This window comes from Anaerozeibacter quisquiliarum (assembly GCF_051162045.1).
GTDB classification, from domain to species: domain Bacteria; phylum Bacillota; class Clostridia; order Christensenellales; family Aristaeellaceae; genus Anaerozeibacter; species Anaerozeibacter quisquiliarum.
In genome coordinates, this window is the sequence record NZ_JBISDI010000022.1 from 1 (window position 1) to 57671 (window position 57671).

Consider the following 57671-nt stretch of genomic DNA (forward strand, 5'->3'; position numbering starts at 1 on the left):
GGCATCTATGCCTGGACAGTGAAGTACTACAAGGATTCGATTGAGGACGATAACCAAGTTGGGATGGAAAGCGGGACCGAGACGTTTGGAGAGATGGTGGCCGTGAACGACATGTTGCACGCGCCAGACGGATACAGGAAGCCTGGCGAGGCAAGTGTGACCAACATCACGATTACGTCCAACCCGGCTAACAACGTAGCGACCGTGCTGTACACGAAGGATAGCTTTCCCTACACGATCGAGTACTACCAAGACGCGGCGGACGGTACAGGTACGCTGCTTGGCACGGTAGACGGGGCTGCGAAGGAATTTGGCAGCGACCTGACAGATGCGTTGATTGCAGGCGACCTGGATGACCCGAACTGGAAGGACGCGAAGAGGCCCGCGGGTTACCTGGCCGGCACGATTGTGACGCTGATGCCGCTGAAGATCGGTGTGGACGGGAACGTGGTGCAGGTGCTGTATGTGGAGATCGACGCTTCTCTGAACGTCGAGAAGACGGCGCAGGGCGAACCTGGAACAGTCTACAACTTGGGCGATGAGATCGAGTACCACGTGAAGGTGACCAACACCGGGAACGTGCTACTGACCGACATCACGGTGAGCGATCCGATGGTGGACACTGTGACGAGCGGCCATACGATGGAGAACGGGTTGATCAAGATCGCCAGTTTGGCACCCGACGCGTTCGATATCATCGTGTACACGCATACGGTAACGGCAAAAGACATTGCGAACGGCGATGGTGTGCTGGTGAACGTGGCGACGGCGGAAGCGCCGAATCCGAATCCGGAAGGTGATCCGGTTGAGGACAGTGACGAGGAGACCGTCGACATCGAGCCCAACAACAGGATCATCATCAGAGGACGGAAACAATGGACCGACGGCGAGAGTTCGGAGCCGCAGCTGAGTCTGATGAGGGCCAAGGGAACGCTGTCGCATCCGCCGGTAACGATCAAGCTACTGCGCGATGGTGCGGAAACGGGCAAAGAGAAAACCCTTACGAACGAAACGGGATGGGTATTCGAGTTCGAGCCGCAGCCGAGGTATAGCGGCGAAGGCAAGGAGTATGCTTACTCGGTGTCGGAGGGGAGCATCTCAGGCTACAGGTTGGTGGGGATTACGAAGGATGGCCCGTATGAAGATGGCAACATCTACATCTATTTTACCGTAACGAACGAGCCTTACTCGCCCCCCGCCCCGACCACCTATACCGTGACCTACCAGCCGGGCGAGCATGGGACCTTCGCCGCACAGAGCTATCCGGGGCTGGGCCTTGGGGCGGCGACGCCGGGGTTCTCGGGCACGGCCGCTGGCGAGGACGGATGGCTGTTCACCGGATGGCTGCCGAGTGTGCAGCAGTATGTGACGGGCGACGCGAACTATGTGGCGCAGTGGGTGCCGGAAGAGCCGCAGCCGGGCCAGTATGAACTGAGCGTGCTGTACTGGTATGGCGAAATCAACGGCAGGACCGCCGCGCCGACCTACCGGGCGAACCTCGCCGAAGGCGCAGCGTACAACGTGGCCTCGCCGCGGATCAAGGGATGGACGCCTGACCTCTCGAAGGTGTTCGGCGTGATGCCGAAGGGCGACGTGCGGGCGGACGTGGTGTACGACCAGAACGAGTACACGCTGACGATCAACTACGTGTACACGACCGGCGGGACGGCCGCGCCGACCTACCGCAGGACCGCGATGAACGCGGGCGACCGCTTCGCGGTGACATCGCCGGTGATCGACGGATACACGGCGAGCGACGCGACGATCAGCGGCACGATGCCGGCGTACAACCTGACGGTCACCGTGTACTACGCGCCGACGGGCACGCCCGAGGAGCCGGAAATCCCGCTGGTGGACCTGATGGAATACGGCGTCCCGTTGGGCGTCGGAGCGGTGGTGGCCAACGTGGGTGAGTGCTTCGAGTAAATGACATGGCCGGCCCGGCGCGGTTACACGCGCCGGGCATGGCTGGTGGTGGGGCCGACAGGGGCATCACGCAGGGGCGACGCCGACGGCGTCTTGGGTACGACAGGGTCCGCCTCCCCTGCGGGCACCCCTCACGGGGGTCACCACCCCGCCTGCGGGCACCCCTCCCAGGAGGGGAATGGGAATGGGAATGGGAATGGGCCCGCCGATGACGAAGATGATACCGATACAGGTGGACGGTTCCTGTATTTTCAAATCCAACCGGAGAACCGTCCCCTGTATTTTGCGATTTATGAAGGAGGGACAGCCATGAAGAAATTGTTGGCCATGCTGATGGCGGCGTTGATGCTGATGTCGGGCGTCGCGCTGGCGGAGCCGGCGGCTACGGACGCGCCGGCGCTGGGCGGGCGGACGGCGGAAGAGGCGTATCAGGAGCTGATTGTGGGCTCCATGACCGCGCTCAGCGGGCATTTCTTTACCGATCTGTGGGGCAACAACGCGTCGGACATCGACGTGCGCGAGCTGCTGCACGGCTATGGCCTGGTAAATTGGAACGCCGAACAGGGCATGTTCAGCGCCGACCCGAGCGTCGTGAGCGCGCTGGCCGCGCAGACCGACGCCGAGGGCAACAAGACCTACATCGTGTCGATCGCGCAGGACCTCGTGTATTGCGACGGCACGCCGATCACGGCGCGCGATTACGTGTTCTCGATACTGCTTACCGCCATGCCCGCCATGCGCTCGATCGGCGCCGCGATAGGCGGCACCGACTACATCCTGGGCGCGGAGGCGTACGCCGCGGACGAGGCCGCAACGCTCGCGGGCGTGCGGCTGCTGGGCGAGCACCAGTTCTCGATGACCGTGCGCGCCGACCGGCTGCCGTTCTTCTACGAGCTGGGCCTGCTCAATTTCAAACCCTACCCGGTTTCCGTGATCGCGCCGGGCTACGCGGTGGGCGACGACGGCGAGGGCGCGTACATCCGCGACGCCGCCGGCGCGAACGCGTTGGAGAACGTGCTGCCGCAGACGGTCATGGACATGGCGACCGGCTACCGTTCGCACCCGGGCGTAACCAGCGGGCCGTACAAGCTGGTCAGCTACGACGCCGAGGCGAAGGTCGCGAAATTTGAGATCAATCCCTACTTCAAGGGCCTGGCCGACGGCCAGAAGCCGCAAATCGAGCGGCTGACGCTAAAGCACGTCACGCCCGCAAACGCGATCGAGGCGCTGAAAAACGGCGAGATCGACCTGCTGAACAAGGGCACGCAGGCGGATGTGATCGACGCGGGCATCGCGTTGTCCGGCGCGGGCGCTGTGCGCGTCAGCAACTACCCGCGCGTGGGTCTGACGATGCTGAGCTTCGACGCCGAGCAGGGCCCCGGCCAGTCGCAGAAGGTGCGTCAGGCGGTGGCGCTGGGCTTCGACCGCGACGCGTTCCTCAGCGAGTACATCAAGAACTACGGCATGCCGGTCGACGGCTACTACGGCATGGGCCAGTGGATGACGCGGCTGGTGAGCGGCGCGCTGACGGCGCCGGTCGAGCAGCCCGCCGAGGGCGCGACCGCGGAAGAGACGGCGGCCTACGAAGCCGCGATGGCCGAGTGGGGCGCGCTGTCGATCACGCACCTGAACCCCTACGCGTTTGATGTGGACGCGGCCAAGGCGCTGCTGGTCGAGGACGGCTGGACGCGTGGCGAGGCGGGCGAGGCCTACGACGAGGCGGCGGGCGGCGTGCGCTACAAGGACGGGATGAAGCTTAGCTTCAACCTGGCCGTGCCGCAGGGCAACGCGGCGGCGGCAGCGTTCGAGACGGTGCTGAAAGCGCCGCTCGCGGGCATCGGCGTGGAGCTGACGATCACGCAGGTGCCGCTCGATCAATTGCTCGCCCAGTACTACCGGCAGCAGCCGCGCGAGTTCAACCTGTTCTACCTGGGCACCAACTTTACCAGCGTGTTCGATCCGAGCTACGCCTACGCGCCGGAGGGGACGCTGAACGCGACGGGACTCAAGGACGAGCAGCTCTGGCAACTGGCGATGGACATGCACAAGACCGAGCAGGGCGACGTGCTGGGCTACCTCAAGAAGTGGGTGGCCTTCCAGACCCGCTGGAACGAACTGCTGCCCGCGGTGCCGGTGTACTCGAACGTGTACTTCGACCTATTCGTGCCGCGTCTGCAAAATTACCAGGCGAACGCCTACGCGACCTGGACCCAGGCGGTGGTGTACGCCTACCTGAGCGACGCCGCGCCGGAGGCGCCGGCGGGGGATGTAGAGGAACTGATCCTAAGCAATCGCTGATTGATTCGGTCGGCGGCTGCATGCCCGCCATCTCGTGCCCGAAAAACCCTCGGCGCAGCGCCGCCGCGCCTTCGGTTTTTGCAAGCGCGATCTGACGGGAAATCAGCTCGCCACCGCACGCATGCTTGAATCGGCGATTGCCTGGAGCCGGTGCACGGAAGGGATCATGAAGGCCCCGAGGGCGGATGCCTTCGGGGCCTTTGGCGCGCGTCAGAGAAAGCCGAGTCGGGCCGCGACGGTTCTTAAATCAGGTTCACCGCCCCGGCGCATGGCAAAGCCCCTCCTCGGAGGGGAACGGGCGGGCGACAATGCAGGCCGCCCTACGGATTGCGGCGTCGCAGGCCCCAAGAACGGGGAACAACAACGCCCCCTGGCCGCGCGTGCGGGCAGGGGGCGTTCCTTAGACTTACGACATCGCGTGGCGCACGCGGTCGCGCTCTTCGCTGCGCTTGCCGTCGTTGAAGCGGTTCAGCGTGCCGACCAGGTAGCCGGTGATGCGCCGGATGCGCTCGAACGGCTGGCTATCGAAGGTGTAGTCGAGGTCCACATAGTCCCCGTCCACCGTTATCGTCATCGTTCTGGGCGTTCGGCCGTACTGCGTACGCGCATGCTCCAGATAGGCTTGAAGCTCGTCTTCGGGCAGGACGCCGTTCAACACATGGATGTTGGTCTGCATACGCCTCATCTCCTTTTCGGTAGCTGTTGACCTACTATATATACCACTTCCGGATGAAGCGTAATACAAGATGTAGATTGATTCCGGGTAAATTGCGGGGAAAGATGGAACGGTTCTACGTGGCGGCTCGCCGCCGCGCCTTGCGCTGTTCGTAGCGCTCCTTGGCGGCCGCCCATTCGAGCCGCTCGGCGTCGCTTTCCAGCGTCAGCCCCGGCACCCTGGTCGGGCGCTCCAGGCCGTCGAGCGCCACCATCACCATGTAGGCCTGGTTGATAAGCCGCTGCTCGCCCGACAGCTGCTCCACATAGGTATCCACGCGCACCTCCATCGACGACGTGCCCGCATAGGTGATGCGGCCCTTGAGCACCAGCGTGTCGTTGACGTAGGCCGCGCCGTCGAAAGTCAATTGATCGATCGCCGCGGTCGTTACGTTGCAGTTGGCATGCCGCCGCGCCACCACCGCGGCCACCACGTCGATCCATTCGAGCAGCTTGCCGCCGAACAGCCGGTTGTAGCCGTTCATCGAGCTCTGGGTCAGGATTTGCACCTGCTCCGTATAGGATTCATGGATGCGCTTGTTCATGTTGTCCCCCCATTCAACGATTGCCGATTTCGCCAAATTGCGCGGCTGGCCGACCGGCGCCTTCCTCGCCGATCGCCCAGCCGTCCGCCGTGACCGGGATCCCCATCCTATTCGATGCAGGCGCGCAGCCGAGCGGTGAGCTCGCCGAGCGGCGCGCCGGGGGAGAAGATGCTCGACGTGCCGGCCACGAAGATGTCCGCGCCGGCCGCGCGCATCTTGATCGCGTTTTCGAAGCTGACGTTGCCATCGACCTCGATCCGGACGCGCTCGCCGCCGTGCGCATCCAGGAAGGCGCGCGCCTTTGCGAGCTTGTCGAACGCGCCCGGAACCAGCTGCTGGCCCGCGAAGCCCGGGTTCACCGTCATGATAAGCACGCCGTCGATCGTGCCGAGCGCATGCTCGAGCACCGAAACCGGCGTCATGGGGCCCAGCGCCAGCATGGGTTTTGCGCCCAGCGCGCGGATCGCCTGAAGCGCGCGCAGCGGGTGCGGGGTGGACTCATAGTGCACCGAGACGCAGTCGCCCCCGCCGATCGGAAACCACGACAGCTTGCGCTCGGGCTCGGTCACCATCAGATGGATGTCGAGCGGAACCTTACAGGCGCGCTTGAGCGCGCGGCAGAAATCGGGGCCCAGTGTATAGTTGGGCACGAAGCTGCCGTCCATGATGTCGACGTGCAGGTATTCCATGCCCAGCGCTTCGAGCTCGCGCAGAGTCTCCTTGAGATGCAGGAAATCTACGCACATGACCGACGGGGCGATTTGACCCTTCATCGGCAGCCCTCCTTTATCCGCAGTATGCCGCCTCGATTATAGCATAGTTACCCCGATCTGTGCGCAAGATAACATCTTTTTCTCGTTGAGGACGTGTTTTAGACATGGGGGGTCAGGGCAGTGCCAGCCACTCTCCATTGTTCCACGCTTCAAAGTGCAGGTGCGCCGTAAGGCCGGCTTCGAGCGCCGAGGAGTCGCCCACCGCGCCCAGCGCGTCGCCGGCACGCACGCGGTCGCCTTCCTTGACCAGTTGGCTGGTCGCAAGGTTTGCATAGCGGGTCAACACGCCATCCGCGCCGGTGACCTCCACCACATTGCCCAGCAGCGCGTCGCGCCCCGCGCGCGTCACCGTGCCGGCGGCGGCCGCGCGCACCACCTCGCCCTTGACCGCCGCGATGTCGACGCCGACGTGGGTCTGCCACAGCGAGAGCGTGTCCGACCAGGTGGGCTCGTCGGGGCTGTGCGGAGTGAGCAGTTCGCGTCCGGCGACCGGCCAGTGAAGCGTCGGCGCATCCTGCCGCTGGGCGAGCCGCTCGTCGAGGCTGGACGAGGCTTGTGCGGGCGCGGGCGTCGGCGTCGGCGGCGGGGTCGGCGCGTTCATGCGCGCGCGCGCCAGCATCAGCGCGCCGCCCAGCAACAGCAGGCAGGCGCCCAGCGACAGGTAGAAGGCGTGTCGGCGCACGGCGCGGATGCAGCGGTTCGCGAGCTCGCGCAGTTGGTTGGGGTTCATACTGTCACATCCTCTCTATGCACAATAGTTTGAACCGTTCGCGCGAACCTATTCCGTCCGAACCCCATATAATGGTGGCAGCGGCTGTGGCCGAACCATTTCCCCGCTTTGGAGCGGCGCCCGCAGGCGGGGCGGCGCGTATTTTTGGTTGACGCGGCGGGCTCTATACATCGAGGCTGTTCGACCCGGGCTTCACGGACAAAGCGCCGGTCGGCGGGGTGTTCAAGGTGACGGCCCGGGTGCTGGCGACCGTGCTGCCGCCGCTGATCCCGCCGCTCGGCCCGCGTGTCTTAGGCGGACGCGATCTGGAGGTGTTTTGCGTGAACCTGACCCCGAAACAGCTGGCGCTGATGAGCGTGCTCGCGGGGTACGACGTCCCGGAGCGGTTGCTGCCGCGCGTCAATTGTTCGCTGAGCGTCGGCCAGCTGGCGCGCGCGTTGTTGCAGGAACCGCCGCCCTGCGGCCCCGAGGGCGAGGGCGCCCGCGCGCTGGAGGCGATTTTGCGCGACGAGGCGCTGCTTAAGCTTTGGGTGACCGACTACATAAACCACAATCATACCAATGGATTCGTTGGTTACGCGTTCGAGGATGCGCGAGGCGCTGTGCTGGCCGCCTTCCGCGGCTCGGAGTCGACGCACGGCTGTGCGCCCAGCAATGTGGACTGGTGGGACAATGTGCGCGCGCCGCTGCTCGGATCGGCGCAGTACGACGACGTACGGCGCTTCGCGGCCCGCCACGCGCGGCGGCCGCTGTTGTTCACCGGGCATTCGAAGGGGGCGCATAACGCGCTGTACGCGCTGGCCACCTCGCAGAATACGGCGGCGCGCGCGGTGGTGTTCGATGCTCAGGGCTTTGCGCGGGGGCAGTTGAGCGAGGCGGAGCGCGCGGCGCTCGAGGAACGCGCGCTCAACTATGTGCAGCGGGACGACGTGGTGGGCGCGCTGCTGTGGCACCCGGAGCGGCGGATCTTTGCGCAGGGCGTCGGTGAGGGCAACCCGCACGCGCTGTCCGCGATGGCGTTCGATGAGGCGGGCTACCCGATTCCCGCGCGCCGCACGCTGCGCTCGCGCGCCGCGGGCATTATGTCCCGCGCGCTGTACGAACGCCTGCAACCCCGCGTGGGCGGTTCAGGGAGTCCGGAGGGCAATGCCCTTTGGCGGGGTCCGGGGGTGGAGCCCTTGGCGTGACTTTCGTCCCCCCCTAACCCCGCGCCGCCGTATCCGTCCCCCAAGCGATAGGGCCGCGCGGCCGGCTCTGGGTGACGGCGGCGCGGCGTTCCCGATGTCCGGTCTCAAAAAAACCACGGCCCCTACGGCATCGATTCTTGGCGCTACGACCATCAAAAGCGGGGCTGCAGCGCCTTTCTCCCGGCGCTGCAGCCCCGATGACCGTTATCCTTGCTTACTTCAGCACTTCCAGCGTCACGTCAAACGTCAGCGTCTCGAAGTCGCTCACGACGTTCGCCGGGGGGTTGTAGTACGACGGGCCGCGCCGGCCGCCGAAGAAGCCGCCGAAGGGGTCGTTGTAGCCGTAACCGCCGCCGTAGGGGGAGTTGTCGCCGCCGCTCTGGTTGCCGTTCAGGTAGCCGAGCGAATTCAGCAGCGCTTCCGCGTTGTCGTAGCGCGCTACGGTGATCTTGACGGTGTCGCCCGCCTTGTGCTGATCCATCTGCGTGGTCAGCTCCTGCAGCGACTTGACGCGGACGCCGTCGATCTCGGTAATGAAGTCGAACTGCCTGAGCCCGGCGCGCTGGGCGGGGCTGTTTTCATTCAGCGACATCACGCCCACGCTGGCCGGCGGGTTGGTGTTGATCGGCTGCTCGGGGCCGTCGATCGTCTGAACCATCACGCCCATCTGCGGGCGCTGCACCTTGCCGAACTGGATCAGGTCGCGGGCGATCGGGTAGGCCATGTCGATCGGAATCGCGAAGCCCAGCCCCTCGAAGGCGGCCTGCGAGAAGCCGCTGCCCAGGTACTTAAGCGTGTTGATGCCCACGAGTTCGCCGTTGATGTTGAACAGGCCGCCGCCCGAGTTGCCGCTGTTGATCGAAGCGTCGTGCTGGATGTAGGAGATGGCGCGGGAGGCGTTCTGCGCGTTGACGCTGGTGCGCTCGAGCGCCGATACGATGCCGCTGGTTACGGTATTGGCCAGCACGGTGCCGCCCGGGTTGCCGATGGCGATCACGGTCGAGCCGACCAGCAGGTCGCTGGAAATGCCCACCTTCACCGGCGTCAGCTCGGACGAGTCCACCTTGAGCACGGCCAGGTCGGTCGAGAAATCGCTGCCCACGAGCTTCGCTTGCGTGGTCTCGCCCGACGGCAGCGCGACTTCGTAGGTGTTGCCCTGCTCGATCACGTGGGCGTTGGTCAGCACGTAGCCCGGCTCGATCACCACGCCCGAGCCCTGCGCGATCTGCGTGCTGTTCTCGCCCTGGCCGCGCCGCCAGTTGGTGGCGTTGGTGATGACGCCCACCACCGAGTTTTCGGTCTTCTGCGCCACCGCGATGGCCGGGTTGTTGTCGCCGATCACGCCGCGCGCCTGCTCCTGCTCCTGCGCCAGCACCGAGCCGCCTACGAGCACACTCGCCAGCAGTACCGCCAGCAAGAGCGCGATCAGGTTGTTCCAGTGTGATTTGCTTATGGTCTTCATGATATCGCACCTCCGATTCTGGTTGGTGATTGTATTGTAGCAAGCCATTTTAGCCAATCTATGAACGCGCGGTGAACAATTGACAGCGGCGCGCGCTGGAATCAATCGCATTTAGCATATCCGATCCGGGAGGTTTCTACATTGGAAGCGATTGATAGTTTGCGCGGCGGCTTTGGACTTGGCCTGCACAAAGCTGCGCGCGGTGGTCGCGATCGACGGCATCGCGCCGCCGGAAAGAGCGCGCGCTGGCCGACGCGGTCTGGCGGACTCTTTTGCGCCCGCTCATTTCTGCAAAGCGCTTGACGCAGCGCCGCTGCGCCAGACCATGGACAAACCCGGCCCGCGAGAAAGTAAAAAAATCCCTCCCCTCTTGACAAAATGCAACTAGTTACCTATAATGAACGCAACCGGTTACGAATCACGCTCCCTCACGCACAAAGCCGGTCCTCCGGGAGGCGGCCCATGTCGGACCTCGAGGCCGGGCCTTCATCTTCGGAGCGGTCTTTAGGGATTGAATGCATGAAGATGTCTTTGCGAAACTTTCGAGAATCTATGGCTGCTCGAATGGGACGGCGGAGAAACGGCAAGCGGATATGTCGCGGCGGCCTACGCCCGCAAGCTTTGTGCCGTGTAACAACTGGCGATGATTGTAATTCGCCTGAATGGAGAGCGATAATGCTTGATAGAACCTTCTACACGAGGTTGCGCGACAGTGAAATCTATGACGATATAAGGGAGTATTGCAGGGTTGAAGGCGTAGGCGAGGACCATCTCAGGTCATCCTTAACCCAAGGCATGTGGCAGGCCATTCGCTTAGCGTGGGCTCGCTTGAAGGGATTCACACGCTTCATAGAGCAAATTATCAAGGGCGGTGAATCCGGACGGCAATGCCAGGATCTCGCCTGCGGTTGGCAGAACGATACATCCACGGGCCTGGCCGGCGTAGACGATGCGACCGCGGCCTTTGGAAGAACTCAGTTCAAGTAGGGGGAAACGGTGATCGCCTGCGCGATGATTGCGTCGTTTGAACGATGCGCGTGGGCCGCAATGTGGTTTGCCGAGATTTGAGCAAGACAATGGGAATTGCCCCTGAGTGAGGAAGTATGGCACAGGATTTCAGAATGAGCAAAATGCAGGCGCGGGACATTGCCCAGGCCGTTGATCTCTGGGTTGAGCAATACAAGCGTTATTGTGGCGGCTCAAGGTCGTTTCCGCGCAATTGGATCAAGAACACCGGCGCGATCGAAGGCCACTTGTCAGAGAAGGTCGAAGACGGAATTGCGTTCGCCCTCAAATCCGGCGATGCTCTGTTTGGATACATAACCTATGACGAGTTTCCGTTATCCGTTTGCCAACAAGTTCTGGAAGAAGTACTTCGATCCCATGCTCTTGTCCGCCAGAAGAACGATCCCTAAGGACATCAACCATTCGATGGAAGCGATGCCGGGGGGACAGGCGTTTGCAACGAAATGAAAAGGGGCGATGCGCATGTTGAGGATAAAACATTTGACGAAGGCCTATGGGGATCATAAGGCGGTCGATGACCTGTCGCTCCATATTAAAAGGGGAGAGATATTTGGGTTTATTGGGCACAACGGCGCTGGGAAGACCACGACGATCAAGGCGTGCGCTGGCATCCTGCGGTTTGACGCGGGCGAAGTGTACATCAACGGTTTATCCATAAAGGAAAAGCCGATCGCGTGCAAAAAAATGATCGCCTACATCCCGGACGATCCCAATCTTTATGAGTTTTATGAGGGCATCCAGTATCTCAATTTTATCGCCAATATCTATGGCATACCGCAGGGAGAGCGTGAGCGGAGGATCAGGGAATTCGCGGACCTGTTTGAGCTTACGCCTGATCTCGGCCAACTGATCTGCGCCTACTCGCATGGCATGAAGCAGAAACTTGCCATTATCTCCGCGCTGATCCGTTCGCCTAAGCTCATTATGATGGATGAGCCGTTCACCGGCCTTGATCCAAAGGCTTCACACACGCTCAAGCAGCTCATGCGGGCGCTGTGCGATCGCGGCGGCGCGGTCTTCTTCTCCACGCATGTGCTGGAAGTGGCAGAGAAGCTTTGTGACAAGGTGGCGATTATCCGCAAGGGCAAACTCGTCATATCCGGCAGCATGAGCGAGGTCAAAGGCGCCGAATCGCTCGAGGACGTTTTCCTGGAACTGGAGGATCAAAATGCTTAGGACGCTAATAAAGGCCCGTGTATACGCGCTGTTCAGCTCCATTTTCCGGGGAACGCGCGTAAAAAGGAAGCACACCCCCCTGCTCAAGGCGCTGACAGGCCTCCTTGCACTTTTTGTGATTGGGAACTTCCTGATGCTGCTTGGGAGCCTGTTCGGCGCGATCTGCCAGCCGCTCCATATGGCCGGCCTTGACTGGCTGTATTTTTCGCTCGCGGGCATGATCTCATTCGCGTTCATCCTGATCGGCGGCGTGCCGATGGCTCAATCGCAGCTGTTTGAGGCGAAGGACAATGAGCTGCTCCTTTCCATGCCGATTCCGCCAAGGCTGATCCTGATATCGCGGATGGCCATTTTGCTGGCGGCGGACTACATCGTCGAGGGTTGCGTCGTTGTTCCGGCCGGTGCGGTTTACTGCATGAACGCACCCGTATCCGTTTCGGGCGTCCTTTACTTTGTCGTAGCCTTTCTCTTCCTGCCTCTGCTCGCGATGTCCTTCTCCTGCCTCTTTGGGTGGCTGCTGACCCTGATCTCCTCGCGGGTGCGGAACAAGTCCCTCGTTGTAACGACGCTCTCGGTCGGCCTCTTGCTCCTGTACTTCTACGCTTTCTCCCAGATGAACGGGTATATAAGTCACCTCATCGCCCATGGGGTAGCCATTGCGGATGCAATACGGCGCGCCTTGTTCCCGGCGTACCATCTCGGAAACGCGGTCGCGGGGAAGGACCCCGTGAGCCTGCTTCTGTTCATCCTGTGCACGGTCGCCCCGTTTATTGTCGCGGTCTGGATCGTCTCCGCAAACTTCATCCGCATTGTAACGACGCGCCCGGGCTCGGTGAAAACGGCGTACAGGAAAATGCCGCTCAAGGTGAGCGGGGCCATGACGGCGCTGGTGCGCAAGGAGATCCGGCATTTCTTTTCAAGCCCCATGTACATCCTGAATACCGCGTTGGGCGTCATCTTTACGTTCATCTTTCCGATAGCGATGCTCGTAAAGCGCGACCTGCTGGCGGTTCTGTTTGAAGGGAATATTCCCGCCATCGCCGAAATGCGGGGGCCGATTGTGCTCCTGATGCTGGGCGGAATCTCGGCTACCAACATCATATCGGCCCCTTCGATTTCGCTTGAGGGCAAAAACCTGTGGATCGCACAGTCCATCCCTATTGCAGGGAGCGACGTGCTGCTGTCCAAAGCGTATGCGCATATGATCCTATGCCTGCCATCCATCGCTTTTGCCGCAGCCGTTTTGAACGCCATCCTGGATCTGAGCATGGGCATGAGGATCTTGCTGTTTGCCACCCCTGCGCTCCTGACGGTGTTTGCGGCGCTTTTCGGCGTCGCCGTAAACCTTCGTTTTCCCAAGTTTGACTGGATCAATGAAACGACTGCCATCAAACGGGGGCTGAGCACCATGGTGGCCATGTTTGGATCCATGGCTGTTGTAGGCGGTACCGCCGCGCTTTACGCATTCAAATTGCACGGCAAGGCGGATGTAGAGACCTTTACTGTCTTGTTCTCGCTTCTGCTGGCCGCGGCGAACGCCGGCCTGTACGCTTTCCTGAAAACAAAGGGCAGCGAAGCCTTCGCCGCTCTCCATTTCTGACGGGCGATTCGCAAGGCGCGATCGAATTCAATCGGCTTCGTTGCCCTCCCGCAAAAAATTCCGCTCCCCCTTGACAAAAGGCAACCAGATACCTATAATAAACGCAACCGGTTACTGATGCTTGGGAATAGGATCATCGTACGCCCTACGCGCACAACCGGTCCGTCAGGAGGAAGCCCATGTCGGATCTCAAAGCCAAGGCCCTCATCTTCGTGTCGATCTTCACGCTCTCCAACAAGCTCCAGATCCTCGGCGACAGGATGGACAGGAAGCTTTCGACCAAGCAGTGGCTGCTGCTCGCCGGGGTGATCAATTCCGGAAGCGCCGAGCCCTCGATCGGGGAAGTGGCGGGGCTCATCAACAGTTCGAGGCAGAACGTCAAGAAGATGGCGCTGATCCTCGAAAAGGCGGGCTTTGTGTCCATGCGCAAGGACCCGCAGGACGCGCGGATACTGCGCCTGCGCCCGACCGAGGTCTGTATGGAACACCTGCGGGGGCGTGAAGTACGGGAGAACCGCTTCCTCGAGGCGCTCTTCGGAGGCTTTGAGGCAGAAGAACTGCGGGCCTTTGCCCGGCTGATTGAAAAGCTGAAAGACAACGTTCGGGAGATGGAGATATCGTATGATGATCGACATGAAGAAGAGGCATAGGAAGCGTATGGGAACGATACTTGCCCTCGTCGGGGTCCTGCTCGTCGGTGCCGTTCTTTTCCTCGGGATCCCCTATTCGCCGACCGCCGCGCGCTTTAAGGGCGAAGTCGCAAAGAGGGTCCGGGCCGCGGATACCGACCCGGAAATGTTCACCGAGGAAGACCTCCGGGACCTCCCCCCTCCGATGCAGCGATACATCCGCCATTGCGGATATCTGGGGACCCCGAAGATGTTCTCCATGCGGACCGCGCTTGAGGGGGTCGACTTCCGGATGTCCAAAGACCGGACGATCCCCATCGACTACGCGCAGCTGAATCTGGCCGACAGGCCGGAGCGCTTCGCCCTCATCACATCCTCGCTCTACGGGATTCCCTTTGAGGGGCTCGATTCCTTCGCGGAGGGCGCCGGCAGCATGGAGGGCGTCCTGGCCAAGGTCATCCGGCTGTTTAACCAGCGGGGCGAGCAGATGAACCGCGCCGGCCTTGTCACCTGGCTCGCCGAGAGTCCCATGGTGCCAAGCGCCATGCTGCAGGACTTCATCACCTGGGAGGTCATGGACGACGACCATGTCCGGGCCATGATATCCTATAACGGGATGAGCGCAGAGGGCGTATTCACGCTCGAGGGAGACGAGATCCGCTCCTTCCGCACCGGCGACCGGGTCGCGACCGGCATGGACGGCAGCGAGCAGTTCGTGGAATGGTCTGCCCTCTTTGAGGAATACCGCGCGGTGGACGGGATCCTCCGCCCGTCCGTCATCCGGTCGGTCTGGCACTACCCCGAGGGCGACAGCGTCTACTTCAACGAGAACAAGCGGCCCGTGGACATTAGGTTTCAATGACGAACCGGCGGCACTTTACTTTATTGGCGTTTACTGCCCAAGTCCTCAAATGCACAAACGAGAAACGATAACCCAAGGAATCGCGGGGAAGAAGGATGCTAATAATCGGGTTGAAGCTAAACATCAAGGAGATCATGAAGCCGGGCGGGAGTATGGCTTTGGACGGAGATTTGATATGAATAAGGTATGAGGGTTAAAAGTGATAAAGAATGTTCTGCTTATGTTATCGTTTGTCCTGGTCATTTGCGCAGCCGGTTGTGCAGAGAAAACGACTTTTTCCGGGAGCAGAGCGAGCAACGATCGGCAGTTTTTGGTGGATTTTGATGTACTGAACACGACGGTTGATGGCAAAATGCACTTGTCAGAGGGTGAAGAGGTTTTCAAAGCGGAAGGGAGCGTTTGTTTTGAAAAGTCATAAATTGTACCCGAGAAAACATAAGAACATGAATGGTTCGGAATCGGAAAACTATATCGTGAGATATTTGGTCTTTACCTTTGGATTGTTTGGCTTATTGCTATTGACGTTAGGCGCCATAGCGACAGGATTATTGCATGGAACGCCGTTGGTGATGAGCTGGTTGACTGCCATAACAGCGTGGACCCCAACCTATGTATTGCTTCTCATGTTTAGAAAGCTATACCCAGGCAGCACGGTAAAGGCTTTTTATAAAAACCTGTTTGGGGCAAAGCTGGATCTTGGTTTGCTGGTAACAACGACCATAATACAGGCAATTGCTTTTGTATCAAGCGTTTACATGGTTTCCATTCAAAGCGGTGTTGCGAGCCTAAGCCTATTTGATTTTTCATCTTCAACCGTGATGTCCGTACTCTTCTTCACGCTGATACAGGGACCAATGGGAGAAGAGTCGGGCTGGAGAGGGTATTTACTACCGGCAGTTGAGGAAAAAATCGGTGTAGTTAGGGGCTCTTTATTGGTTAGTCTGATCTGGTCGTTTTGGCATGCTCCAATCTGGTTTTTGGACACGGGATATAGCGGGACAGTTCTTGTAAGATACATAATAGTGTTTGTCATCTGTATTACTTCTTTGGGATTCATTATAGGCATCTGCTATCATCGCTGCAAAAATCTATTTGTTCCCATATGGATTCACTTCCTGTTTAATCTCCTTGGGTATACATTTGTAGGTTCCAAGGTAGACCTTGTTACCTGGTATGCAGTATTCTATTTTGCCATAGCGGTTGGATTCTTTTTGTGGTACAAAAGGAACCACATAAAAAGTAAGGAAACAACCGCATTAAGGACTGCATAATGATGCTTACCTAACTTTCATCGCGGTTCGCGGGCCGCACCGCCTCGAGCACCTGCTTCGCCGTGAGCGGCTGCAGCACGCGCGCCGCCCCGCCCAGGCGCTCGTCGAACTGGCAGAGCGTGCGGTGCTCGCAGTGCTCGCAGGCGGTGCGGCCGGAAAGGCTATAGGGCGCGATCGAGGTGTCGCCCAAGCGCATCGCGGCAAGGTGCTCGCGCGATTTCCCGAGCGTGTGCGTGATCAGCGCGTCGAAGTCGGCCTCGCTCAGCAGCCGGTCGGACGCGCGCAGCGAGCCGTCCTTATTGAACGAAATACCCAGGCTCAGCTCGGGTTCGGCCGCCATCGCGCGCACCACGCGCTCGTCCTTGAGCGTCAGCCCGTTCAGCCTGAGTTTTTTTTCGCGCGCCCGCTCGACCAACTGCTCGTCGCGCTCCTCGGTCTCGATCAGCGGGTCGGACACGTTGAAGTAGAACGCGCCCGAAGGCTTGCCGCCGCGCTGCCTGAGCACCGAGGCCAGGTAGACCATCAACTGCAATTGCAGCCCGTGGTAGATCTCGGCCAGGCTCAGCGCGCGCCCGCCGGTCTTATAGTCGATCACGCGCAGGTAGCGCGCGTCGCCGTCCTTCCACTCGTCCACCCGGTCGATCCGGCCGCTTAGCGCGCCGCGCTCGTCCAGATTCAATTGCGCCTCGCCGCGCTCGAGCTCGGCCTCGACCGCGACCGGGCGGAACCGGCTGCCCGCCGCCTGGCGCGCGACGATCGCGGCGGCGCGGCGCGCTACGCCCTTGATGCGCTTGAGCTCCTGCGCGGCCAGCGCGTCCCCGGCACAAAGCTGTCGCTCCGCCAGGTCGCTCAACACCTGATCCATCAGCGCGCGGCTGTCCTCGGGCGAAAGCGACGACAGGCGCTCGGCGCTCAGCGATACGAAGGCCTCGAGCGCGGCGTGATAGAAGGTGCCGGCGTCGCGCGGCGAAAGCTCGAACGGGCGAAACTCCTCGGGCCGGAGCGCGTATTGCGCGAAGTGCTCGAACGGGCAGCGTGCGAACCGCTCGAGCCTCGACGCGCTCACCGAGGTCGGAGACAGCAGCTTCTCCGCCAGCGCGCGCGGCAGCTGCTCCGAGCGCACCCGGTGCGAGGCGGCCGCGCGCATGCGCGCGGCCGCCTCGCGGCCCTCGGGCAGCGCCTCGAGCGCCGCGAGGCAGATGCGCGCCGCGCGCGAGCCCGCGGCCAGCAGCGCGGGCAGGCGCGCCGCCGCGACCGACAATTGCTCGAGCCGGATCGCGCGCATGGCCTCGTCGTCGGCCACGCCGCCGCGCACGCCCACGCCCGGCAGCACGCGCGAAATTTCCGCCATCAACGCGCCGGGCTGCAGCGCCCGGCCCGAGGCATCGCTCTGCGGCCTCGTGACCAGCAGGTAGTCGCCCGTCAGCGCCAGCAGCGACTTGAATCTGAGCCGCGTCATGCGCGAGCGGTCCTCGCCGGTCAGCGCGGCCAGGTCGGGCAGCAGCGCGAGCTCGTCCTCCGACAGCAGCGCGTCGTCGCGCTCGGGCGGAGCGTCGGACGCGCCCACCACGATCAGCGCCTTGACGCGCTTGCCCTTGAGGTGCGTAAGCTCGCCGCCCTCCACCGCGTCGGCCGACTGGGGCAGCGCCCTGACCTGAGCCTCGCTCAGCGCGCGGCGCATGAGATCGTAGATCGACTGCGCGGACAGCTTCTCCGCGCCCAGCAGCTCGTCCATCTGGTCGAGCGCGTCCAGGACCCGCTTCCACACCTGCGCGCCTTCCATCGCCCAGCCGGAAAGGCCCTGCGCCTCGAGCGCCAGGCGCGTGCGCTCGAGCTGGCCGTAGGCGTCCAGCTCCTCGAGCAATTGGTACACCGCCGTCAGGCGCGCGCGCGTATCCTGTCCCGCGCGCAGCCGTTCGATGAGGCGCTCGAGCGGAGCAACCAGTCGCGCTCGCGCCGCCTCGAGCGCGGTCATGGCCGCGTCGTCCGGGCTGTGCTGAAGCGGCAGCAGCCAGCGTCGGCCGCGCAGCGCTCGGCTGACGGCGTAATTCACCAATAAATCCGCTTCGTCATCGTCCAGGCCCGAGAAGCCCGAGCGGATGTAGGACACCATGTCGTCCAATTGCACGCCGCGCGCGGCGATGCGCAGCGCCGACAATACGCACTGCGCGAGCGGGTGCCGGTCGGCGCCGCGGCCCGCGGCCAGGAACAGCGGCACCTCGGCCCGCGCGAACGCGCGGCGCAGCGCGTCCATCGTCTTAAGGTCGCCCGAGGCGCAAGCCACCGCCATGTCCTTGTAGCGAAAGCCGCGCGTACGCGCCAGCCGTCGCGCCAGCGCCGCGGCGAACTCGGCTTCGTCGTCGGGGTTCTTGCATAGCGCCAGTTGCACGCTGCCGGGCGCGCCCGCGCGCGGGCGACTGGGCACGGCGAACAGCTCGGCCTCGAGAAAGCCGATCGCGCCGCGCGCCGTCAGCGGGCCTTCCGCGTCCGGTGCGTGTTCGGTCGCCGGCCTATGGACCACCTCGATGCCGGCCTCGCGCGCGCGCGCGGTCAGCCGGTCGAGCGAACGCGCGACCGGCTCGAACAGGTAGGCGTCGCGCGCCGCGCGGTCGCACTCGAGCGTCAGCGCCACCGTAACCTCGTTCGCACAGCCGCACAGCGCGACGATCGTATTTATGAGCTTGGGTGTGAGCAGGTCGAATCCGTGCACGCACACGCGCGCGCCGCGCAGGAACGGCGCGTCCGGCATGGCGCGCGCCGCGCGCGCCTGCTCGTCTTCGCCGTCGAGGAACCGCCCGGCAAGCGCGCGCTCGTAGGCGTCGTAGAGCAGGGCGAGGTCGTGCAGTTTCCTGGCGAGCGCGCCGTTTGCCGACCGGGCCTGGGCATGCACGTCCTCGGGGCTAAGCCCCGCCTGCTTGAACGCGGCGATTTGACGGGTGGCGCGCTCGGCGAAGCCGGGCCGCTTAACCGCGCCCGCATACCAGGTCAATTGTTTTTTCAGCCGCGCCGCCGCGGCGTGCATCAGCATCGTGCGCCCCTGCTCGTCCACGCGGGCCTCGCGCGGCCAGCCGGTCCCTTCAAATACGCGCGCATACAGCCGCTCGGGCGACAGTACGCTAAGCTCGAACGAGCCGGGCAAATCAAGGCCCTCGAGCGCGTCGCGCTCGGCCTGCAGCGTGAACTGAGAGGGCACCAGCAGGATCACCGCGCCGGGCGTCGACAGCTGTGATGAGAGCAGTCCGGTCACCGCCGCCTGCACCGAGTGCGCGCGGCCGGTCAGGTAGGTAAGGCGCATGGTCATTCCTCCATCTGAGGAGATTATACCACATAAGCAGGCGCCGATTGCCAGCCCCAACAAATTTGTTCAACTTAGCGCTCCATTTTGAGCGAATATATGCTATAATAGTAAGAGCGGTTGATATCGCGTAAAATGTAGCGAAGGAGGGATGCCATGATGGCACTGCCAGGCAAGTTGACGATTGGGTTTTTGCAGGAGGACAACCCCATAAAGGCGTTTTTTCGCATTCGGCCAGTGGCGACCCTGGAAGAGGAAGGCTATCAGATGTTCGAGGATGCCGGCAGATTCCCGGAGGACGGGTGCATTCGCATTGTGCCCGATAAAAACGAACTGGCACATTTCAAAAACCGGATGCGTCTGCTCGGCCGTTATTGTATGCTGGATTTGCGCAAATTCCCCGGCGAAAACGAAAAGATACGGCCTAACAAAAACTACGGCATCGGGTCCGAACGCAACACCTGCATCGTCTATTCCGATGTGATCCGCCGCGTGCCGAACGAGCTGCTTTGCGAGGTGCTCGACGCCCAGTACGTGTTCGTGGGCGCGCAGGTCACGCTGCGCGGCGAGCGGCCCGGCACGCGCTATGTGCTGGTACGCCGCGAAGGCACGCTGTCCGGCCCCTGGGTGTGGACCGACGCGCCCGACGTCGAGGGCTGCCTGCTGCTCACCCACGCGTCCGAGTACCCCTTCCTGTCGGAGCCCGAGGAGATGTTCCGGGACAGGCTGCTTACGCTGAGCGACGGGCAAGGCGGCTCGGTGACGCTGATGACCGATCCGGCCGCGTTCGGCGTGACCGCATGCGAGGCGGAAGAGGGCTTGACCGCCCCCGCGCCGGAACCGGTACCCGCGCCGACGCCCGATCCCTTGCCGGAGAACGCGCCCGCGCCGACGCCGGATCCCGCGCCGGAACCTGCGCCCGCGCCAATAGCCGAACCCGCGCCGACGCCGGAACCCGCGCCGACGCCCGCGCCTGCGGAGGATACCCTCCGCCCGGACCCCGCGCCGGAAAAGCCCTGGATGCAGCCGGCCGAACCGCCGCGCCCGCGCGCGATTGCCGGGCGGCTGAACCTGCGCGAACAGGCGCTGATTCAGCAGAGCGGCATCAACCCCCGCAAGGGGCGGAGCCTCTCGGAGGTGGTGGACGAGCAGTGGCGCCGGTCGCGTTTCGACCAATTGGGGCATCCGGTGCCCGCCACCGCGACCGGCCGGCCGGTGGTCAGCCCGATCGAGCGCGCGGTGGAGGCGGTTGCGGAGGCCTTTCGGATGCCTCAGGCCCGCGCCGGGCTGTTTGAGGGACTGCTTGCCGACGGCGAGCTGCGCGCGGCGCTGTCCGACTGGCTCCAAATCGGCGAGCAGATCAAGGCCGACGCGTCCGACCGACGGATGGCCGAGCTCGAGTCGGAGCGGTTGAAGCTGCTGACCGAGATCGACGCGCTGCGCCGACGCCGCAGCGAGGCCAAGGCCCAATTGATGGAGGAACTGCGCCTGAGCCACCGTCAGGAGCTGCAAAAGCACGATGGCAAGCTCAAGGCGCTGGACGACAGGATCGCGCGCCATGAAGAAGCGGCGCGCAGCGCGCAGGCGGCGGCCGAGGCGGCGCGCGCGGCGCTGGACGAGGCGCTTGCGCAGGCCGACGAGCGGTTGGCCGCCCAATTGATGAACGGGCGGGCGCTGGAGCTCGCGCTGCACATGAAGGACCGCGGGGAGCCGGCGGGCCCACTCGAGCTCTACGAGCCGGGTGCGGGCCAGCTAATCAGCGATATCCGTGTGCGGCTCGAGAATGCCGGCATCTCCCTTGACAACGAAGAAGCGGTCGGCCTGCTGGCCGCGCTGGCGATCGGCGCTCTGGCGGTCGTTTCGGGGCCGGTCGGCAGCGGCAAGTCGCAGCTGGTGCGCCAGCTGGCGGCGGCGCTGGGGCTCAGTGGGCCCGCGCGGCGCTTCGCCGAGGCGCGTTCGGCCGAGGGCCCGGAAGCCCGCGCGCTGCTCGAGCGCGCGGACGGGAACGCGCCCTGTCTGCTGCTGATCGACGACGCCAACCTGGCGGGCGACGACGAGTTGATGAACGGCGCCATCCGCCTGCAGGAGGAGGCGCGCGCGCGGGGGCTCTCGCTGTGGGTGGCGCTGACCGTGCAGGACGCGCCCGACGGGCGCGCGCTGCCTCAGCGGCTGCTTGCTCGCGCGTTCTTTATCCGCCTGGACGCGCCGCCGGCCGATGCGCGCTGGCGTCCGGCCGAGCGCATGCCGTCGGAAAACGAGCGCGCGGTGGCGTTGTCCGCCATCATGGACGTGCTGCGCCCCGAAGGCGAGCTGCGCGGCGAAACCTGTCACCGGCTGAACCAATTGAGGGCGCGGCTCGGGGAAATCGGTTACCTCATCGACCGGCGCACGCTGGACGAGCTGTGGCTGTGCTGCGCCGCGCTCGAGCGCGGCGAACGGCTGAGCGCGATGGAGGTGCTCGACCGCGCGCTGGCCGCGCGCGCGCTGCCCGCGATGCTGGCCGCGATGGACCTTGGGCAATTGACGCGGTTGCCGGAAATGCTCGGCGATATGCCGGTGTGCATGAAGCTGATGGAACAGCCGCTGCCGCTGCCGCCGCTGTAAAGGCGATACCCCGTAGGGGCGACCTCAGGTCGCCCCTACGCAGTTTCCTCCGGCGCACAGGCGTTTTCGCCCGCCGCCGTTCAGTCTCTACTTACCGCCCCCGCGACCTGTACGCCGACGGCGTCATGCCGGTGGCCTTGCGGAAGACCTTGGCGAAGTAGTTATAGTCAGGGATGCCCACGCACTCGGCCACGTCGCGGATGGTCGCGCCGGGGCGGGCGAGCAGATGCTGCGCCGCGGTGATGCGCCGCTTCGAGATCAGGCCGGACACCGTGAGGCCCGGCTCGAGCTGCTTGGCCAGCAGGTACAGCTTGTTCTTGCTGCATGACAGCGCCTGCGCCAGCTGAGAAACCGTCAGCGGCTGGGCGTAATGCTCGCCGATGTAGCGGTCGAGCCGCTCCGCGTCGGTCTGCGCGCTGCGTTTCATCAGCCCTTCCAGCCGGATCTCGCTGACGCAGGCGTTGATGATTTCGTAGCCGGCCTTGATCTGCCGGTTCGAGAACTGGGCGAGATTCGAGAACGCCGTTTCGAGCGCGGGCTGGTCGGGGTACCACGCGCACAGCTGCCGAGTGAGCGCCCATTGGGCCTCGCGCGGGCTGTCGTCGAGCAGCTGGCCGAACAATATCGTGGCGACCAGTTGCCCGCCCTCGGTGATCGGTACCACGGCGTCGATCAGCCCGGCGTGGCAGCGGTACTGCAGCGGCGCGTAGGGCGGCGTCAGCGAGGCGATCGCGCGCCGGTCGCAGGCAAAACAGCGCTGATAGCCCTGCGGGACAGAGCAGATCAAATCGCAGAACGCGCTGCGCGACCAGGCCGAGAATAGCTCCTCGCCGCTGATGTCGTGCAGCGATACTTGCAGGTGTGTGAGCTGGTGCAGGTTCTCGAGCAGGCCGGCCAGCCGGGCCACGTTGAGCGCGTGCTTCATCGACATCCCCCTCGCCATCATAGCACAATTATTTCATTTTGGGAAGATATTTCTATATGCTCAAACCATAATTGCTATGACATACGTAAAAAATTCGGTATAATGCACATGAGCGATCATTGTGGGATGTGGTCGTCAGACCACTCGGCAATGACGAAAACGGTAAGGAGGTCATCTGTCATGAAGAGGGCGCTAACCATGCTGCTGGCTCTGGCGACGTTGCTGTCCGTGGGGATCGCCGCGGCCGCCGAGGGCAAGACCATCGTCTATTGGTCGATGTGGGAATCGACCGAGCCGCAGGGCGTCGTGATTCAGGAAGCGGTCAATGCCTACATGGCGGCCACCGGCAACACGGTGGACGTGCAGTTCAAGGGCCGCACCGGCATCCGCGAGGGGTTACAGCCCGCACTGGACGCCGGCACCGCGATCGACCTGTTCGACGAGGACATCGACCGCGTCAACAAGACCTGGGGCAAGTACATCATGGACCTCGAGGAGCTTAGCAAGGCTTCCGATTACGAGGCCACCGCGATCTCCGGCCTGATCGCGGCCTGCCGCGAGGTGGGCGGAGGCACGCTTAAGTCGATCCCCTACCAACCCAACCTGTTTAACTACTTCTACAACCGGGAGATCTTCGACGAGGCCGGGATTGCTCAAGTGCCCGCCACCTGGGCGGAATTCCTTGACGCCTGCCAGAAGATCAAGGACGCCGGCTACATCCCGATCACCAGCGACGACGCCTACATCATCTGCATGTACGGCTACCACCTGGCGCGCCTGATCGGCGAGGCAGGGGTCGACGACGTGGTGAAAAACGGCAAGTGGGCGGAGGAGCCCGCGGTGCTCGAAGCCGCCAAGGCCTACGAGGAGTTGGCCGCGAAGGGCTTCCTCTCCCCGACCATCGGCTCGGCGGTATGGCCGATCAACCAGAACGGCGAGCTGGCGCTGGGCGACGCGGCCATGTACCTGAACGGATCGTGGCTGCCCAACGAGGTCAAGGCCATGACCGGCCCGGACTTCATGTGGGGCTGCTTCGCCTATCCGGCGCTCGAGGGCGGCGCGAACGGCACCGAGGCCGGCAACTTCGGCGCGCAGGTGTACGCGATCAACAAGGTAAGCCAGGTCGCGCCCGAGGCGTTTGAGCTGATCCGCTACATCACCAAGGGCGAGTTTGACCAGAAGCTGTCGAGCGAATCGGTGGGCATCCCCGCCGACACCGCGAACGCCGAGTGGCCCGCGATGCTCGCCGCGGTCAAGGACGTCATGGGCGGCCTTAGCACCCGCTGGACCTGGGCGGCGGGCATCGAGAACAACCCCGACATGACCCCGATCATCAAGGAGAACTTCCAGAAGCTGTGCGCCGGCAAGCAGACCGCGCAGCAGTTCGTGGACGCCATGGAGGCGGCCAGCAAGTAACCGCTTCGGAAACGCTATGGAGGCCGTACGTCTGACCTGGCGGGCGGCCTCCTGTTCCCCTTTCCGGAGGGGTCCCCCGCCTGCGGGCGCCCACCACCCCGCCCCCTACGGGCACCCCTCACGGGGTCACCACCCCGCCTGCGGGCACCCCTCCAAGGAGGGGAATGGAGGGGAATGAGGGGAATGGAGGGGAACGGGAGGGGCGGCCCGGCGTTACGAATCCAATGTTTTTCTACGTTAAGGGGGCTTTCGCGTGAAGAAGAGCAAGACCATGATCGTCGTATTCCTGGCCCCTGCGCTGGTCTTCTTTCTGACGATCTTCGTCTACCCCATTCTGCGCACCGCGCTGATGAGCTTTTTTCTGGTGGGAAACGTCACCTCCGGCATCGACGAATGGCAATTCGTCGGCCTTGAAAACTACGGGTCGCTCTACGGCACCAGCCTGTTTCGGATCTCGATGTGGAACCTGCTGCGGATCTGGGCGGTGGGCGGCGCGGCCGTCATGACGCTGGCGCTGCTGTTCGCGGTGATCCTCAACAGCGGTATCAAATTCAAGAAGTTCTTTCGCGCGGCGATCTACCTGCCCAATGTCATCAGCGCGGTGGCGCTGGCGACGATGTGGCTGCAATATGTGTACAACCCGCGCTTCGGCTTACTCCATGAGCTTTTTTCGTTTTTGCACCTCGACGCTCTCGCCGCGTTCCAGTGGACCGAGGCGGGCGCGAAGTTCTGGGCGCTCACGTTTGCCTACGCCTTCGGCATGGTCGGCTACCACATGCTGATCTTCGGGAGCGGCATCGAAAAGATACCGCCCGAGTACTACGAGGCCTCGTCGATCGACGGAGCGAGCAGGATCGCCCAGTTTAGGCACATCACCCTGCCGCTGATCAAGGGCGTATTTCGCACCAACCTCACGATGTGGTCGATCAGCTCGGTGGGCTTCTTCGTCTGGTCGCAGCTGTTCTCGACCGTCACCGCCGACACGCAGACGATCACGCCCATGGTGTACCTGTACCTGCAGGTGTTCGGCGCGGGCAACGTGGTCACCGAGCGCAACGCGGGCCTGGGCGCGGCGGTGGGCATGGTGCTGGGCATCTGCGTGGTGGTGGCGTTTTTAATCATCAGCCGCGTCATCCGCGACGACGACCTGGAATATTGAGAGGGGGCGAGGGCATGGCGAGGCGAAAGGGGAAGGGCGCGCACCCGCAAGTTCGGCTGCTGCCGGGCTACATCATCCTCACGCTGTGGGTGCTGTTCACCTTCGTGCTGGTGGGCTGGATCTTTGCGGCCAGCTTTTCGACCACCAGGGAGATCTTCAAGGGCGGCGCGCTGCGCTTCAAGACCGGGCTGCACTTTGAGAACTACATCAAGGCCTGGACCAGCCAAAACGTGTCGGTGTTCTTCACCAACTCGCTGGCCTACTCGACGGTCGCGTCGGTGCTGCTGATCCTCGTGGCCGCGCCGGCCGCCTACGCGCTGTCGCGGTTCCGGTTCTTCGCAAACCGCGCGATCCAAAGCGGTTTTGTGGCGGCGATGGGCGTGCCGGTGGTGATGATTATCCTGCCGCTGTTCGGCATGGTGTCGCGGATGCAGCTGCTCCAGCGGGACATCACCGTGCGGCTGCTGATGGTGTTTCTGTACGTGGGCATCAACGTGCCCTACTCGACGATCTTCCTGCTGGCCTTCTTTTCGAACCTGTCGCGCTCCTACGAGGAGGCCGCGGCGATCGACGGCTGTTCGCCGATTGCAACGTTCTGGAAGATCATGCTGCCGCTGGCGCAGCCGGGCATCATCACGGTGTCGATCTTCAACTTCATCAACATCTGGAACGAGTACTTCATGTCGCTGATCTTCGCCAATTCCGACGCGCAGCGGCCGGTGGCGGTGGGGCTGTACTCGATGATCAACTCGATGAAGTACACCGGCGACTGGGCCGGCATGTTCGCGGCGGTCATCATCGTGTTTTTGCCCACGTTCCTTTTATACATCTTCCTGTCCGAGAAAATCATCGCCGGCGTCACCGGCGGCATCAAGGGGTAGAACAGAAATGCGCATTGAGAAAACGCAATTGATATTACCCGCCGCGCGCGTGCTGGGCGCCTCTCCCTTGCCGGCCTTCCGCGCGGCCGAGGACAAGCCGATTTTGGACGGGGGCCTGCTGGCCGGGGAGACGCCCGGCTTTGCCAGGGACACCGGGTTCCGGGTGCTGCCCTACGCCATGCAGGACGTCTACGATCCGATCCCCGAGGAGCGCGCGGTGCCCTCCGTCGAAATGGAAAACGACCGCCTGAAGGCCGTATTCCTGCCCGGCCTCGGCGGGCGGCTGTATTCGCTGTTCGACAAGCGGGCAGGGCGGGAGCTGCTGTTTTGCAACCCGGTGATCAAGATGGGCAATCTCGCGCTGCGCAACGCCTGGTTCTCGGGCGGCGTCGAGTGGAACCTGGGCCACTTCGGGCATACTCCGTTCACCTGCGAGGATGTGTTCTTCGCCGAGTGCGAGGCGGACGGGCAGCGGTTTGTGCGCATGTACGTCTACGAGCGGATGAAGCGGCTGACGTTCCAGATTGACTTCCACCTAGACGACGGCGCGCCCCATCTGACCGCCCACATGCGCGTCTACAACCGTGGGCCCGAGGCCGCGCCGCTGTTTTTGTGGACCAACGCCGCCGTGCCGGAGGATAAGGGCCTGCGCATATTCTCGGGCACCGACCAGGTGATCGTCCAGGCCGAGAGCGAAACGCCCGGCGAGAGCCGCTTCCTGCACGCCGCGCTGCCCTTTCCGTTCCCCGACGGCGTAGACCATACCCATCCGGCGCGCATTCCCCACGCGGAAGAATACTTTTTTCAGAACCCGGCCGACGCGCGCCATGCGTTCGAGAGCGCGCTTTACGCGGACGGGCGGATCACCTACGAGCGCTCGACCGGCAACTATCCCTACCGCAAGCTGTTCTGCTGGGGCGGACACGCGGGCGGCAAGCGCTGGCAGGAGCACCTGTCTCGGCCGGGCGAGGGCGCATACGTCGAGATCCAGGCCGGCTGCTGGCGCACGCAGCAGCACGCGGGCACGATCGGCGCGGGGGAGACGTTCACGCTGACGCAGATGTTCGGCGGCGCGCGCGCGCCCTATGAGCGCTTTTCGGGGCCGTACCACCGGGCGCGCGAGGCCATGCAGGCGCTGATCGACGACTGCCTGCCGGCGGAAGCGGTGGAGCGCGAGCACGCGCGCTGCGAGCGGTACGCAACCGTCCCGGTGACGCGCATCCTGCACGAGGGCACCGGCTGGGGCGCGCTGGAGAAGATGCGCTCGCCGGGCGCGCTGCCCGAGCACCTGGACTTCCCGGCGCATACGATCGGGCCCGAGCAAGCGCCCTGGGCGGCGCTGCTCAGGGGCGAGCGCTTCCCCGGCGCGGACAGCTTCATGACCGCGCCCGAATGGCTGCGGGTTTGTCAGGCGGCGCTGGCCGAGCGGCCGGACGACGCGCAGCTTTGGACGCACGCGGGCAACGCGCTGTACGAAAACGGGGATTGGGCGGGGGCGAAGGCCGCGTGGAGCCGGGCCGCCGAGCTTGCGGAGGCGCCGCTGGCGCTGCGGAATCTGTCGTTCGCGGCGGCGCGGGACGGCGACCGCGAGGCGGCGCTTGCCTTCATGGAGCGCGCCGTGAACGCGCTCGCCGAGCCTGAACGGGCCTACGCCGAGGAATACCTCGCGCTGCTCAACGACGCCGGGCAGTACGCGAAGGCATGGGCGTTCTACCGGGGATTGCCGGAAGCGTTGCAGGCGGGCGAGCGGATGTCGATCAACGCCTCGTTCGCCGCGCTCGAAATGGGCGAGGACGCATTCCTGGACCGCCAATTCGCGCGCACCTTCTCGGTGGTCAAGGAGGGCGAGCTTGCCTTTATCGCTCTGTGGTTCAGGCGCGAGGCGCTGCGCGCGGCCAAGGCGCGGGGGATTGCGTATACGCCGGCGCTGCTCGAAGAGGTCAGGCGCACCGCGAAGCTGCCGCGTAACCTCGATTTCCGGATGCTTTCTTAATCGAAGGAGACCAATATGCTACAAGCCGCTTATGAATTCGCGCTGGACGGCGCGCCGGTATCCTGCGCGCGCTACGGCAACGGACACATCAACGAGACCTACCTTCTGGTGACCGCCGATCGCCGCTACATCCTGCAGAAGATCAACCGGCACGTGTTCCGCGACGTGCCCGCGCTGATGCGCAACATCGCGCTGGTCACGCGCCACCTGGAGCGCCTGGAGAGCGACCCGCGCCGCGCGCTGACGCTGATCGAAACGCGCGATGGCCGGGATTATCTGACCGACGAGAACGGCGATTGCTGGCGTGTCTACGCATTTATCGAGGGCGGCGTATGCCTCGAGCAGGCGGCGGATGAGCGCGACTTTCTGCAAAGCGGCGTGGCGTTCGGGCGGTTCCAGAAGCGCCTTTCGGACTTCCCGGCGGACAGCCTGTCCGAGACCATCCCGCGCTTTCACGACACCGTGAACCGCCTGGGGCTGCTGCGCGAGGCCGTCGAATCCAACGCGCATAAGCGGCTCGAGGGCACGCGCGCCGAGCTGGAGTTCGCGCTCGAGCGGGCGGGACAGGCCGGCGCGATGCTGGATATGTTGAAGAGGGGCGCGCTTAAGCTACGCGTGACCCACAACGACACCAAGCTCAACAACGTGATGCTGGATGAGGACACCCTTGAGCCGCTGTGTGTGATCGACCTGGACACGGTGATGCCGGGCCTCGCGGGTAACGACTTCGGCGATTCGATCCGCTTCGGCGCGTCGACCGCGACCGAGGACGAGCGGGACCTGTCGAAGGTGCGGCTGTCGCTTCCGCACTACCGCGCCTACGCGCGGGGCTTTTTGAGCGCCTGCGGCGACAGTTTGACCCAAGCCGAGATCGACACGCTGCCGCTGGGCGCGAAGCTGATGACGTTCGAGTGCGGCATCCGCTTTTTGACCGATCACCTGGCGGGCGACGTGTACTACCGCATCCACCGCCCGGCGCACAACCTCGACCGCTGCCGCACGCAGTTCAAGCTGGTCGCGGATATGGAGAAAAAGTGGGACGCAATGCGCGAAATCACCGCGCAGGAGGCTGAAGGAACCGGCATTTGACGGGCGGCTCCCCCCATTCCCCTCCTTGGAGGGGAATTTTTCCGGCGCGGCCCTGCCCATCGGCGCAAATGTCAATCGCGCAAATTCATTGCCAAACCGCTCCTGATCTGTTATAATATCATCCGGCGTTTATGATGCCATAACAGAATCCGGCGGGCGACCGCCGGTCGACGTGCAAAGGAGCATCTTGTGGAGAGATTGACAGGCACCGTGGCGAGGGGGATTCGAACCCCCATCATCCGCGAGGGGGACGACATCGCTGAGATCGTGGTGCGCAGCGTGCTGGACGCCGCGCGCGCCGAGCGGTTTGCATTGAACGACCGCGACGTGGTCGCGGTGACCGAGGCCGTGGTCGCCCGGGCGCAGGGCAACTACGCCACGACCGATCAGATTGCCGGGGACGTCCGCGCCAAGTTCGGCGACCGGACCGTCGGCCTGATCTTCCCGATCCTGAGCCGCAACCGCTTCGCGGTCTGCCTCAAGGGCATTGCGGCGGGCGTCAAAAAGGTCGTGCTGATGCTCAGCTACCCGTCGGACGAGGTGGGCAACCACCTGATCGATCCCGACATGCTCGACGAAGCGGGGATCAACCCGTGGACCGACGTGCTCAGCGAGGAACGCTACCGCGCGCTGTTCGGCTATTACAAGCACCCGTTCACCGGGGTGGACTATGTCGAATACTACAAGGGGCTGATCGAGGCCGCGGGCTGCGAGGCGGAGGTGGTGTTCGCCAACGACTGCCGCGCCATCCTGAATTATACAAAGTCGGTGCTCTGCTGCGACATCCACAGCCGGGCGCGCTCGCGCAGGCTGCTCACCGCGGCGGGCGCCGAGACGGTGTATTGCCTGTCCGACATCCTGACCGCGCCGATAGGCGGCAGCGGCTTTAATGAACATTACGGCCTGCTGGGCTCGAACAAGGCGACCGAGCAGTCCGTCAAGCTGTTCCCGCGCGACTGCATGCCGGTGGTCGAGCGGATTCAGCAGGGGCTGCTGGGCGCGACCGGCAAGGCGGTCGAGGTGATGGTCTACGGCGACGGCGCGTTCAAGGACCCGGTGGGCAAGATTTGGGAACTGGCCGACCCGGTGGTCTCGCCCGCCTACACCGCGGGACTGGAAGGCCAGCCCAGCGAGGTCAAGCTCAAGTACCTGGCCGACAACGAGTTCAAACACCTGTCCGGCGAGGCGCTCAAGGCCGCGATTTCGGACTACATCCGCAACAAGCAGGCCGACCTCGTGGGCAGCATGGCGTCCCAGGGCACCACGCCGCGCCGGCTGACCGACCTGATCGGCTCGCTCTGCGACCTGACCTCGGGCAGCGGCGACAAGGGCACCCCGGTCGTGCTGGTGCAGGGCTATTTCGACAACTACGCCGAATAGGATATGCAAAAGGAGCCGCGGCGAGCGTATGATACCCGCTCGCCGCGGCCCCTTTTTGCGCGGATGATCGCGCGATCATGCGCCGGTCAGTCCCAGTACCCGGTCACGTGCATCCCGATCATCAGGTCGTCGGACTTTTCAAACGACACCTCGACGAGAAACTTGGTGGTGTCCAGCACCACCCGCCCGACCGGGCGGATCTCCCGCACGGTGCCTGCGCGCTCCTGCGCGTAGGCGTCCACATGGACGCGCACGTTGTCGCCGACGCGCACCTTGGCGATGTCCAGCTCGTCGACCTCCAGCACGGCCGTCAGCGCGTCCGCCGGCCACAGGGTCATGACCGCCTGCCCCTGCCGAACGAACTGGCCCGCTCCGACCAGCGCCTCTCCGATCACGCCCGAGCGCGGGAAGCGCACCTCCGGCTGCGCCTGTGCGCCGGCGCCGTAGCGCGCGTCTGCGCCGTCCAGGATGAACAGCGGCTGGCCGCGCACCACCTTTTCACCCTCCGAAACCAGCACCGACGCCACGACGCCCTCGCCCACCGCGGGCAGCGCGCCCGCGCGCACGATCTTGCCGCTGCCGATCTGATCCGCGCTGGCGTTGTCCTTGCTGGTGCCAAGGTATACCTTGACGCTGTCTTCAAACTCAAAATCGCCCTGCTCGATCTCCAGCACGAATTCCTTGCCGTTCACGGAGATGACCGAACCCTCGCCGCGCACCTTGTCGTCGCCCGTGCCGTGCTGAACGCGCAGCACCTGGCCCACGCGCACGTCGCGGGTCTCTTCCTTGTCCGAGGTCGAGGTGATCGAAGCCTCGATGTGCCATACGTCTTCCCGCTCGACGTAGCACAGCGCGCCGTACTGCGCGCGAACGCTCGCGGCCAGGTCGCCCGGCTTCGCGCGCAGGCCGACGATCGCGCCGCCCAAGGGGGCGATTACCTGCGTCGGACGAATCGGGAACGCCAGATCGCCCTCAGCCACCCGATCGCCCGGGATCCAGGCGAAATCTTCGACCTGACCGCCCATCGGCGCGAGCACCGTGACGGGGTCGGGCGCTTCGACGACGCCCTTGGCGGAAAAGCCCGATTGCGCGGGCACAGCGCCCTCGGCGAGCGCGGAGCCGCCCATAAGCACCGTAAAGATCAGAAGAGCCGCCAGCGACAAAAGGTTTTTCGCAAATGCACGCATATGTCTATCTCCTTTTCATTCCACGCTCTTGAGCGCTTCGACCATGTCGATCCGCCTGAATTTCGAGCCCAGCATCCAGTTGACCATCAGCGCGAAGGCAATGGTGATACAGGTGGTGTACAGCCAGCTTGGGACGCTCAAATGGGGCACGAACTGAATGGTATTCGGCAGCCCGTAGGTGAGCAGCACCTCCAGCAAGAACGGCCCCAGCACCAGGCCCAGCGGCAGTCCCATCATCGTAATGACGATGTTTTCCCGGAGCACCAGCTTCTTGATCTCCCGCGGCGTAAAGCCGAGCACCTTGAGCGTCGCCAGCTCGCGTATTCGCTCGGAAAAATTGAGCTGTCCCAGATTGTAAAACACCAGCAACTCCAGCACGCCCGAAAACACCACGAGCAGCAGCACGACCACGTTCATAATCGCAAGCGTCGCCTGCCCGGTATCCCGCTCCTCGCTCAGCGTGCGCGCCTTGATTACGCCGTCCATGTCCTTCGCGGCGTCGAGCTTCAGCCCGTCCCCGCGCAGCAGCGCGGCCGTGGGCGTAAAGGGTTTGAGATTCAGCTTCTCCCAGGCGCTGCGCGTCATGTAGACGCCCTGATCGAGCTGCAGGTCCACAATCCGCGCGATCTGCGCCGCAACCGCGCGGCCGCCGGGCATGCGCATGCGCAGCTCGTCGCTTAGCGTCAGCCCATAGTCCTCCGCCGCCTTGCGCGTCAGCGCGGCCCCCTCGGGCGGCAGGGTCACGCGCGCGCCCGACCCGTCGCTCAAGCGGATCATATCGTGGCCGTCGGAGAGCACATAGATATGCTTCACCCGCCACGTCCCCTCGACGAAGATCTCGGCGCTCTCGATCATTTGCGCCTCGCATTCGGCCGCGCCGGCGCGCAGCGCCACGCTTTGGGCATAGTTCACGGGGGCGTCGTCTTCCAGATTTACACGAGCGTCGTAGTGCATGGTGCGCGTGTAGTGATTGACCAGGACGTAATCGACGGAATCGCGCAGGCCGAAGCCGGCCAACATCAGCGCCGAGCAGCCCAGCGCGCCGATCAGGCCCATCAAGAACCGAACCGGATTGCGGAACATGTTGCGCAGGATCATCTTTTCGCTGAACGGCACGCGCCGCCAGAGCGCGCGCATGTTCTCCAGAAAGATACGCTTTCCCCTGCCGGGCGGCTTGGGCCGCAGGAGCGACGCCGGGGCCTGCGAAAGCGCGGCGCGCGCGCTCAGTATGCTGGCGCCGCCGGTGACGGCCATGAGCACGAGGGCCACCGCCAATAAGACGAGGGGGGACATGTAGGGCACCGCGTCCGGCAGCGCATACGTCGAATTGATGAAGCTCATCAAGATCGGGGCGATGGCGTAGCGCGCGCCCGCAAAGCCGACCAGCGACCCCAGCACCGCGATCAGCAGCCCATAGCCGGCGTAATGCCACGTCAGATCGCGCCGGCCATAGCCCATGGCGAACAGCGAGCCGATTTGAAGGCGCTGGCTCTCCACGAGCCGGTTCATCGTCGTCCAGGTGATCAGCGCGGCGATGACGAAGAACACGAGCGGGAAGATGACGCCCATCGCGCGAATCTGCTGTGCCTGCTCCATGGCCATCTTGATGCCGAACACGTCGTCCCGCTCGATCACCACGGTCTGACGGTCGGCGAGCAGCGAGCGAATGGACGCCTTGACGACGCCGAGGTCCGCCTGCTCGGCGATCGTCAGGGCAATCTCCGAAAACGGGAGAAAGCTCAGGGTGTCCCGCGGCACATAGGCGTATCCCTTTTTCAGCGGCGAGGGCGCGAGTTCGTCGCCGTCGCTGGCCACGACAAACTCCGGCATTGCGCCGAGGCCGGCGATCTTAAGCTCGAGCACCCGATCCCCCTGGGAGAGCCGCAGCGTATCGCCCGGATTAAGTCCGTGCGCCCGGGCAAACCGCTGCCCCAGCATGCACTCGTTTTTCCCGGAGGGCGGCGAACCCTCGCGCAAGAGCGGTACGCAGACGGCGGGATCGCCGTCGTTCGTGACCAGCGTCACGTCCGGCTCATCGAGCAGTTCCTTGGCCTCGAACTGCGCCGACGCGCGCCGCTGCGCCGTGAGGACGCCGGCGATTGCCTCGATGTCGCGCGCGGTGCGGTCGCTCAATTCGCCCCGCACCCACAGGTCGGCCATGTTGCTGCGCTCAAACTGGCGATCGAGGTCGATCTCGATGCAGCGCCAGGTGGCGTCGATGCCCACGTACAGCATCACCGCCGACGCGCAGATGACCAGAATGGCCAGAAAGGACTTCCATCCCCCCTTGAGATCGCGCAATTGCTTGCGCAAGAGCGGGGCGGTTTTGCCTCTTTGCTTCACCACACAATCTCCTCCATCGCCGCCGGCGTTTCATTGACGGTTACCTCGCGAATGCCGCCGTTCTTCATGCGGATCACGCGCTGCGCCACCGGCATGATCGCGGCGTTGTGGGTGATGATTATCAGGGTCTTGCCCATGTCGCGCCCGACATCGCGCAGCAACGTGAGCACCATGCGCCCGGTCTCCGAGTCCAGCGCGCCGGTGGGCTCGTCGCACAGCAAGAGCGTCGGGTTTTTGCACAGCGCCCGCGCAATGGCGACGCGCTGCTGCTCGCCGCCCGACAATTGCGCCGGAAAGTTGTCCATGCGATCCGACAGCCCCACGCGCTCCAGCATTTCCCGGGGGTCCAGCGGGTTTTTGCACACCTGGCGCGCCAGCTCCACATTCTCAAGCGCCGTCAGATTGGGCATCAGGTTGTAGAATTGGAACACGAAACCCACGTCGTACCTTCTGTACAGGGTGAGCTGCCTGTCGTTCATAACCGCGATGTCGCGCCCGTCCACCAGAATCTGGCCGCTCGTCACGCGGTCCATGCCGCCCAACAGGTTGAGCACGGTGGTTTTGCCCGCGCCGCTCGGCCCCACCACCACGGCGAATTCACCCATGTGCACGGTGAAGTTCACGCTGTCCACCGCTTGGATCGCCATTTCGCCAATCTGATAATTCTTGCACACGTCCTTCAGGATAATGTCGCCCACAAGTCCACTCCTCCCGGCGGGTCATTCGCCCGCTTTCAATGCCTGCTTGGGGATGTGTAAAAGCTGCTCCAGTACAAACAGGATCAGCTCCATCATTTCATCCGCCTTGGGCGCGTCGGACATGCCCTCGACCCCGATGAACCCCGCGATGAAGAACCGGGCCAGGCGTTCGGGGAACGGGGCAAGCAGGAGTTCCTGCGCGGCGGCCTCCTTCAGCAGCTCGGTCACCATCGGCTCCATGACCTCGCTAACGTGGTTGTGCATGATGGCGTACATCTCCATGGCTATGCCCGCCCGGTTTCTCGGATATAGGGCCTCCATCTCGCGCAGAAAGCGCATCAATACCTGCATCAGGTTGCGCACGCGCTCAAGCGGCGGAACCTGCGTATCGCGCAGGAAGGCGGTCAGCTCACCGATGCGCGCTTCGATGAACTGGTCGATCACGGCCAGGAAGATCTTCTGCTTTGACCGGAAATAGTAGTAAAACAGGCCTTGCGCGACGCCGACGCGCTTGACGATGTCCCCCACCGTCGTCTGCTCATATCCCTGCGCTTCAAACAGCGCCTTTGCCGCGTCAATCAACTCCTGCCGACGTTCCTCCGGGGGCTTGCTGATACGCGCCATGCTTTCTCTCCTTCCCGCGCCGGCCGGTCGTCGTCGCCTGACTGGCGAAAGTCAATTGCTGACTTATGTCAATCAGTATACGCGCATGCGGCCAAATGTCAACCTGTTTTAGAAAAATAAGGTAGTTGCCACATTTTGTTCAAAATGCGGCGCGGCAGATCCTTTACCTATCGGTGCGCGCCTCGTCCGATTTCGGAAATAATTATCCAAATTGTTGACAGTTCCGCCAAGTATATGGTATAATGCATTAAGTCTGATTTCGGACTAAATTGCCGTGGGGGGGGGAGATGACGATTTGGATCACAATTCCCCGATGAGGCAGCTGATCGACGCGTGGTACGACGACTGGTTTGCGATGGATCGCATGTACTACGAGTGGGCGCGCGAGCGCGGGATCACCGGGAACATCCTGTTTACGCTGTACGCCATCGACGTGATCGGCAAGGCCTGCACGCCCAGCCAGATCGTGGACAAACTGGCGCTGTCAAAGCAGACGGTCAACTCGACGCTCGATACCTTGGAGGCGCGCGGGCTCATCGCCCGCCAACGCGACACCGTGGATCAAAGGAGCCGCATTGTCAGCCTGACCGAAGCCGGGCGCGCGTACGCGGAGGCGCTGCTGGGCGAGCTGGACGCGGCCGAGCGGGCGGTGTTTTCCGAGATGGGCGACGACGCGCGGACGCTGGTCGCGCGCGCCCGCCAGCTCGTTCAGGCCATGCGCCGGGCGTTTGCGGCGCAAAAAGCAGACGACTAAAAGCCCCTCGCGTGCCGATTGCGTACAGGGAGGTACCCCATGCGAACCCCCAAGATCGACAAGGGCATCCTGATTATCCCGCTTTGCGCCATCGTTTTGCTGAGCGCCCTGCTCGTGGTCTTCTCGGAGCACAGCCGCGCGGTGATCGAGGCTATGCGGCTGTGGGTCACCCACGCGTTCGGCTGGTACTACCTGGTGCTGGGGTTGCTGTTCTTTGGGGTTTCGCTGTATGTGGCCTTCTCCGCGCGCGGCGCGATCCGGCTGGGCAGCCTCGCAAAGCCGCGCTACGGCCATTTCTCCTGGGGCGCGATGGTGTTCACCTCCACCATGGCGGCCGACATTCTGTTCTTCGCGCTGCACGAGTGGGCGTTCTACTACACGGCGCTGCCGCTCGACGCGGCGTCGCTTTCGCTCGGGGAGCGCCACCTGTGGGCGTCCACCTACCCGATGTTTCACTGGGGCGCGATTCCCTGGTCGTTCTTCCTGCTGCCCGCAGCCGCGTATGGCTACATGTTCTACGTCAAGGGCCGTTCTCGCCAACGGCTGAGCGAGGCGTGCCGGCCGGTGATTGGCGCGCGGGCGGACGGCGCGTTGGGCAAGGCGATCGACCTGTTCAGCGCGTTCGGGTTGCTGGCGGGCACGGCGACCACGTTTTCGCTGTCCACGCCGCTGATTACGCTGGCGCTGAGCAGCGCGCTCGGCCTTAAACAGTCGAAGGGCATGACGATCGCCGTGCTGCTGGTCATCGCATTGATCTACACCGCGGCGGTCGTGTTCGGGTTCAAGGGCGCGTCCCGGCTGTCGAAGCTGGCCATCGGGGCGTGCGTACTGTTGGCGTGCATGTTCCTGCTGGGCTCGGATCCGATCTACCTGATCGAGACCACGATCACGGCGCTGGGCAACATGGCGAGCAACTTCCTGCGCATGGCCACCTGGCTCGATCCGCTGCGTCTGACGGCGCATGAAGGCGGCGGCATGGCCTTTCCGCAGAGCTGGACCGTATTCTACTGGGCGTATTGGATCGCCTGGTGCGTGGCGACGCCCTTCTTCATCGCGCGCATCTCGGAGGGCCGGACGATCCGGCAGGTGATCCTGGGCGGGCTTGCCGCCGGGCTGCTGGGCACGTTCACCGTGTTTGGCGTGTTCGGCCACTACGGGCTGCGCCTGCAGGTCGCCGGAAGGCTTCACGTGGCCGAACGGCTCGCGCAGGGCGCGCCCCAGGCCGAGGTCATTTTGGAGATCATCCGCACGCTGCCCGCGCCGGAGCTTGCGCTGATCGCGCTGATCGCTGCGATGGTGCTGTTCTACGCAGCCACGTTCGACGCGGCGACCATGGTGATGGCCGCGTATTCTTACAAAAACCCGAGGCCGGACGGGGAGTCGGGCCGCGGGGTGAAGGCGTTCTGGGCGGGGCTTTTTGTGCTGTTGCCCATCGGGCTGCTGTTTTCCGAGCAGGCGCTGCCCCAGTTGCAGGCGGTCGCGATTCTGGCCGCGCTGCCGATCAGCGCCGTACTGCTGGTGATCGTCGCGGGATTCTTAAAAGAGTCGAGGAGATAAAGGAAGGAGGCATGTGCCGATGATGAGGCATGCGAGGACGCCGCGCGCCATGGCGCGCCGCGGCGACGGGAAGGCGGCGTTGCTATTCGTCTTGCCGGCGATGATCCCGATGGTGGTCTTCTGGATCTACCCGATCATCCGGTCGCTGACGATCAGCCTGACCGACTGGGACTACATCAGCCCTAAGTACAACTGGGTCGGCCTCGAGAACTACCTGAGCGTGCTGAAGAGCCGCGATTTTGGCCGGGCGCTGAGCAACACGCTGCTGTTCGCGGTGTATACGGTGCTGCCGTCGGTCGCGCTGGGGCTTATGCTGGCGCTTTTGTTCCAGAAGCGCTTCGCCGGCAAGGCATTCTACCGCGCGATGGTCTTTTCGCCCTGGGTGACGCCCACGGTCGCCGTCTCGATCGTGTGGATCTGGCTGTTCCAGCCAGACACCGGCATGCTCAACTACCTCATGGGCTTTGTGGGCATCACCCCCTCGAAGTGGCTGTCCAGCCGCGCCACGGCGCTTATTTCGGTGTCGATCGTGACCGTCTGGAAGAGCCTGGGTTACGCGATGATCTTCTACCTGTCGGCGCTCGAGAAGGTGCCGAGGGAACTCTACGAGGCCGCCGAGATCGACCGCGCGAACGCCTGGAACAGGTTTCGGCACGTGACCCTCCCGGGCATATCGCCGACGACTTTCTTTTTGCTGGTGATGCTGACGATCACCTCGCTCCAGGCGTACGACCAGATCCAGATCCTGACGCAGGGCGGACCGGCGGGCGCGACGCGCACGCTTTTGTACCTGTACTACCAGTACGCGTTTGAAAACTACAACATGGGCGAGGCCACGGCGGTCGCGGCGGTGCTGATGGGGCTTACGGTCGTGCTGTCCGTGATGCAATTCTGGGGGGCGAAAAAATGGGTCAACTACCAGTAACGCGCGCGCACGGCTCGTCCGTCCGCCGCGGCGGCGCGCGGCTCGCGCGAAGAGCCGCGCTGCAGGCGCTGCTGATCGCGCTGACCTTTGCGATGGCGTTTCCGTTTCTGTGGATGCTGTCGAGCGCGCTCAAGACCAACGAGGCGGTGCGCGCGTTCCCGCCGCGCCTGCTGCCCGAGACATGGGAATGGAGCAACTTTATCGCGGCCTACCACGGCGCGCCGTTCGGCCGCTACATTTTGAACTCGCTCGGGACCGCGCTCGGCATCGTCGCGATTCAGCTCGTCAACACCGCGCTGATCGCCTACGCGCTCACGCAGCTGCGCTTTCGCGGAAAGAACGCGCTGTTCGCGCTGATTATGGCCACCAACATGCTGCCGGCGGCTGCGACCTATGTGCCCGGCTACATCATCCTGGCGAAGATGGGGCTGCTCAACAGCTACACCGGGCTGATCATTTCGAATTGCGTGTACATGTTCGGCATCTTCCTGATCCGGCAGGCGTTCTTGCAGGTGAACCGCAGCCTGGTCGAGGCCGCGTGGTCGGAGGGGGCCGGGCACTGGCACACGCTGTGGCATGTGCTGTTCCCGATCGCCAAGCCGTCGTTCGTGACAATGGGCCTTTTGTCCTTCGTCGCCAACTACAACAACTACATGTGGCCGTCGCTGATCACCACGCGGCCCGAAAAGTACCTGATCTCGCAGGGCCTCAGGCTGTACTTCATCGAGGGCGGCGCGTACGGCATCCGCTGGGCCTACGTGATGGCGGCAAGTGCGTTCACCGTGCTGCCGCTGATGGGGCTGTTCTTCCTCACGCAGAAATGGTTCATCCAGGGCATCTCAGATACCGGGGTAAAGGGGTAATGGTTGGCGCGCGAGCGCTTAGATATGAAGGGAGGAAATAGATGTGAAGAGGTTCCTATCGGTATTGCTGGCGGTGACCTTGCTGCTGGGTATGGGCAGCGTGGCGTTGGCGGAGAAGGTGCAGGTCGAGTTCTGGTACGGCTTGGGCGGACCGACGGGCGAGCTGATGCAACAGCTGATCGCCGAGTTCAACGCGTCGCAGGACAAGTACGAGGTCGTCGGCACCACGCAGGGCAGCTACACGGAGACGTTCCAGAACATCCAGGCCCCGATCGCGGGGGGCAACCCGCCGGCGCTGGCGGTGCTGGAGTACGGCCAGGTCAATAACCTGGCGCTCAAGGGCGTGCTCGAGGACGTGCAGCCCTACATCGACGCGAGCGCGGACTACAAGAGCGACGACGTGATTGAAGCGTTCCGCGAGCAGGGCCGCTACGGCGAGGCGCTGTACGCGCTGCCGCTGCAGGGCACGACGCAGGTGCTGTACTACGACAAGGCTGCGTTCGCGCAGGCGGGCATCGACGCCGAGGAGGCGCTGAACACTTGGGAAGGCCTCGTCGACGCGGCGCGCAAGATCACGAAGAAGGACGAATCGGGCAAGACGACCTACTACGGCTGGGAGCCAATGTGGGGCTACTGGAATCTGATGGACATCGCGTATGCCAACGGCGGCAAGCTGCTGAGTGAGGACGGCACGCAGGTGCTCGTCAACACCCCCGAATGGGTCGAGGCGTGGGAGCTGATCCGCAAGGCCATCCATGAGGAGGGCATCATGCGCGTGCACTCCACCGGCCAGGGCTGGGAGTATTGGTACGCGACGATCGACGACGTGATGCAGGGGCGCGCGGCGGGCTACACCGGCTCGGCGGGCGACCAGGGCGATCTGGATTTTGGCCGCATCGCCGCGCACATCCAGCCGGGCATGGGCGGCAACAAGGGCGCGGCGGTCGTGGAGGCGACGCAGCTGGTGGTGCTCGCGGGTGCGCCGGCAGAGGCCAAGCAGGGCGCGTTCGATTTCGTGACCTTCATGACCAACACGCAGAACACCGCGCGCTGGTCGATGAAGACCGGCTACATCGCGGTGCGCAAGTCGGCGCAGGACGACCCGACGTTCAAGGCGTATGCGGAGCAGAACCCGCAGGTGCTGGTGCCGCTCAAGCAGGCGTCCGAGATCGGCATCCCGACGATCCTCGACCCCACGGGCAACGCCATCTTCGACGCGCTGCGCATCGCCACCGACCTGGTCGAGGTCGAGGGCATCTCCGCGCAGGAAGCGCTGGATGAGGCGCAGGAGATCGGCCAGGCCGCGCTCGACAAGGCGCTCAAGTCGCGCTGAGCAACCGGCATATCTCCGTGCAAGCGTGACGGGTGTCCCCCGATGCCCTGAAATACGGAGACACCGCCGTCAGACGGCGTCTCGGGGCGCAGAAGAACCTGCTTTTTGTTGCATAAAAAGCGGGTTCTTCTACGCGCTGGCGGGCCGATCTTTCATCGGCCCGCCTCGGACAATTTGGGCTCAAACCCATCCCCCGCCGCCCCAATGAACACCACATACGCGCCCGTATGCACCACCATCTCGGCGGGTCCCCGCATCAGGCTGTCGTAGGCGGGCAGCAAGTCCGGCGCAAAGATCAGCAACCGGCCGCCTTCGGGTATGTCGCAGGTGAGCACCGCGTCCTTCGTGATTCGGCGGGCTGCGTTGCGCCCGCTCTCCGGGATCGAAACGCGCTCGCCTTCGGCCAGATCGACGACGTCGTTTGCGTCCGTGAACAGGAAGCCGTTCACCTTGAGCATCAGCTTGCCGTTCTCCTCCACGATACGGGGCTCAGCCAGATCCGCCGCGTTGCGCAGGCACATCCGGGTGGTGCGCGGCCCGCTGATCGCGCAGGGAACGTAGGCGGTATCGCCGTTCAGGGCCTCGTTGTTCCGGTAGTAGATATAGCCGGGAAGGCCCGGAATCAGCCCGGTCGCCGCCATAAAGCCCTCGAATTCGGTGGCGCTCAAGTTTGCGGGCACCCAGGCGATCCATTTCCTGGCCTCGAACGCCGTCTCCGTCGTCGGGGTGCCCGGCGGCAGCGCCTGGGCGATGACCATGCCCCTCCGGCCTCCCCGCGGATAGGCCATCAGGTACTTTACATCGTCCGATTCCGCGAAGGCCAGCCGGCCGCCGTCGCTGTGGAAGAAGCCATCCGCCCGATAGGGGTAGCTCGCTCGCAACACGAAGTCCTCGCCGTCGAACACGCTGTACGACAGCGTGTTCGCGTCGCGGTCGAACGCCACCCGGACGACGCTGCTGTTCGTCCCATAGTATCCCTCGAAGCCGAGCACACCCGCTGGGATGGGGGCAGATGCGGGCGGGAGCGCAGCCCTGTGCGGATCGGACTTTACCAAGCCCTTTTCCTCCAGCAGCGCCTGCAGGATCACGTCGCAGATACCCATTACATCGGCGCTGCCGGTGACCGAGAGGGCCACCGCCAGCCGCTGTTTCGGCGCGACGTAGAGCTGGGATGAAAACTGGGCGCTGCCTCCATTCTTCGCGAACACCCGAATGCCCTGATCCTCAAACCGCTCAAGCGAGACGAAGTCCCAGCCCAGCCCGAACTGGTAGAAGGCCGGCCCCTCGGGCACGGTCCCGGGCGCGAACTGCGGCGCTTGAAACTCCGCGAGCGCCGCCTCGGACAGCAAACCGCCTTCGAAGATCGCCCGGGCGAATCGGCACAGGTCCTCGGCGGTGGAGGAGAGTCCGCCGGATCCCCGCGCATGCACGTACTCAGCCGGCAAGGCCGCGCCCGATTGGTGGTCGTAGTGAAGGGCGATGTTCTCGTTGTTTTCCCGGAAGTTGCAGCTCGTGTCCGCCATGCCCGCCTTCTGGAAAATACGCGCATGCAGGAACTCGCCGTAGGACACACCCGAAACCCGCTCGATGATCGCCTCGGCCAGCGTCAGGGCGTCGTTGCAGTAGACGCTCAGTTCCCCCGGCGCATGCTTGAGACCGCTGTCGGCCAGCACCTCGAGCGTCCGGCCGATGTAGCCGTCATACTTCACCGAGCCCAGGGCGTCCTTCATGATCGAACCGGGCAGGCCGGACGCGTGGTTGAGCAGCATGCGCACCGTGATGTCCGTGTAGCGTTCGTCGGCCATCGTGAATTCGGGCAGGTAGGCTGTGACCGGCCTGTCAAGCGCGACCTTCCCCTCGTCGCACAGCATCAGGATCGCCGCGGCGGTGAACACCTTGCTGATCGAGGCGATGTTGAACTGGGTATGCGCGTCGACGGGGATCGAACGCGCCCGGTCGCGCATGCCGAAGGTCTGCGCGTATACGATCTCACCGTCGTCCATCACCGCCACCGTGGCGCTGCCCGCGCCGCCTGAGATGGCCTTCCACAGCTCGGTTCGAGCCGCCGCCGCGACCCGATTGGCCGCGCCTTCGCCCTGCGCAGCCAGCGGCGCTACGCACAGCATGAGGCACAACAACATCGACAGAATCCGCTTTGTCATGGATGAATCGCCTCCTTCGCTTCATCCCTTGATGATAAACGGATTTGCCGTCAAGGAACATATGCCGAACGGCATATTTTGCGGCGGGAGATCAGAGGATTTTCAACATCTGCGCCTTCTTCAGCGCCGCGGTCTTGCCGCTGACCCCGAGCTTGCGGTAGATGTTCTCCAAGTGCGCCTTGACCGTACCCGGGGAGACAAACATCCGCGCCGCGACTTCATCCCGACGCAGGCCCTCGGCGGTCAGGCGCAGCACCTCGAGCTCGCGCGGCGTCGGCAAAGTGGCGGCTTGCGGAGCGCGGCTCAGGCTGCTTGCATATTGTTCGCAGGCCGCGAGCACGGACTGGGTGTATGCGTCGCAGGCGACGCGGCGCATCATGTCGAGGATCGCCGGGGCGTACTCCGCGAAGGGCAGGATCAGCCGGTCGGTTCGGCCGATGTCGAGCGCCGCCCGCAGCGCCGCCGAACCCACCTCCATGCCGTACAACCGGTACTTGGCCGCCGCGCCGAGGATCTGGTTGTGCACGAGACCCAGCTGGTTGCGCAGGATGCCGAAGTATTGCGGGAGGGTTTCGGTTAGCATCTCGAGCCGCAGGAAATCCTTCGACAGCAGCACGGCCTTGCCGTAGACGATGTAGTTGAACGCCATGCCCTGATACATGAAGCGGGCCGGGGACATGTCGCCGGTGCGCAGCCACTCGGGGATGCCGTCCGGTCGCATCAGGCATGCGTGGACATAGCCCTCGATCAGATCCAGCGTGGTGTTGTAGACGGCGCGGTTTTCTTGCTCCACGTCGGCGCGCAGCCCGCGCAGGTGGCCGAGCGCCTCGCCGATCCTGCCCTGGTGGATGTACAGCCGTGCGAGCGTCAGCCCAGCGCACAGGATGATGCCGGTCTGGCCCATGCTATGCGCCTTGTAGATCGCCTTGAAAGCGTTCAGCTCCGCCGCCGGCCAGTCGCCGGTCTCGAGCGCATATTCGGCCAGCGTCACGTAGTCGCAGCCGGTGCCGCAGCCGTTCGCCAGCCGCGAAAACGCGGGGAATTCGGCGGCCATGTATGAGGCTGTCTCGCGCAGCCGGCCCGGCTCCCGGTAGTAGGTGTACAAAAAGTGCGGGCAGCCGAAGGTGAACTCGCCCTCGCGCCGAATCAGCCGGGAGCTGCCGCCTCCAAGCAGCCGAAGCGCCTCGTTCGTGCAGGCCACCATCTTGTGCGCGTCGTTGAACACGACGAACACGCGCGCGGTGCTGATCTCCGAGAGCACGCGGCTGCGGCGGCTGGAATCGATGTCCGCGGCGCACTCATAATGCGCCTGCAGCGCGTCCAGAAGCGCCACGGCATGCCCTGGCGCCTCGCTACCGCCGCTTAAGAGCAGCATGACGACGTATTGCAGGCAGGCGAGCGGGTACTTAAGCAGCAATGTGCGGGGCGCCGCGGCGAACATGTCGAGCGCGCCGTCGAATTCGGCGGAATCGTTGGTGATGGCGTCCTCGTCGTCGAGCAGGGAAAGCACGCGTTTCACCTCCCCGGCGCGGCAGAGGCAGGCGCAGGCGGGCTTGACCGCCCCTTGCTGAAGGTGCCACTCGCCCACGCGCCGGTAGAGCGGCGCTCGCTCGGCATCGTCCTGCCTTAGGCGCAGGAAATCCAGCAGCACGTTGTGGATGCGGTACAAGTCCGCCGGCTCGTCATAGGAGATAAAGGCGTTTTCCCGGCGTAACCGCCTGAGGATGTCCCCGGCGCATGCTTCCTCGGTCACGAAGCGCGCCTGATCCGCCGTGAAGGCGTCCATCACGGACACGCGCCTGAGAAATCGCCGAATCGGCTCGTCGTAGGCCTTGTAGAGCACCTGTTCCACCAGTTCGTCGATGGCGCTGCCCCCGCCCACCGGGATGCCCTGCTCGATCCCGAGCAAAATCAGGTATGCCAGCGAGATCCAGCCGTCCGTGTATGTTGCGACCCTTTTCAGCGCTTCCTCGCCGGGGCGAAAGCCCATCAGTGCGCAGTAGGCCCGCAGTTCCCCGTCGGTGAAGCGCAGCGTGCGTTGGGGCAGGATGCTGCATAGTCCCTTGGCGGCCAGCTCTGCAACGTCGAGGTTCGAGGTGTCGCGGGTCAGGAGGACGATGTGCAGGTTGCCCGGCAGCTCGGTGACGAAGCGCCGGAACAGCGTGGTCAGCTTCATGTCCCTTGCCAGGTGGAAGTCGTCGACGACGATCGCGGTGTCGGGTCTCCAATCTATCCCATCGATGATGGCGATCATCGCCGCCGTCTGCGGCGCGTCGGAAGGCACGCCGAGGCACCGCAGACGACGGCCCGCCGCCTCGTCGAGCTTGCCGATTTCGGCCGCGAAGCGCGCCCAAAACGACTGCGCCGTGTCGTCCTCGGGGTAAAACGAGGTCCAGACGACCGGCGTTCCCCTGAGCGCGAGAAAATCCCATACCGCCGTGGTCTTGCCGTAGCCGATCGGCGCTTCCACGACGGTCATTGGGTGGTCGAATATGCGCTCCAGCGCCCGGTTGACGCGGTCCCGCCGGAGGGTCTTGTGCTGCCTCGGTTTAGTCATACCCCTTAATCCGGTTGAGGTCGCTCACGTCGTTGAGATCGACGCCCCCGACCAGCCCCACCAGCAGGTGCTTCTCCGACATCGGATCGTACTTGATCTCGGGCACCATGCGGAACCCCTCGATCTCGCCGGTGGAGCGCACATGCATGCGCGGCCCGGTGCATATGTGCGCCGTGTCGCCGAACATGATGTGGTTCTCGTCGCGGAATGAAACCGGCAAATCGAGCGCGATTTGCGAAAGCACATAGGCCTCGATCTTCGCGATATCGATCGGCGGGCGCTCGTCGAATTCCAGCACGAATCCATGCCGCACGTCGCCGTGCTGGAAGCGCAGCTGCGTCTGGTTGACGAGCTCGCGCTCGGACAGGTCCTCGGCGGTGTGCGCCATCTTTCGGTAGCGGATCGAGCGGAACACGATCTCGGCGATGTCGGCGGGGTGGGGGCCGAAGATCGTAGGCCGCGTGACCAGGATCTCCTCACCCACGCCGATCAGCAGCTCGGCGTTGAACGAGATGAAGGGCCTCAGCAGGTCGAAGTGCTCCACCACCACCCGCTTGCCGAGCCTGAGCGCGGCCTCCACCGCCTCGGCCAGTACGCCCATCTGAGTGAATGCCGACTCGAAGCGGATGTCCATGTGGTAGGTGTGCGGGCTGAAGAAGCCGCCCTCGTCCACCGACAGGATGGGCAGCGGGCGCACGTTGACGCCGTTGTCGTCGTTGGTCATCTCGAGCCCGGGGAACATGCCCTTGACCAGCATGCTCTTGCCCGAGCCGGCCTCGCCCACGATGCCGATCAGCCGGTCGAACGGGCTCAGGTGCCGCGCCGCGATGGTCTGGCCCATCAGCGTCATGCGCACCACGCCCCGCGGCGCGAAGTAGACGCTGTACAGGAGGCGGTCGTTCATGGTGTTCATAGCCGGCCCTCCGTTGCTAAAAATTTGCGTTCGGGATTCTCTTTACAGCGTCTCCGGGTCGATGATGCCGGCGATGGTCAGGTCGCTGGGCGGGGGGGCTTCGCGGCTCAGCATCAGCGCGGCTTCGGCGCGGCCGATCATGAATACCGTATCGCCGATGCCCGCCTGGCGTGTGCCGTCGCAGGCGATCACCAGCCCCTTTTCCGCGCCGCCCACGAGCTGGCGTACCACCATCAGCTTGATGCCCTTAAGCGTCGCCGTCTTCACCGTGCACACCACCGTGCCGACCACCCGTCCGATGTTCAAGCATTCGCCCTCCTCATTCGCGTTACCCGTGACACCGGGTCGTCTTGCCTTGGCAGGTAAACGAATCGACCACGCCGCACAGCGTGATGCCGGCGATCAGCTGCTTGTCCTCCATCACCATCTGCGCCGCGCCGCCGTCGTTGTTGGCCAGCACGATGTCGCCCACGCCGGCGTTCGCCGCGTCCAGCGCCACCAACTCCTCGCCCGCTTCGTTCATGTCGAGATCCAGATAGCGCACCTTGAGCAGCTTGAGGCCGCGGTATTTTTCGTACTTGACGGTGGACACCACCGTGCCGGTCACGCGCGCCAGCTTCATAGCCCGGCCTCCGCGCCTTTGTCGTACTTGCGCTTACCCAGCACGTCCACAAAGTCCACGATGCCCACGATCGTGCTGTCCACCGGCTTGCCGGTAGTCAGATCGGTCTGGCGCGAGGAACTGCCGCCCGCCCACATCACGATCTCGCCCTCGCCCGCGCCCACGGCGTCCACGGTGACAAACGGCGCGCCCTTCTCCTGCATCGTGTCCATGTCGATGGGCACCGCCACCAGCAGCTTGAGCCCATTCAGCCGATCGGACTTGCGGGTGCTCACGACGGAGCCGATCACCTTGGCCAGCTGCATGCGTCCGCCTCCTTCGCCTTGTCGTAGACCCGCGTACCGCGCAGGTCGATCGAGTCCAGGATGCCGTAGATCGAGTAGTCCGACGCCAGCTGCTTCGTCGTGTCCGACTGCCGGGCGGAGCTGCCGTAGGCGCAGAACACCAGGTCGCCTTCGCCCGCGCCCACGTCGTCCACGCAGATCACGTAGTCGTTTGACATTTTCAAGGTATCAAGCGCAACGGGCTGTACGATCAGCAGCTTTACGCCGCCGAGCGCCTTGGACTTGTTGGTGCTGACCACGTTGCCGGTGACGCGGCCTACAAGCATGGGCGTCCCTCCTCCGGTTGATCTCTCCGGGTGCTGCCGCGCACCACCAGCCGCGCGCCCACCCGGATGCGCAGCGTGGGCCAGCTGGGGCTCTTGATGCGCTTGCGCAGCGTGTCTACCGCCAGCGTACCCAGCGCCGAGCGGGAGATGCGCATCGTGGTCAGCGCGGGCATCGTCATGGCGCTGAACGGAATGTCGTCCACGCCGATCACCGAGATGTCCTCGGGGATGCGGTAGCCGGCCTCGCGGATGGCCTTCATGACGCCGATCGCCACGGTGTCGTTGTCGGCGACGCAGGCGCCGCTCGGGACATAGCCCGCCTCCAGCAGCCGCTTCATGTCCGCGTAGGCGCCGCTGAGCGTGGGCGTGACGTTGATGGGCGCGGGCACGCTCAGCGCGAGCCTGGCCATCTCCTTGAGGTAGCCCTGGTAGCGCTCCTCGCAGTTGCCGATCGGGATATTGAAGCGCAGATAGCCGATGGAGCAGTAGCCGAGGCTGTACAGATAGCGCACCGCCTCGGCGCTGATCGCTTCGTTATCCATCACCACGGAATCGACGTGTACGTCGCGCATGCTGTGGTCCAGCACCACGGTGGGTACGCTCAGAATGTCGAGCAGCTTGTAGTCGCCCTGGCCCAGTTCGGTGCCTAGCAGGATCGCGCCGTCGGGGGGCGACTCCATGAGCTCCCTGAGCGTCTGGGCGGCGGTCGCCACCTCGCAGTTGACCATCGCCATCTCGTAGCCGTAGTAGCGGCATTCCCGCTCGATCTGGTCGATGATGGAGGCGATGAACCCCTGGTTTTCCTCGATCGCGATGCCGTGGGTGCGGAATTTTACCACGCAGAGGCGGAATCGCTTGGGCCTGGCGGCTTGCTTGCGGCCGGGAACCGCATAGTTGTGCTCATCGATCACCGCGCGCACCCGCTGCCGGGTCTGGTCGCTGACGCCCTTCTTATTGTTGATGACCAACGAAACCGCCGTCGGTGATACGCCTGCCAGTTGGGCAATTTCCCTGATCGTCATAACATCCGCCTCTCAGAGCCACTACAGGACACCTTTTTTGAGGATCACGCACGCGTACAATGCGCGCTCGCTGGTGGACACGCAGGCGTAGGCCTTGCGCGCCCGATCGTAGAACTCAAAGCGCTCGATCCAATCGATCTTCGTGCCCGGCTGGTGCGCTTCCACCGTTGCCTGGAACTCGCTCCAGATCGGCGGATCCGCCTCCATCGAGCCCGGCACCACCTGCATCAGGTGAACCGGCGCGGCCACAAAGGTGTCGAGCGGCAGAAGCGCCAGGATCGCGTCGAGCAGCGGAACGCCGCCCACCCCGTCCGCACGCACACAGCGCTGGCCCATGCTCTGGGCCGGGAAGTTCGCGTCGCCGATCACCAGCTCGTCGCCGTGCCCCATCTCCGCCAGGACTTTCAGCAGGTCAGGCGACAGCAAGGGCGAAATACCTTTCAACATAGCGTTCTCCTTCTTACAGCTTAGGCAGAATGGCTTCCACGTCCTCGTGGGGACGCGGGATCACATGCACGCTGACCAGCTCGCCCACGCGCTTCGCCGCCGCGCCGCCGGCCTCGACCGAGGCCTTGACCGCGCCCACGTCGCCGCGCACCATCACCGTCACCAGGCCGCCGCCCACATGCTCCTTGCCGATCAGGCGCACATTGGCCGCCTTGACCATCGCGTCCGCCGCCTCGATCGAACCCACGAGGCCGCGGGTCTCCACCATGCCCAACGCTTGCTTTTCCATAGTCCTTCTCCTTCACAATGGTTTTCTAGCTGATTCTGAAATCGCCGTACAGCACGCAGCGGCGCAGCCGCGTGAACGTCCGCGCGGTGGTGATGCCCTCGCCGGTCGGGGTGGCGATGGTCATCGAGGTGTAGCCCTCGCCCCCCATGCCCAGCCCCGCGTAGCTGGGCGCGTTTTTGACGAACAGCGTGGTACCCATCCGGCGCGCGGCCTTGGACATGTTGTGCACATTGGCCGAGTGGATCATCGCCGAGTGCCTGTTGTTTTGCTCCGCGCGCAGCGCTTGCTCGACGGCTTCGTCGATGTCCCGTACCCGCACGATAGCGAGCACCGGCATCAGCATCTCGGTCGTCACAAACGGGTGATCCGCGTCGACTTCAGCGATTACCAGCCGGGGATCGCCCGGGCAGGCGACACCGGCGTCGCGCAGGATGCAAGCGGCGTCCCGGCCCACGTACTTGCGGTTGATGACGTACTTGCCGTCCTTTTGAACCAGCACCGTGCGCACGATCTTGTCGATGTCCGCACCGGAAACGCGGTGCGCGCCGCGCTTCTCCATCTCGGCCATCAGCCGGTCGGCTACGGAGGCGAAGACGAATACCTCCTTCTCCGCGATGCACAGCACGTTGTTGTCGAAACTCGCGCCGTCCACGATGTCCTTGGCGGCCTTGGGGATGTCGGCGGTGTCGTCCACGATCGCCGGCGGGTTGCCGGGGCCCGCGGCCACGACCTTCTTGCCGGTCTTCATCGCGACGGCCACCACCGCCTCGCCGCCGGTGATCGACAGCATCGCCACGTCCGGATGGGTCATGACGGCCTGCCCGCTCGCGAGCGTGGGTTCCTTCACGGTGGTAATCAGCGCCTCCGGCCCGCCGGCGCGGGCGATCGCATCCGCCAGCACGCGCATGGCCTCCTGGGAGGCGCGCTTGGCCGCGGGGTGGGGGTTGAATACCACCGCGTTGCCCGCCGCGATCATGCTGATGGCGTTGTTGATTACGGTGGCGGTGGGGTTGGTCGAGGGCGTGATCGAGCCGATGACGCCGAACGGCGCCTGCTCCACGATCATCATGCCGTTGTCGCCGGTCTTGCAGTAGGTGCCGAGATCCTCGACGCCGGGCGTCCTGCGCGCGGCCAGCAGGTTTTTTTGCAGCTTGTCGGCGACGCGGCCGTAGCCGGTCTCTTCGTTGGCCAGCTCCGCCAGGCGCTGCGCGTGCTCGATGGCGGCGCCGCGCATGGCCTCGACCAGTTCGGAGCGCTTCTCGAGCGTCAGTTCGGCAAGCTGCCGCTGCGCCTTCGCGGCCCTCGTCACGGCCTCCTCCGCGGTATCGCAGAGCCAGCGGCCATCCGGCGAAGGGCTCAGCGAGGCCGTCCGGGCGCCGGACAGGCTGCGCACGATCTCATCCGCGATGCTCAGGATATCCCGTTCGGTCAGCGCCATGCGCGCCCTCCCCTCTGCGTCTTCGCGCGGCCCTTGCGCGCCCCGGTAGGTCTTGATTGCAGGTTCGCTCATGGCCGCGCCGCCTTTTTCTTCTCGAAGATCTGCTTCAGGCTCTCGCTGTACGGCGGCCGCGCGATGCCGTACTCGGTGATGATCGCGGTAATCAGCTCGTGGTCCGCAAAATCGAAGGCCGGGTTGTACACCTTGACGCCCTCGGGAGCCATGCGCCGCTTATACCACATCTCGGTCACCTCGTGGTCGGGGCGCTGCTCGATCGGGATGTCCTCGCCGCGCTTAACGCTCATGTCGATCGTGGAGGTGGGGCCGCACACGTAGAACGGGATGCCGTAGTGCTTGGCCAGAATCGCCACGCCCGAGGTGCCGATCTTGTTGCAGGCGTCGCCGTTGGCGGCCACCCTGTCGCAGCCGACGAATACCGCCTGCACCCAGCCGTTTTTCATGACCTGGGAGGCCATGTTGTCGCAGATCACCGTGGTGTCCACGCCGTCGGCCAGCAACTCGAAGGCGGACAGCCGCGCGCCCTGCAGCAGCGGCCGCGTCTCGTCGGTGAACACCTTGAAGTTCATGCCCTTTTCACGGCCCAGATGGATCGGGGCCAGCGCGGTGCCGTACTTCGAGGTGGCCAGCTGCCCCGCGTTGCAGTGGGTCAGGATGCCGTCGCCGTCCTTAATCAGCGACAAACCGTACTCGCCGATCTGGCGGCACATCCATACGTCCTCGTCCTTGATCGCGACCGATTCCCGGTGCAGCAGCTCTTTGAGCTCCGGGACGGAGGCGTCCCTGTGGTCCAGCACCACCCGCTCCATACGGCCGAGCGCCCAGGACAGGTTGACGGCGGTGGGCCGGGCGGAGTCCAGGTAGTCCTTGGCGGGCTTGAACTGGCGGTAAAAATCTGCCCAGTTCGCGGCCTCGATCCCCTTCGCGGCCAGGTACGCGCCGAACGCCGCGGCTACGCCGATCGCGGGCGCGCCCCGCACCTTGAGCAGGTAAATCGCGTCCCAGATGTCCTTCTGCCCTGTCAGGTGCAGCATTTCGACTTCATAGGGCAGCCGGGTCTGGTCGATGATGACCAGCGCGCTGTTCCGGTCGTCGAGCGCGACGGTCTCGTAGCTCATGATGTTCTTGCCTTTCATGTGTATTCCTCCTTTACCCGGCAATTTCCGCCGCCCGCCTAACGGCGGCGACGAAGTCGCGGCCCTCCTGGAACGCGGCGCGGTGCATGATGTAATCCTTGGCGCACAGGATGTTCAGCCGCTCGGCCCGCGCGCGCTTGCCGGGATCTTTGATCGTGGTCACGTCCTTGACCTGCGCCATGCCCACGGTGCGGCGGATCAGCTCGGTGCCCGCGTAGGCGGCGGTGTCGGCCATGATGGTGGACAGGTACCATTCCTTAAAACCCGGGGTCTTGGCCATGCGATCGGACACGCAGTCGTCAAAGCAGGCGAGGAACTTCTGCTTGAACAGGTCGAGCACTTCCTCGATCGTCCTGAGCGTCCAGTCGCAAAAGGCCGCGTTGCCTGCGGCGCAGCCGTTGTCGTAGGCGAAGATCAGGTTGGCGACCACATTGCCCACATCGTAGCCCATCGGGCCGTAGAACGCGAACTCCGGGTCGAACACGCGCGTGGAGTCGGGCCTGACAAAGATCGAGCCGGTGTGCAGGTCGCCGTGGATCAGCGCCTGGGCGTTGTTCATGAAGTCGAACTTGAGCTTGGCGATTTCGAGGTGCAGCGCTTCGTCCTCGTAGAGCTCGCGCCTGACGAATTCCGCGTTCGCCGGGAACACGATGTTGCGGCCGGCCGCGTCGTTGTAGGGCTCGGTCAGCACCAGATCCTCGGTGATCTCGCACAGCTCCGGGTTGATGAAGCGCTTGACCAGGTCCTTCTTGGCCTTGTGCTCCATGGCCACGTCGGTGGTTTTGAGCAGCGTGTTGACCATGAAGGTGGAGATGTCCTCGGCAAAGCGCGGGAAGGTCTCATGATCCATCAGCGCGTAGCGCATCAGCCGGTGATCGGACAGATCCTCCATCACACAGGCGCACATCGTCGTGTCGTAGCCGAAGATCTTGGGCACGAGGCCCGACGCGTACTTCCATTGGATCTCGAGGATCTCGCTCTCGATGCGGTTGCGGTCGGTGGACACCTTCATCTCGGCCGAGATGCGCAGCGCCTCGCCCGCCTGCTTGACGATCACGCTGCGGCCGGACGCTTCGTCCACCACGCGGAACACGTAGTTCAGGTTGCCGTCGCCGATCTCCTTGGCGCAGAGCCGCGCATCCGCGCTCATGTAGCCCTTTTCCTTCACGTAGTCCGGCACGTCTGAGGTCTTCATCAGGAAGTAGGTATCGAAGCGTGACATGGTCAGGACTCCCTCTCTATCAAATAATGACGCGTTATCGAAATTCCAGGCTGCGCAGGTCCTGCGGGTCGATCTCTACGAGCCGGCGCATCTGCTCCTCGGTCGGGGGCGCGGTGGTCGCGAGCGTGAGGTACCGGATCGCAAAGCCGGTGTTGTCCGCGACCTCCTCGATCGAGGAGGAGGGGTGCACGCTCTTTAAGATCAGCTCCCCGCGGTACATGGCGAAGCTGCACAGCGGCGTCACCACGTCGGATACATGGCCCCGGGCGGTCACGAAGTCGAGCGCCTGCGTAAAGGTGCGGCGGTCGTGCTTGGTGCGCCAGAGGATCGCGCGCTTCGCCGTGGGGATCAGCACCGCGCTGCCCGCGCCGCCGGGCAGGCGCACCTTGGGCCTTGCGTAGTCGCCGATCACCGAGGCGTTGACGCCGCCGCGACTGTCGAACTGCACGCCGCTCAGGAAGGCCACGTCCAGCCCGCCCCGCATGCTGAGGTCGAACACGTCCATCAGCGGAAATTCCGAAGCGGCCTCGGTCCACAGCGCGTCGCCCGCGCTGGTGAAGCGCTCAAGCCTCGGCCTTTGCGGGTCCACGCCGCCGGGGATGTTCAGGTGCACGGCGCGCGGCGCGTGGGTGGCCTTCGCCAGCAGCGTGGCGACCAGCGGCAGGTGGGAGCTGACGCCGTGGAACACCGTCTCCCCGTCGCGGATCAGCCGCGCAAGCTCGACCGCCATGATGTCGCAGGGCCTCAGCATGTCGGCCTCCTTTTGAGCCACGCGTTCAGCGCCTGCGCGTCTTCCAGCGCCTGGTAGGCGCGGATGGCCTCGCCGTTTACGCCGTAGACGCCGGGGCAGGCGCCGGGGGCCGCGCCCCGCGGCGCGTGTACCACGGCGCGCACCAAGAAGTGCGGGATTTGCGCCTTTGCCGCCGAACGCGCGAAGTAGCCCGCGCCCACGACGCGCTCGCAGGTTACGATCACCGAGCGCGCCGAGCGCGCCAGCAGCGCGTCCTCGTACGGCGGCCCCTCGATCCGCGCGTTGCCCTCCTCGTCGGCCAGATGAACGTGCAGGACGGCGACATCCGGTCGGATGGCCTTGACCGCATTCAGCCCCTCGCCGGTGAACGGATCGGTCACCTCGGCGAAATAATCGTTTGCGGCCACCAGGTCGCTGACCTTAAGCCCGCTCACGGGCATGAACGGGATGCCGTAGCTGGCGGCGCGCAGTGCGGAAATCACCGTGTAGCAGGCGTGCTCGTGGGCCGTCACCGCGCCCGACTCGACGGCCTTTCGATAGTTCCGGCACAGGCCGTACTCGGTTTCGAGGCTGACGAAGCCGGCGTGTACGCTGCCGACGCAACCCGCGAGACACAGCATGTCCACGTCCATGCCGCCTGCGGTCTTGACCAATTGCAGCGCGCGCTTCTTCTGCCGCGCCAATTCCATGCAGGCCGCCATCGGCGCGCGGTTGAGCGTGTTGCCGCCCAGGGCCAGCAACGCTCCGTCCGGGATGCCGCCCATCGCCCGGGCCAGGTCGGTAAGCTTGCTCAAGGGGGCACCCCCTTTCGTCATTTCGCGGCGTTGGCGGCAATATGCACCGCGTCCCATACGGTGGCGAACGGCGGCGCGTAGGCCAGATCCGTCATGCCCAGTTCCGCCGTGGTCATCCCGGCGTGGATGGCGGCGGCGAAGATGTCGCCCCTGAGCACCGCGCCCTTTGCGCCCGCGATGTTCGCGCCCAGCAGCTTCAGCGTGCCTTTCTCGTAGACCAGCTTGATTACGAGCTTCGTCGGCTCGGGGTAGTAGGCCGGGTGGTCGGACGCCGTCACCAGCCTGGTCGCGCAGTCGAGCCCCAGGCGTGCGGCCTCCCGCTCGCCAAGGCCGGTGCGCGCCATTTCCAAGCCGCACACCTTGATCGCCGCCGTGCCCAGCGCGCCTTCGAATTGCTCATGCCCGCCCGCCATGTTGGCCCCGGCGATGCGCCCGCACTTGTTGGCCACCGTGCCCAGCGGCAGGAAGTAGTATTCCCGCGCCACCCGATGCCAGCATACCGCGCAGTCGCCGGCCGCGAACACGTCCTTCAGGCTCGTGCGCTGCGCCCGGTCCACGATCAGCGCGCCGTTGCGCGCCATCTCGATGCCGGTGTCCTTCAGAAATCCGGTCGCGGGCGCGACGCCCACGGCCACCAGGATCACGTCGGCCCGGTATTCGCCCCGGTCGGTCTCGACCAGCCGATGATCGCCCGCCTCGCGGAACGCGGCGACCTTCTCCCGCAGCTTCAGGGCGACGCCCTGCTTTTCGAGCTCCTGCGCCGCCAGTTCCGAGAACTCCGGCTCGAACGGGGCCAGCAGCCGATCCGACGCCTCGATCAGCGTGACCTGCTTGCCCAGGGACAGCATCGCCTCGGCCATCTCCACGCCGATGTAGCCGCCGCCGACGATCGCCACCTCGTTCACGCCATTCAGGCGCGCGACCTGCTCGAACAGCAAGGCGTCCTCCATCGTCTTGACGTAGAATACCGCGGGCAAATCCGCGCCTTCTACCTGCGGCATCACGCTGTTCGCGCCCACGGCCACCATCAGCACGTCGTAATCGTCCCAAAAGGTCTCGCCGCCGTCGTGGTCACGGATCTCGACCCGCTTGGCCGCGGCGTCCACCTTGAGCGCCTCATGCCGAAGAAACGTGCGGATGCCCGCCTGCTCGAACTGTTCGCGCGTGCGGGCGATCAGCTTGACCGCGTCGGGGTTCTGGCCGCCGATGTAGTAGGGCAGGCCGCAAGCGCCATAAGATAAGAAGCTGCCGCGCTCGTAGACGTGCACGGTCGCGTCGGGCCGCTCGCGTTTGAGCTTCGACGCGGCGCTCATGCCGGCCGCCACGCCGCCCAACACCACGGCCTTCATGCGAGGTTCAGGCCGTTCAGCCGCGCGATCACCGCCTGGGTGATCGCCTTGACGTCCTCGTCGCTCGCGCCCCGGCCCGCGCAGCCGCAATTGTCATCGGCAATCGGCGAGTGTGCGGCCAGCACGTCCTCGGTGTTGGTGGCGCGCGCGGAGCAGGGCGGCACGCCGCCCGAGGTGATGCCCAGCTTTCTGCGGATCTCGATCAGTTCGTCCACCTGCTCGCAGCTGAGCACATTGGCCTTGCCGATGATGTTGCCGGTGTACATCAAAATCATCGCGTAGTGCTCGGTGGCCTCCAGCCGGTACCAGGCCTCCATCAGCGACGGCCCCCAGGCCACCACGCCGTGGTTGGCCAGCAGCAGCGCGTTGTAGTCACGCGCATAGGGGGCGACCGAGTCCGGGATGCCCTGGGAGCCCGGCGGCTCGTAGTGTACGCAGGGCACGGTGCCCAGATTGACCAGCGCTTCGGGGTAGATGGCCCGGTCCAGACTGATGCCCGCGATCGCGTAGGAGGTGCTGACGGGCGGGTGCGCGTGGCACACGCCCCAGGCGTCGGGGTTCTCCTGATAGATGCGCAGATGCATCTTGACCTCGCTCGAGGGCGCGAGCGCGCCCCGGGACATGACCGTGCCGTCCAGGCGCATCTTGACCAGCTCGTCCTCTTGCATGAAGCCCTTCGAGACGCCGGTGGGCGTGGCCCAGATCAGGTCTTGCGCCACCCGGCAGCTGATGTTGCCGTCGTTGGCGGCCACGAAGTTTTTTGCGTACATGCGTCGGCCGACCTCGACGATCAGCCGCCTGGCCTCAAGGTCGGTGGGGTATTTGCGATCGTTTGCCATGGTCAATCACCTGCCGCTTTCCCGTAATGACTAGTCAGTCCAGCGATTGTTTAGTTACGTTTAGAAGCTGCAACGCTTATCAGTATACGCTCACATTATAGTTTCACCCTCGGCTATTGTCAATAAGTTATTTCGTATATTGCAAAATTTTCGAACTAAACAGTGAACAGAAGTGCGCCCAGGCGGCGCTAAACGCCCGGATTCACTCGTTTTCGTGGACTAATCATAAACTGGTACAGTGACTAAAGAAACATTGATGTTTCACTTGCATTTAGCC

At 64.2% G+C, this 57671-nt stretch carries 51 protein-coding genes; 23 read left to right on the plus strand and 28 right to left on the minus strand.

The features are described from left to right. On the plus strand, positions 1-1926 hold a 1926-nt coding region (locus ACH6CV_RS10725; protein WP_456358190.1), incomplete at its 5' end, for a DUF7507 domain-containing protein. A gap of 309 nt (positions 1927-2235) precedes the next feature. Further along, complete coding sequence (locus tag ACH6CV_RS10730) at positions 2236-4224, plus strand: ABC transporter substrate-binding protein (RefSeq protein ID WP_456358191.1); 1989 nt, start codon at positions 2236-2238, stop codon at positions 4222-4224. A 406-nt stretch (positions 4225-4630) separates the two neighbouring features. Here ACH6CV_RS10730 and nrdD read toward each other — a convergent pair whose 3' ends face one another. The 4 genes from nrdD to ACH6CV_RS10750 all read right to left on the minus strand — a co-directional run bounded on the left by nrdD (position 4631) and on the right by ACH6CV_RS10750 (position 6986). Continuing rightward, complete coding sequence (gene nrdD / locus ACH6CV_RS10735; protein ID WP_456358192.1) at positions 4631-4900, minus strand: anaerobic ribonucleoside-triphosphate reductase; 270 nt, start codon at positions 4898-4900, stop codon at positions 4631-4633. Between the two features lie 115 nt (positions 4901-5015). Continuing rightward, positions 5016-5483 (minus strand): acyl-CoA thioesterase, encoded by a 468-nt coding sequence (locus ACH6CV_RS10740; protein ID WP_456358193.1) that lies wholly within the window; start codon positions 5481-5483, stop codon positions 5016-5018. A gap of 107 nt (positions 5484-5590) precedes the next feature. After that, entirely contained in the window at positions 5591-6256 is a 666-nt protein-coding gene (gene rpe / locus ACH6CV_RS10745) for a ribulose-phosphate 3-epimerase (RefSeq protein ID WP_456358194.1), read from the minus strand. A gap of 112 nt (positions 6257-6368) precedes the next feature. Beyond that, positions 6369-6986: a peptidoglycan DD-metalloendopeptidase family protein gene (locus tag ACH6CV_RS10750; RefSeq protein WP_456358195.1), complete on the minus strand. Its 618-nt coding sequence runs from the start codon at positions 6984-6986 to the stop codon at positions 6369-6371. A 218-nt stretch (positions 6987-7204) separates the two neighbouring features. On the opposite strand from ACH6CV_RS10750, the gene ACH6CV_RS10755 reads away from it, so the two are divergent. Further along, on the plus strand, positions 7205-8173 hold the full coding sequence (locus tag ACH6CV_RS10755) for an Mbeg1-like protein (RefSeq protein ID WP_456358196.1): 969 nt from the start codon (positions 7205-7207) through the stop codon (positions 8171-8173). Between the two features lie 214 nt (positions 8174-8387). On the opposite strand, the gene ACH6CV_RS10760 is transcribed toward ACH6CV_RS10755, so the two are convergent. Next, positions 8388-9635 (minus strand): S1C family serine protease, encoded by a 1248-nt coding sequence (locus ACH6CV_RS10760; protein WP_456358197.1) that lies wholly within the window; start codon positions 9633-9635, stop codon positions 8388-8390. Between the two features lie 675 nt (positions 9636-10310). Between ACH6CV_RS10760 and ACH6CV_RS10765 the strand changes: the two genes are divergently transcribed. From ACH6CV_RS10765 to ACH6CV_RS10800, 8 genes are all read left to right on the plus strand, one after another. Continuing rightward, positions 10311-10622, plus strand: coding sequence for a hypothetical protein (locus ACH6CV_RS10765; protein ID WP_456358198.1), 312 nt, complete (start codon positions 10311-10313; stop codon positions 10620-10622). Between the two features lie 116 nt (positions 10623-10738). Next, positions 10739-11050: a hypothetical protein gene (locus ACH6CV_RS10770; protein WP_456358199.1), complete on the plus strand. Its 312-nt coding sequence runs from the start codon at positions 10739-10741 to the stop codon at positions 11048-11050. A 73-nt stretch (positions 11051-11123) separates the two neighbouring features. Then, the gene (locus ACH6CV_RS10775; protein ID WP_456358200.1) at positions 11124-11837 is read left to right on the plus strand and encodes an ABC transporter ATP-binding protein; all 714 of its coding nucleotides are present in this window, start codon (positions 11124-11126) and stop codon (positions 11835-11837) included. 343 nt (positions 11838-12180) lie between these two features. Then, the gene (locus ACH6CV_RS10780; RefSeq protein WP_456358201.1) at positions 12181-13437 is read left to right on the plus strand and encodes a putative ABC transporter permease subunit; all 1257 of its coding nucleotides are present in this window, start codon (positions 12181-12183) and stop codon (positions 13435-13437) included. A gap of 179 nt (positions 13438-13616) precedes the next feature. After that, positions 13617-14087, plus strand: a complete 471-nt coding sequence (locus ACH6CV_RS10785) for a MarR family winged helix-turn-helix transcriptional regulator (RefSeq protein ID WP_456358202.1) — start codon at positions 13617-13619, stop codon at positions 14085-14087. Continuing rightward, positions 14059-14928 carry a DUF6544 family protein gene (locus tag ACH6CV_RS10790; RefSeq protein WP_456358203.1) on the plus strand — a complete coding sequence of 290 codons (870 nt, stop codon included), beginning with the start codon at positions 14059-14061 and terminating at the stop codon, positions 14926-14928. Before ACH6CV_RS10785 ends, ACH6CV_RS10790 begins: the two co-directional genes overlap by 29 nt. Before the next feature lie 199 nt (positions 14929-15127). Next, positions 15128-15346, plus strand: a complete 219-nt coding sequence (locus ACH6CV_RS10795) for a hypothetical protein (RefSeq protein ID WP_456358204.1) — start codon at positions 15128-15130, stop codon at positions 15344-15346. After that, positions 15333-16199 (plus strand): CPBP family intramembrane glutamic endopeptidase, encoded by an 867-nt coding sequence (locus ACH6CV_RS10800; RefSeq protein WP_456358205.1) that lies wholly within the window; start codon positions 15333-15335, stop codon positions 16197-16199. The genes ACH6CV_RS10795 and ACH6CV_RS10800 overlap by 14 nt, the downstream gene beginning before the upstream one ends. Positions 16200-16209: 10 nt before the next feature. Here the strand turns inward: ACH6CV_RS10800 and ACH6CV_RS10805 are convergent, their stop codons facing one another. Beyond that, a complete protein-coding gene (locus ACH6CV_RS10805) occupies positions 16210-19494 on the minus strand; it encodes a PD-(D/E)XK nuclease family protein (protein WP_456358206.1) in 3285 nt (1094 codons plus the stop codon). Positions 19495-19650: 156 nt separating this feature from the next. On the opposite strand from ACH6CV_RS10805, the gene ACH6CV_RS10810 reads away from it, so the two are divergent. Then, on the plus strand, positions 19651-22098 hold the full coding sequence (locus tag ACH6CV_RS10810) for a hypothetical protein (protein ID WP_456358207.1): 2448 nt from the start codon (positions 19651-19653) through the stop codon (positions 22096-22098). 91 nt (positions 22099-22189) lie between these two features. On the opposite strand, the gene ACH6CV_RS10815 is transcribed toward ACH6CV_RS10810, so the two are convergent. After that, positions 22190-23023, minus strand: coding sequence for a PocR ligand-binding domain-containing protein (locus ACH6CV_RS10815; RefSeq protein ID WP_456358208.1), 834 nt, complete (start codon positions 23021-23023; stop codon positions 22190-22192). Positions 23024-23203: 180 nt separating this feature from the next. On the opposite strand from ACH6CV_RS10815, the gene ACH6CV_RS10820 reads away from it, so the two are divergent. The 6 genes from ACH6CV_RS10820 to ACH6CV_RS10845 all read left to right on the plus strand — a co-directional run bounded on the left by ACH6CV_RS10820 (position 23204) and on the right by ACH6CV_RS10845 (position 30941). Then, positions 23204-24439 carry an ABC transporter substrate-binding protein gene (locus ACH6CV_RS10820; protein ID WP_456358209.1) on the plus strand — a complete coding sequence of 412 codons (1236 nt, stop codon included), beginning with the start codon at positions 23204-23206 and terminating at the stop codon, positions 24437-24439. A 253-nt stretch (positions 24440-24692) separates the two neighbouring features. After that, complete coding sequence (locus ACH6CV_RS10825) at positions 24693-25598, plus strand: carbohydrate ABC transporter permease (protein WP_456358210.1); 906 nt, start codon at positions 24693-24695, stop codon at positions 25596-25598. Positions 25599-25612: 14 nt separating this feature from the next. Continuing rightward, positions 25613-26479: a carbohydrate ABC transporter permease gene (locus ACH6CV_RS10830; protein WP_456358211.1), complete on the plus strand. Its 867-nt coding sequence runs from the start codon at positions 25613-25615 to the stop codon at positions 26477-26479. A gap of 7 nt (positions 26480-26486) precedes the next feature. Beyond that, positions 26487-28472: a DUF5107 domain-containing protein gene (locus ACH6CV_RS10835; RefSeq protein WP_456358212.1), complete on the plus strand. Its 1986-nt coding sequence runs from the start codon at positions 26487-26489 to the stop codon at positions 28470-28472. A gap of 15 nt (positions 28473-28487) precedes the next feature. Then, positions 28488-29561: a phosphotransferase enzyme family protein gene (locus ACH6CV_RS10840; RefSeq protein ID WP_456358213.1), complete on the plus strand. Its 1074-nt coding sequence runs from the start codon at positions 28488-28490 to the stop codon at positions 29559-29561. A 189-nt stretch (positions 29562-29750) separates the two neighbouring features. Next, a complete protein-coding gene (locus ACH6CV_RS10845; RefSeq protein ID WP_456358214.1) occupies positions 29751-30941 on the plus strand; it encodes a coenzyme F420-0:L-glutamate ligase in 1191 nt (396 codons plus the stop codon). 86 nt (positions 30942-31027) lie between these two features. Here the strand turns inward: ACH6CV_RS10845 and ACH6CV_RS10850 are convergent, their stop codons facing one another. From ACH6CV_RS10850 to ACH6CV_RS10865, 4 genes are read right to left on the minus strand one after another with little or no spacing between them, the layout of a single operon-like run. Then, complete coding sequence (locus ACH6CV_RS10850; protein WP_456358215.1) at positions 31028-32128, minus strand: HlyD family efflux transporter periplasmic adaptor subunit; 1101 nt, start codon at positions 32126-32128, stop codon at positions 31028-31030. Between the two features lie 15 nt (positions 32129-32143). Next, the gene (locus ACH6CV_RS10855) at positions 32144-34474 is read right to left on the minus strand and encodes an ABC transporter permease (protein ID WP_456358216.1); all 2331 of its coding nucleotides are present in this window, start codon (positions 34472-34474) and stop codon (positions 32144-32146) included. Continuing rightward, positions 34468-35169, minus strand: a complete 702-nt coding sequence (locus ACH6CV_RS10860; protein ID WP_456358217.1) for an ABC transporter ATP-binding protein — start codon at positions 35167-35169, stop codon at positions 34468-34470. Before ACH6CV_RS10860 ends, ACH6CV_RS10855 begins: the two co-directional genes overlap by 7 nt. Before the next feature lie 21 nt (positions 35170-35190). After that, entirely contained in the window at positions 35191-35793 is a 603-nt protein-coding gene (locus ACH6CV_RS10865; protein ID WP_456358218.1) for a TetR/AcrR family transcriptional regulator, read from the minus strand. 295 nt (positions 35794-36088) lie between these two features. Between ACH6CV_RS10865 and ACH6CV_RS10870 the strand changes: the two genes are divergently transcribed. The 5 genes from ACH6CV_RS10870 to ACH6CV_RS10890 are packed head-to-tail and all read left to right on the plus strand — an operon-like array spanning position 36089 to position 41225. Next, positions 36089-36547: a MarR family winged helix-turn-helix transcriptional regulator gene (locus ACH6CV_RS10870; protein ID WP_456358219.1), complete on the plus strand. Its 459-nt coding sequence runs from the start codon at positions 36089-36091 to the stop codon at positions 36545-36547. 39 nt (positions 36548-36586) lie between these two features. Beyond that, the gene (locus ACH6CV_RS10875) at positions 36587-38104 is read left to right on the plus strand and encodes a BCCT family transporter (protein WP_456358220.1); all 1518 of its coding nucleotides are present in this window, start codon (positions 36587-36589) and stop codon (positions 38102-38104) included. 22 nt (positions 38105-38126) lie between these two features. Continuing rightward, a complete protein-coding gene (locus ACH6CV_RS10880; protein WP_456358249.1) occupies positions 38127-39029 on the plus strand; it encodes a carbohydrate ABC transporter permease in 903 nt (300 codons plus the stop codon). Beyond that, positions 39011-39892, plus strand: coding sequence for a carbohydrate ABC transporter permease (locus ACH6CV_RS10885; protein WP_456358221.1), 882 nt, complete (start codon positions 39011-39013; stop codon positions 39890-39892). Before ACH6CV_RS10880 ends, ACH6CV_RS10885 begins: the two co-directional genes overlap by 19 nt. Before the next feature lie 43 nt (positions 39893-39935). Continuing rightward, entirely contained in the window at positions 39936-41225 is a 1290-nt protein-coding gene (locus ACH6CV_RS10890) for an ABC transporter substrate-binding protein (protein WP_456358222.1), read from the plus strand. 152 nt (positions 41226-41377) lie between these two features. On the opposite strand, the gene ACH6CV_RS10895 is transcribed toward ACH6CV_RS10890, so the two are convergent. The 17 genes from ACH6CV_RS10895 to ACH6CV_RS10975 all read right to left on the minus strand — a co-directional run bounded on the left by ACH6CV_RS10895 (position 41378) and on the right by ACH6CV_RS10975 (position 57394). Beyond that, complete coding sequence (locus ACH6CV_RS10895; RefSeq protein WP_456358223.1) at positions 41378-43387, minus strand: serine hydrolase domain-containing protein; 2010 nt, start codon at positions 43385-43387, stop codon at positions 41378-41380. Positions 43388-43478: 91 nt separating this feature from the next. After that, on the minus strand, positions 43479-45944 hold the full coding sequence (locus tag ACH6CV_RS10900; RefSeq protein WP_456358224.1) for a LuxR C-terminal-related transcriptional regulator: 2466 nt from the start codon (positions 45942-45944) through the stop codon (positions 43479-43481). After that, positions 45937-46857, minus strand: a complete 921-nt coding sequence (locus tag ACH6CV_RS10905; RefSeq protein WP_456358225.1) for an alanine-tRNA synthetase second additional domain-containing protein — start codon at positions 46855-46857, stop codon at positions 45937-45939. Before ACH6CV_RS10905 ends, ACH6CV_RS10900 begins: the two co-directional genes overlap by 8 nt. 42 nt (positions 46858-46899) lie before the next feature. Continuing rightward, on the minus strand, positions 46900-47163 hold the full coding sequence (locus ACH6CV_RS10910; RefSeq protein ID WP_456358226.1) for a EutN/CcmL family microcompartment protein: 264 nt from the start codon (positions 47161-47163) through the stop codon (positions 46900-46902). 22 nt (positions 47164-47185) lie between these two features. Then, positions 47186-47479 (minus strand): EutN/CcmL family microcompartment protein, encoded by a 294-nt coding sequence (locus ACH6CV_RS10915; RefSeq protein WP_456358227.1) that lies wholly within the window; start codon positions 47477-47479, stop codon positions 47186-47188. Continuing rightward, positions 47476-47784: a EutN/CcmL family microcompartment protein gene (locus ACH6CV_RS10920; protein WP_456358228.1), complete on the minus strand. Its 309-nt coding sequence runs from the start codon at positions 47782-47784 to the stop codon at positions 47476-47478. Before ACH6CV_RS10920 ends, ACH6CV_RS10915 begins: the two co-directional genes overlap by 4 nt. Continuing rightward, a complete protein-coding gene (locus ACH6CV_RS10925) occupies positions 47766-48089 on the minus strand; it encodes a EutN/CcmL family microcompartment protein (protein ID WP_456358229.1) in 324 nt (107 codons plus the stop codon). Before ACH6CV_RS10925 ends, ACH6CV_RS10920 begins: the two co-directional genes overlap by 19 nt. Then, on the minus strand, positions 48080-49111 hold the full coding sequence (locus tag ACH6CV_RS10930; protein ID WP_456358230.1) for a LacI family DNA-binding transcriptional regulator: 1032 nt from the start codon (positions 49109-49111) through the stop codon (positions 48080-48082). Before ACH6CV_RS10930 ends, ACH6CV_RS10925 begins: the two co-directional genes overlap by 10 nt. 21 nt (positions 49112-49132) lie before the next feature. Continuing rightward, positions 49133-49558, minus strand: coding sequence for an L-fucose mutarotase (gene fucU, locus ACH6CV_RS10935; protein WP_456358231.1), 426 nt, complete (start codon positions 49556-49558; stop codon positions 49133-49135). Positions 49559-49571: 13 nt separating this feature from the next. Next, positions 49572-49847 (minus strand): BMC domain-containing protein, encoded by a 276-nt coding sequence (locus tag ACH6CV_RS10940; protein ID WP_456358232.1) that lies wholly within the window; start codon positions 49845-49847, stop codon positions 49572-49574. Between the two features lie 25 nt (positions 49848-49872). Further along, the gene (locus tag ACH6CV_RS10945) at positions 49873-51357 is read right to left on the minus strand and encodes an aldehyde dehydrogenase family protein (RefSeq protein WP_456358233.1); all 1485 of its coding nucleotides are present in this window, start codon (positions 51355-51357) and stop codon (positions 49873-49875) included. Beyond that, positions 51354-52439: an S-methyl-5-thioribose-1-phosphate isomerase gene (gene mtnA / locus ACH6CV_RS10950; protein ID WP_456358234.1), complete on the minus strand. Its 1086-nt coding sequence runs from the start codon at positions 52437-52439 to the stop codon at positions 51354-51356. The genes ACH6CV_RS10945 and mtnA overlap by 4 nt, the downstream gene beginning before the upstream one ends. A gap of 13 nt (positions 52440-52452) precedes the next feature. After that, entirely contained in the window at positions 52453-53661 is a 1209-nt protein-coding gene (gene mtnK, locus ACH6CV_RS10955; protein WP_456358235.1) for an S-methyl-5-thioribose kinase, read from the minus strand. A gap of 34 nt (positions 53662-53695) precedes the next feature. After that, a complete protein-coding gene (locus ACH6CV_RS10960; protein WP_456358236.1) occupies positions 53696-54412 on the minus strand; it encodes a CoA-transferase subunit beta in 717 nt (238 codons plus the stop codon). Continuing rightward, a complete protein-coding gene (locus ACH6CV_RS10965; protein WP_456358237.1) occupies positions 54406-55206 on the minus strand; it encodes a CoA transferase subunit A in 801 nt (266 codons plus the stop codon). The genes ACH6CV_RS10960 and ACH6CV_RS10965 overlap by 7 nt, the downstream gene beginning before the upstream one ends. 17 nt (positions 55207-55223) lie before the next feature. Further along, positions 55224-56555, minus strand: a complete 1332-nt coding sequence (locus tag ACH6CV_RS10970; protein WP_456358238.1) for a CoA-disulfide reductase — start codon at positions 56553-56555, stop codon at positions 55224-55226. Next, a complete protein-coding gene (locus tag ACH6CV_RS10975; RefSeq protein WP_456358239.1) occupies positions 56552-57394 on the minus strand; it encodes a class II aldolase/adducin family protein in 843 nt (280 codons plus the stop codon). Before ACH6CV_RS10975 ends, ACH6CV_RS10970 begins: the two co-directional genes overlap by 4 nt. Positions 57395-57671: the final 277 nt, after the last annotated feature.

Coding starts and splice junctions, on each gene's coding strand:
- ACH6CV_RS10730 (WP_456358191.1), top strand. CDS start 2,236: ATGAAGAAATTGTTGGCCATGCTGATGGCGGCGTTGATGCTGATGTCG.
- nrdD (WP_456358192.1), bottom strand. CDS start 4,900: ATGCAGACCAACATCCATGTGTTGAACGGCGTCCTGCCCGAAGACGAG.
- ACH6CV_RS10740 (WP_456358193.1), bottom strand. CDS start 5,483: ATGAACAAGCGCATCCATGAATCCTATACGGAGCAGGTGCAAATCCTG.
- rpe (WP_456358194.1), bottom strand. CDS start 6,256: ATGAAGGGTCAAATCGCCCCGTCGGTCATGTGCGTAGATTTCCTGCAT.
- ACH6CV_RS10750 (WP_456358195.1), bottom strand. CDS start 6,986: ATGAACCCCAACCAACTGCGCGAGCTCGCGAACCGCTGCATCCGCGCC.
- ACH6CV_RS10760 (WP_456358197.1), bottom strand. CDS start 9,635: ATGAAGACCATAAGCAAATCACACTGGAACAACCTGATCGCGCTCTTG.
- ACH6CV_RS10765 (WP_456358198.1), top strand. CDS start 10,311: ATGCTTGATAGAACCTTCTACACGAGGTTGCGCGACAGTGAAATCTAT.
- ACH6CV_RS10770 (WP_456358199.1), top strand. CDS start 10,739: ATGGCACAGGATTTCAGAATGAGCAAAATGCAGGCGCGGGACATTGCC.
- ACH6CV_RS10775 (WP_456358200.1), top strand. CDS start 11,124: ATGTTGAGGATAAAACATTTGACGAAGGCCTATGGGGATCATAAGGCG.
- ACH6CV_RS10780 (WP_456358201.1), top strand. CDS start 12,181: ATGGCCATTTTGCTGGCGGCGGACTACATCGTCGAGGGTTGCGTCGTT.
- ACH6CV_RS10785 (WP_456358202.1), top strand. CDS start 13,617: ATGTCGGATCTCAAAGCCAAGGCCCTCATCTTCGTGTCGATCTTCACG.
- ACH6CV_RS10790 (WP_456358203.1), top strand. CDS start 14,059: ATGATGATCGACATGAAGAAGAGGCATAGGAAGCGTATGGGAACGATA.
- ACH6CV_RS10805 (WP_456358206.1), bottom strand. CDS start 19,494: ATGCGCCTTACCTACCTGACCGGCCGCGCGCACTCGGTGCAGGCGGCG.
- ACH6CV_RS10810 (WP_456358207.1), top strand. CDS start 19,651: ATGATGGCACTGCCAGGCAAGTTGACGATTGGGTTTTTGCAGGAGGAC.
- ACH6CV_RS10815 (WP_456358208.1), bottom strand. CDS start 23,023: ATGAAGCACGCGCTCAACGTGGCCCGGCTGGCCGGCCTGCTCGAGAAC.
- ACH6CV_RS10820 (WP_456358209.1), top strand. CDS start 23,204: ATGAAGAGGGCGCTAACCATGCTGCTGGCTCTGGCGACGTTGCTGTCC.
- ACH6CV_RS10830 (WP_456358211.1), top strand. CDS start 25,613: ATGGCGAGGCGAAAGGGGAAGGGCGCGCACCCGCAAGTTCGGCTGCTG.
- ACH6CV_RS10835 (WP_456358212.1), top strand. CDS start 26,487: ATGCGCATTGAGAAAACGCAATTGATATTACCCGCCGCGCGCGTGCTG.
- ACH6CV_RS10840 (WP_456358213.1), top strand. CDS start 28,488: ATGCTACAAGCCGCTTATGAATTCGCGCTGGACGGCGCGCCGGTATCC.
- ACH6CV_RS10850 (WP_456358215.1), bottom strand. CDS start 32,128: ATGCGTGCATTTGCGAAAAACCTTTTGTCGCTGGCGGCTCTTCTGATC.
- ACH6CV_RS10865 (WP_456358218.1), bottom strand. CDS start 35,793: ATGGCGCGTATCAGCAAGCCCCCGGAGGAACGTCGGCAGGAGTTGATT.
- ACH6CV_RS10875 (WP_456358220.1), top strand. CDS start 36,587: ATGCGAACCCCCAAGATCGACAAGGGCATCCTGATTATCCCGCTTTGC.
- ACH6CV_RS10880 (WP_456358249.1), top strand. CDS start 38,127: ATGAGGCATGCGAGGACGCCGCGCGCCATGGCGCGCCGCGGCGACGGG.
- ACH6CV_RS10885 (WP_456358221.1), top strand. CDS start 39,011: ATGGGTCAACTACCAGTAACGCGCGCGCACGGCTCGTCCGTCCGCCGC.
- ACH6CV_RS10895 (WP_456358223.1), bottom strand. CDS start 43,387: ATGACAAAGCGGATTCTGTCGATGTTGTTGTGCCTCATGCTGTGCGTA.
- ACH6CV_RS10900 (WP_456358224.1), bottom strand. CDS start 45,944: ATGACTAAACCGAGGCAGCACAAGACCCTCCGGCGGGACCGCGTCAAC.
- ACH6CV_RS10905 (WP_456358225.1), bottom strand. CDS start 46,857: ATGAACACCATGAACGACCGCCTCCTGTACAGCGTCTACTTCGCGCCG.
- ACH6CV_RS10915 (WP_456358227.1), bottom strand. CDS start 47,479: ATGAAGCTGGCGCGCGTGACCGGCACGGTGGTGTCCACCGTCAAGTAC.
- ACH6CV_RS10920 (WP_456358228.1), bottom strand. CDS start 47,784: ATGCAGCTGGCCAAGGTGATCGGCTCCGTCGTGAGCACCCGCAAGTCC.
- ACH6CV_RS10925 (WP_456358229.1), bottom strand. CDS start 48,089: ATGCTTGTAGGCCGCGTCACCGGCAACGTGGTCAGCACCAACAAGTCC.
- ACH6CV_RS10930 (WP_456358230.1), bottom strand. CDS start 49,111: ATGACGATCAGGGAAATTGCCCAACTGGCAGGCGTATCACCGACGGCG.
- fucU (WP_456358231.1), bottom strand. CDS start 49,558: ATGTTGAAAGGTATTTCGCCCTTGCTGTCGCCTGACCTGCTGAAAGTC.
- ACH6CV_RS10940 (WP_456358232.1), bottom strand. CDS start 49,847: ATGGAAAAGCAAGCGTTGGGCATGGTGGAGACCCGCGGCCTCGTGGGT.
- ACH6CV_RS10945 (WP_456358233.1), bottom strand. CDS start 51,357: ATGAGCGAACCTGCAATCAAGACCTACCGGGGCGCGCAAGGGCCGCGC.
- mtnA (WP_456358234.1), bottom strand. CDS start 52,439: ATGAAAGGCAAGAACATCATGAGCTACGAGACCGTCGCGCTCGACGAC.
- mtnK (WP_456358235.1), bottom strand. CDS start 53,661: ATGTCACGCTTCGATACCTACTTCCTGATGAAGACCTCAGACGTGCCG.
- ACH6CV_RS10960 (WP_456358236.1), bottom strand. CDS start 54,412: ATGCTGAGGCCCTGCGACATCATGGCGGTCGAGCTTGCGCGGCTGATC.
- ACH6CV_RS10970 (WP_456358238.1), bottom strand. CDS start 56,555: ATGAAGGCCGTGGTGTTGGGCGGCGTGGCGGCCGGCATGAGCGCCGCG.
- ACH6CV_RS10975 (WP_456358239.1), bottom strand. CDS start 57,394: ATGGCAAACGATCGCAAATACCCCACCGACCTTGAGGCCAGGCGGCTG.